We start from the raw sequence: 53,915 nt of genomic DNA on the forward strand, positions 1-53,915 counted from the left end.
GCGATCTTCTCGCTGTCCGGCGCGCGCAGCTTCGCTGCCAAGGCTTCGGCCCAGCACGTCGTGCGATAGGCTTTCTTTGCGCGCATCTGGTCGCGCCGCTTCCCATGGAAGTTCGGCGACAGCTCCTTCGGCGGCCAGGGGAGGCGGACACTATGCATCAGATCATCCCCGTGGCGACGCCGCCGAGCGTGAAGTCGTGGTCAGGCTTGCGGGGCTCGAACTTGCGAACGACAGCGACGCCGGCGTTGGCGCGCCGAAGCTGCTCTTCGAACGACATGCGGCCATTGCGTCGCGATGCGACCTCGGCGGCCATCATCTCTTCGATCTTGCGACGGGCATCTTCCTTCCGCATTCCTTGGCGGCCAAGGATCTTGCGATATTCGTCGCGGAGGTGCGGCGGGCACCAGCCGAGCACCGTCTCGGTATGCGCCTTCCCGGCACGGATCCGGGGCTCAGACCCCGGCGTCTGCGCAGCGTGGCCCAGTCCGGTGGCCGCCAAAGCCTGCCCGGATAGGCGGCGGCGCTCACGCTCGGCGGGATTGTTGGCGATGGACGCCTGAACTCCGGCCTTGCATGCGCGCTGCTGGCGCGACCGGAAAACGGGATCCTGATACAGCCGCTTGATAGTGGCGCTGGCCTTTGCCGCCTTCGCCGGGTCGCGCGCGATCACGGCGGCGCAGCAGTTGCGACACAGCCGGGTCTTGCGACGCTTGAATTCCTTCAGTTCGCGGCCACAGCCGCCTTCGCACTCGAATGTGCCGGTCATCAGATCTTCCCGAATTTCTGGAGCGCGGCCCGGCGGATCGCACGGTCACGCTTGATGCGACCTTCCATGGCGGCCCGCTCCCGGTCCCGCCGCGCGATGGCGACGGGGTGGGGGAACAGACGGCGCCAGGCGTTGACCAGCCGGGCGCGCATGATCATTCCATGCCCAGGGCGGCAAGATAGGTCTGGAGGACCGCCTCCATCTCCTGCCGGTCGTGCGGCTGCATCTTCCGCAGCTTGACGATCTGGCGAACGATCTTCGGCTCGTAGCCGGTCGCCTTCAGTTCCAGATAGACATCGCTGATATCCTCGCCGATGCCCTTTTTCTCTTCCTCCAGCCGTTCGATGCGTTCGATCAGCAGGCGGAGCTGGTCGGCGGCGATATTTCCTTCGGACATTGGTCAGTTTCCTTTCGTGGTGGTGATCAAGCTGCGCGTTTGCGCGGCTCGCCCATGGTCGAGCCGGGAAGATGGCCCGGCACGGGCAGGGTGAGGGGCTGAGCCAGCGGCGGGAGCGGCGCCGGCGGGAAGGCGATGGCGTGGCCATCGGAATAGATCTGGCGCCACTTTTCGGAGCTGAGGCGCAGATCCTCGATTGCCATCTGGGCCCACGACAAATCGCCGAGCAGAACCGCGGCAACGAGATCAGTTTCGTCTTTCACTGGTGACCTCCTTCAGACGTTCATCGGGCACACCATGTGCCGCGGTGCATTCGGGGAGCGGGCGAAGACGTGGGCATTGCCCAGTCCGTCGAAGTGCAGTTCCGCCTCGTCGCCAGGGCACTTGCCGACGGCGTCGCGCAGGAACTGGAGGGAGAAGCCGGTTTTGCGCCCTTCGCCGGAATATCCGACCATGACGGTGTCGGTGGCCGCGCCAGCCGACTGGCTGGCCACGCTGAGCGTCAGGCTGTCGGTCGTGAGCTCGACGGACACGCCGCTGTTGAATTGATCCTGGGCAAGCCCGACACGCGCCATGGCCGCGGACAGATCACGAGCAGAGAACAGGACGGGCTCGCCGACGGTGTCGGGCAGCTTCTTCCAATATTCGGTGAACTTGCCCTCGACTAGGCGGGTGAGGAAGCGGGCGTTTCCGCCATTAATCAGTGCTAGCCGGCCGTTGTGGCCGATCGTGATTTCGTCGACGCCGACAGCCATGGCGGATTTGATCTTGCCGACGACGGGCATGGGAATCGTCATCGGCGCAAACTCGCCATCGATGACCGCCTCGGCCGGGCAGATCGACAGGCGGTTCCCGTCAAAGGCAGCACATTCGATCCCGCCCGGGATAGCGCGCAGCAGGACGCCCTGATGGCTGGGCATGTGGTCGCCGGCCTTCACATGGTCGACGGCGGAGATCGCGGCGATCAGGTCGGCAAGCTTCATGCGCAGCTGCGGCTCGATGCCGTGGTCGTTCAACGGCGGAAACTGATCACTGGGCAGCGTCGGCAGGCGGAAGCGGGCGCGGCCGCTCTTGGCTGCGGCGCCCGTGTCAGTCAGCAGCAGTTCAATCTGCGCGCCATCAGGCGCGGTGCGGGCGATATCTTCGAGCAGGGCCGCGGGCACGGTGATTGCGAACGGATCGTTGACGGCTGCGGCGATCGTCACCTCAGCCCAGCAGTCCTGGTTGGTGGTCAGCAGTCCGACCCGGCCATCGCGCGCCTCGATGCGGACATTGTTCAAGACGGGGATGGCTTTGTTTGCTGACACGACGGTGCGGACGGCGGCGGCAGCGCGAGAGATGGCGGCACGTTCGGTGATGAAGGAATGGGTCATGGTCGCGTTCCTGCTATTGAGCCTGCCAGCCGAGCTGGCGGCGGATCTGGGCGAAAATCTTCTTGGAGCCGTCGTGACCGACGCCGACCGCACGGCCAGCCGCGTCGATGTCGCCGGTCTCAGCCAGGACTTCGGCGAAGGCTGCATCCCGATCTGGTGCGCCGGGTGTCGGTCATGCGGGGCATGGTCAGGCCGCCTCTTCGGGGAAAAGGCCGACATTCTTGTCATCGAGCTCATCGATGTTCGCGCGAGCCTGGGCGAAGTAGGAGGGCTTGAGCTCCATCCCGATGCCCAGCCGGCCCATCTTCACCGCGCTGTAGACCTCGCTACCGATGCCAAGGAACGGGGTCAGCACCGTCTCGCCAGGGTTGGTCCACAGGTCGATGCAGCGCTCGATCACGTCCAGCTGCAGCGGCGAGATGTGAAGCTCATCCTTCTCGTCCCGGCCGGCGCGGTACTGCAGGGTGCGGGTCTGGCGGATATCCATCCACACCGGCGATGCGTAGCGCTGCCAGACCTCGATCGAGTACCAGTTGCGGCCATCGGTCTCGGTGGTGAACTTCGACGGATCAGGGCCTTCGCCTTCGCCGATCCACATGTCGAAACATCCGTCGACGGGATCGGGATTGTCGCCGGGCTTGCGGAAGGTCACGATGAAGTCGGCCAGGCCCTGGCCACTCAGCGCGCTGTCCTTCACGATCTGCTTGTGCAGCAGGCGGATCGACTTGGTGCGCTGCTGGGCAACGACCGGGTCTTTCCAGATGCAGACCTCGCTGTGGAAGATCCAGCCGGCATCCTCAAAGGCGCGGATCACCTCGCCGCGGAAATCACGCATGCCGATATAGCCGTTGCGGATCTTGCTGGTCGGCAGCTGCATCACATGGACGCTGTGCAGGCGACCGGGCATCGCGACGCGCAGCAGTTCGGTGATCAGGAAGCGGTAGTGCTCCCAGAATGCATCGCCCTCATTGTTGGAGATGTCCCGGTCAAAATTGCTGAACTTGTACAGGCCTTCGAACGGCGGGCTGTGGATGCCGAAATGGATGCTGTTGTCGGGGATCGCGGCGATGAGTTCGCAGCAGTCACCCTGGTAAATGGCGTAGCGATCGGTGACGACCTGATCGACGGCCTGGATGTCGAGCGCGCTCATGCGGCGTCCTTCAGAAACGAGGGGAGGATGATGCGCTGGCTGGGCGCATAGGTGGCGACGGTGCGGCTGGCGCCGCGGACATTGGCGCTGGACAGGTCGGCCATGTGGCGGACCATGGCGGCGGCCATCCGATCGGCATCCGCTTCCTTGCGGCGCAGGTTGGCGACGGTGGCGCCTTCCGTCTCGGCGGCGATCATGTGGCAGTTGACGGCGCGGGACTGGCCGAAGCGCCAGAACCGGCGCACTGCCTGGTAAAACTGCTCCCAGCTGTCATTGAGCCCGACGAATCCGGTGTCGGCGCAGTGCTGCCAGTTCATGCCGAAGCCCGCGATTGTTGGCTTGGTCACCAGCCGCTCGATCCGGCCCTCGCTGAAGTCGATCAGGATCTGCTCCTTGCGATCGTCGTCGAGCGAGCCGTGCAGGTTGACTGCGCCCAGGCCGCGCGACAGGGCATCGGCCTCGGCGTTCAGGTTGCACCACCAGACGAACGGGCCGGTCGGCGGGGTGACGGAAATAGCGTGAGCGACGCGCTCTTCGATGCTGTCCTTACGCGCGGAGATGCGTTCCGACAGCGTCACGGCGGGCAGGGCGAACAACTGACCCTCGGCCGGCGTGGCGTCGATCGCGACGTCATGCTGGTGATAGTGAAGCGGCGGCAGTTCGTATCCGTCGTCGCTGTAGCCCAGGTCGCTGGGCTTGCGCAGCATCACTGCCCAGCTTGCCATCCACGCCCAGAACGCATCCTCGGCATGGCCTTTCAGGCGCCATTTCTGCGTCGAGCCGCCGTCGTGCGAGAAGAAAGTGGCGAGCATATCCGTGTAGGACATGGTGCCCAGGAACTCAGCGTGATTACCCAGCTCCATGAAGTCGTTCGGCGCGGGCGTCGCGGTCGCGGCCAGCCGGAAGGGGATCTGGCGGCAGGCCGCGATCAGCGCGGTGCGATAGTGACCGGTCGTCGACTTGAGGATGCTGCTCTCGTCCAGGATCACGCCGATGAACAGCGACAGGTCGAAATGCGACAGCTTCTGATAGTTGGTGATGTTGATGCCGGGCGCGCATTCAGCCTGGCAGGAGACGACACGGGCGGGGATGCCGAACTTCTCGGCTTCGCGGAGCATCTGGGCCGCGACGGCGAGCGGCGCGAACAGCAGCACCATGCCGCCGGTCGCGTCGCAGATCGCCTGACCCCAAGCCAGCTCCATCAGCGACTTGCCCAGGCCAGTGCCGGCCAGCAGCGCGGCGCGACCGCGGCGCAGCGCCCAGGCGACGATGTCGCGCTGGAACGGGAACAGTGCGGCGGGCAGATCCGGGATGTCGGTCAGGCCCGTCATCGGATCGTCGATCGCCTTGCTGGCAAGGAACTCGGCATAGGATCGCCGAGGCAAAGAGATACCGTTCGCGGAACCGGCATCAACCGGCGCCGCGCTGTTCGCGCTATCCATGTTCTCACTCCTGGGCGGTCAGCCGCCGGCTAGGTTCAGTTTCCCACGGCTCTCAGCCGCACTTCGTTGCGTCGGCGCTCCAGCACGCTGGCAGCGCGAATGAATTCATCGATTACGCCCGCACCTTCGAGCTTGCGGACATCGTCGTCACAGCAGACGCCATCCGAAAGCAGCGTGATCAGCAGGGGCAGGGCCTCCGCGATCTTGAGCGGGATGTTGCCGACGTTGTCGCAGCACAGCGCATCGGCCGGCACAGCCTTGGCGCCGATCAGCGCCAGAATGGTGTTGAGCGCCTCCGGGCCGAACGCCTTGCCGATCGACAGCATTGCGATGGCGCCCAGGTCGCCCTTCTTGTTGCGGGCATTGCCGACCGTCGCGGCCGATGTGCCCAGCAGGTCGGCCATGTCCTGATCGGTCAGGTCATCGCTCGCCTGCTGGGCTGCGACCGTCCGGCTCACGGCCTCGCGATAAGAATTCTGTGTGAGACGGGGCAACTTGCCCAACACGCTGGGCGCGCCTGCGCGTAGACCGGCACCATGATCGCAACAACCGGACATCATGCATGATCCTTCTTATCGACACGACCGCCATCAAGGGCACCAGCCGCGATCAGATCGGCCACCGTCCGGTGCGATCGGTAGGGGTAGGGCGCGACGACGTCGGCCGGCGTGCGGGTGCGGATGAGGGCACGCATCAGGCTGCCCTCCGATATCCGGCCATGAAGGCTCGGACGCGCTCGGCAGTGCTCAGCCGAATGTCGCGACCCTCGCGGAGCTGCCGAATGAAGTGACGGTCGTTAAGCGCCAACTCCCCAAACCTCCATTCGCTAAGGCCGTTGCTGGCGCGAAACGCCTCGATCTGAGAAAGTAGCGTGATCATGGAAATGGATCATATGTGGGAAATTTCCCCCAGTCAACGCCATGGGTGTGGGAAATTTCGATCCTCGCACTTGCTGGGGTTGCCGTGGGATATTTCACCCATGGCAAATTCACCGGACATTTCGCAGATTCGCGCATCTATCGAGCGAGAGATGGAGGCAAAGGGGTTCAGCAGACGCAGCCTGTCTTCCGCAGCTGGACTAAGTCAGACCACCGTGAGGGATCTTCTCGATCGCACTGAAAATCCCGGGATCGGCACGCTCCACAAGATCGCGGAGGCACTTCAAATCCCCTTCGAGAGCATTAACGGCTCACAGCAGGTTCCTTTGCTTGGCGAGGTCGGGGCGGGCGGTGTCGTTGCCTATTTCAAGGATGACCATGAGGCGGAGTTTGCGCCTCGCCCGCCACTCGCCCCTGGGCCACTAATGGCGCTGGCGGTTAAAGGGGATTCGATGCTCCCGAAATACGAACCTGGTGACGTGATTTATGTTCGCCGAGATCATGACGGGGTTTTGCCTGCATATCTTGGCCGCTATTGCGCTGTCCACCTTGTCGACGGCGGAACGTATCTCAAGATATTATCGGCTGGATCGAAGCCTGGGCGGTATACCCTGCGATCCCTCAATGCGGCAGATATGGAGAACTGCGAAGTGGTTTGGGCCGCGCCAGTTTTGTTCACGATGCAATCTCAGGTGAGCGCCAAACCAGCAGAATAAAGCTATGGGTAGCTGGTATTTATCCGGCTCATAGCGCAATCAAATTTCGCTGTTTCCGACCATTTAGCAGCCTGTTCTCCATCGCCAGCGTCCAAATAGGCGCTGGCGGCCGCGTTCGCGCGCTCACAGAGTGCGGTGTATGATGCACCGGCGCCTTTCGCGTTCTCATACTTCTTTGCCGCTTCGCTTCCTGCCGTGCACCCACTCAGGATCAGCGGCAAAATCATGGCCCAGCGCATTGAAATTTCCCATGCTTGTCAGATCGGTCTGAGGATCATACGGACGGCCAGGAAAATTGCGCGTGGGAAAAATCCCACATTTAAGTTGACACTGTGGGAAATATCCCCCAATTTTATCCCATCACCTGACCTCGCCGGATCGGCCGGCGACGCGAGACGGTGGGGAGATGTGGCATGCACGCCATCAGCTTTACCGTAGGCTCGGCCGCCGCTGGCGCAATTGCGCAGCAACAGGCGCTTGAGCATCGCGAAGACTTCGACGCGTATCGCACGCTCGACCTGATCAAGATGGGCTTCCAGAGTGCGAGCCAGGCGGTCGACATCCTTACGGCCGACCCGGCCGAGACGCGCGCCTGCCTGATCCACGGTGCCAGCCGCCTGCTGGCCGCTGCTGACCGGCTGGCACCCGGCGCGCCGCCCGCCAACGTCTTTCCGCTGGGCGCCGCGTGATGAGCCTCGCCCTGCACATCCTCTCCACCGTCGTCGCCATCGCGCTGATCACCGCATCCTGCGCCGCCATTGCCGCAGAGTTCCGGCGGTGCGGCCGCAAGATGCTTGCGGCCCTGGAGCATCGCCCGTGACGGTCCGCTTCCACACCACCGGTCGCGATCCTCTCGTCGTGCCTCGCACCACGCCCTGGCAGCGCGAGCGCGCCGGCGGCCCGATCCTTCCCATGCACCAGCCGCGCCGCTGGTGGCACATCTGGAGGCGCGCATGATGGCCACCTTCCATTCCGATCCGGTGGAACTCCTCAAGGCGATGTGGCGCGGCAACGCTGCGATGTCGAACCTTCTGCCGCTGGACGGCAAGCTCGCCGCGATCGAGGCGGCGAAGGCCGGCGCGACGCCGACCGAAGCCATGTATTTCGGCCAGGGCTATCGCCTGCCGACCGGCTGGGGCTGGGACCGCGTCGCCCAGGTGCGCGCGGCGCATCATATCGCCTCCTACCTCGCCCCGGTCGCGCTCGGCGGCCCGGCGATCGCCTGGGGCGTGCCGATGATCGATGGCAAGTTCCTGCAGCGGCCGCGCGGGCCGATGGCGCCGCGCGTCTTCCACCGTGCCAACACCTTCTACGTGATCGAGCTGCCGGCCGATGACGACCTCAATGCCCATGCCCAGGCGAACCCCGGCACGGTGAGGATCGAAGACATGTTCGGCAATGTCCTCTGTCCGGAGGGCTCTGAGCAATGATCGATGTCGCGTCCATCGCCTCCATGGCGGCGCACAAGGCCGAGCGCCTGCGCCGGCTGAACAACCAACCCCCACTGTCCGACTGCGTCGTTATCCCCCTGACGGCGCAGCGGGCAGGAGCCTCGGGCGACCTCGCCCCCTTTCATGGGTCGCCATCCTCCCCGCGCGGACCGGTCATCGAGGCTGATCGGTCCGCCTACCAATCCGATCCGGGCGACGAATGCCCGTGCCCCATCTGCACCAGCGACTGCGCACGCATTGTGCCGTGCCAGCGGGAGAATGACCGTTGACCGATCAACAGGAAAACGCCGCCTTCGACGCCAAGGCGCATCTGGAAGAACTGCTTTCGAATATGCCGCTGGGCGATGTCGCAAGCATGATCCTTGCCGAGCGCGCTGATGCTGCCAAGGTCCGCGCCTTGGCTGACGAACGCCTGGTCGGGCTGGACCGCTCGCGCGAGAAGGTCGCGCGCCTGGAAAACGAACTGGGCATCGCCAAGGCGGAAGCTCGCATCTTCTCGAACGATCGCGACAGCCTCCGTCGGCAGCTGGATCATGCCCAAGGCGCGGCGATGGAGATGCGCGGGTGGCTGCTCGCTGCCTATGCCGATCAGACGGTGCGCCGCGGCGATGTTGAGCCGACGAAACTGCCCAATGTCTACGGCGGTTGGGACGAGGTGCCGTTCTGATGAACATCGGTTATGCCTCCCTCGCCGACATGCAGGCCTGGGCCGCCCAGATCATGTCCCGCGAATGCGACTTCCCGATCGGCGGGCGTGAAAACCCGTATCTGGAGCGCTGGTGGATCATCCCGCGCAACGAGCAGCAGAACGTCTATCTGCACCGCATCCTGCGCGACGATGACGACCGCGCGCTGCACGATCGCCCGTGGGAGAACATCTCCTATGTGATCGCCGGCAGCTATCGCGAGATCACGCCGGATGGCACCTTCATCCGCCAGCCGGGCGACATCGTGCGGCGCCAGGCGACCGACATGCATCGCCTCGAACTCATCGACGGCCAGCCGTGCGTGTCGCTGTTCTTCACCGGCCCCAAGGTCCGCGAGTGGGGCTTCGACTGCCCCAAGGGCTGGGTCCACTGGCAGGACTTCACCGCCGGCGACAATGGCGAGCTGGTGGGCAACGGATGCGGGGAGTTCGCATGAGGCTCGGCCCCATCGCCTCCGTCCGAGATATCCGTCACGCGCACATGTTCTGCGGCGTCGGTGTCGGTGCGCGCGGCTTCAACCTGGCCGCGCCGCGCGTCGGCAATGTCCAGGCGCGGTTCGTTTGCGCCGGCGGCATCGACAATGACGCGGGCGCCATCCACAACTTCGGCCGCCTGACCGGCACGCCGGGCACGGTCATGGACTTGTTCAGCCGCGCGCAGTTCATCCGCTTCCACGGCAAGGAGCCTCCAGCCGACTGGCGCGAGGCCGCGCCGGAGGATATCCGCCGCGTGTTCGGCCGGACGCCCGACGTCGTCTTTCTGTCAGCGCCGTGCAAGGGTTTCTCGGGCCTGCTGTCGGCGACTCAGTCGAAGACGGACAAATATCAGGCTCTCAACGAGCTGACCCTGCGCGGCGTCTGGCTGCTGATGGAGGCCTATAAGGATGATCCGGTGCCGATCGTCCTGTTCGAAAACGTGCCCAGGATCCTGACGCGCGGCAAGTGGCTGCTCGACCAGATCATCGCGATCCTTCGCGGCTACGGATATTCGGTCAATCTCGACACGCACGACTGCGGCGTCATCGGCAACCTTGCCCAGAGCCGGAAGCGCGCGCTGGCGATCGCCCGGCACATGGAGAAGGTGCCGCCCTTCATCTACCAGCCCAAGCACCACCGCCTGCGCGGCGTGGGCGAGGTGATCGGCAAGCTGCCGCTACCGGGCGATCCGGTCGCGGGCTCCATGCACCGCGTGCCGTCGCTCCAGTGGAAGACGTGGCTGCGCCTGGCACTGGTGCCGGCCGGAAAGGACTGGCGCGCGCTGAATGATCTCGCGGTGGTCGACGGCCAACTGCGCGACTTCGGCATCGTGCCCGAACAGGTAATGCACAATGACAGCTTGGGCGTGAACCGCTGGACCGATCCGGCGCCGACCATCACCAGCCAGCGCGCGCCGGGGCAGGGGCGCTTCTCTGTCGCCGATCCGCGCGTGGACGCGGAATGGAATTCGGATGTCCTGGGCGTTCGCGAGTGGAGCGAACACAGCGGCACAGTTGCTGGCCGATCGTCGCCCAGCAACGGCGTATACAGCGTTGCTGATCCGCGACCGGGATATGGGCCGGCCACGCATCGGCATGTGCTCGGCGTCAACGAGTGGGAGGGGAAGGCCTCGGGCGCGATCTCGGGCGACCCGAAGCCGTCGACGGGCGCCTATTCGGTTGCCGACCCCCGGCCGCAGCAGGCCAACCAGAGCTATGGCCAGTATGGCGTGCGCGAGTGGGCGGACCCAGCCGGCACGGTGACCGGTCAGTGCGCGCCGGGCGGCGGTCCCAACAGCATCGCCGACCCTCGACTTGGGCGGAAAGCGCATTCGAACGTCTATCGCGTCGTGCCGTTCGACAAGGCGTCGATCGCGGTGACCTCGTCGCGCGATGCGGCGGTGGCTGATCCGCGCCCGGAAGGGAAGGACGGCTATACCACCACGAAATACAAGGTGACCCGCTTCGATGAGGCCAGCCGCACGGTGATCGGCGCCAGCACGACGGGCGATGGCGCTTTCGCGGTGGCGGACCCTCGGCCCAGCTGGGGCAACCAGCGGCACCAGAACATCATGCGCGTCACGCCCTATGAGGATCCAGCCGGCACCATCCCGGCTGCGGCCCATAGCGTCACGGGTGGCCATCCCTGTGTCGCCGACGCGCGGCGCGAGCATTACCAGACCGGCGGGCATTATGGCGTCGTTGCCTGGGAGCAGACGGGATATGCGGTCAGCGGATCGGCCTGCCATGACAACGGCTTCAACTCGGTTGCCGACCCGCGCGATCTCGAACTGTCAAGCAATGCTTTACCGTTGCCCAAGCCGGAGGATCGCCTCGTCTGTCGCATCATCGCGACCGACGGCACCTGGCACCGGCCGTTCACCACGCTCGATCTGGCCTCGCTCCAGTCGCTGTTCGACCCGGAAGAGATCTTCTTCCAGGAAGGCGGCATCTGGCACAGCCGCATGGCCTTCGACCTGGAGCATGGATCGGACGTCACGAAGCGCGAGTGGATCGGCAACGCCGTCCCGGGCGCGGCGGCGCGCGGCATGGCCGAGACGATCGGCGAGACGATCCTGCTGGCCGAGCAGGGCGAGACCTTCCGCCTCGACAGCCGCGCGATCTGGGTGAAGCCCGGCGCGCTCGCCCTGTCGATCGACAATGACCAGGCTGCATTCCGTATCGATGCGGCGAGCATTCCGGAGGCATCGCTATGAAGAAGCTCCATGTCGAAGCTCTGGCCACGGAGGATGGCGAACCTTGGGGCGTCTATGCCTATGGCCACATCGATCCCGCGCTGCTGACCCTCGACCTCATCAACGAGGCGCTGGACTACATCGGGCTTGAGCCGCTCGACAGGGCGGAGCCGGAGCATCTGTGGATGTACGCCGAAGAGGATGAAGATGGCGGGATGCCCGACTATCCCTGGCACTTCTGCCCAGCTGGGGCCGAGGGAGCGATCGCCGTCACCGGGATCGACTTCCAGGCATGAGCAAGTTCGGCGCCGACACCGACGACTTCACCCTGGTCAAGACGCGCTATGGCGTCTGCCACAGCATCCCTGTGGGCGGGGAGGGGCGGCGCGTTCACTGCAAGCGAAACGCGGCCACCTGCAAGTTCTGCCATGAGCATGGCGTGCCGGCGGCCGACCCGGATCCCTTCGATACCGCCTGCGCCCTGCTGCGGGCAAACTGGGGCAAGCGCTGGGCGGAAAGCGATCGCCGGCCGGGCGACTTGAAGGTGGACGAATATTGGCCCGCAGACGGCATCCACATCGTGGCGCTGGACGATGAGACCCGCGCCCGCACCATCCTCGTCAGCTTCGGCGAGAACGACACCGCCATGGGCGCGATCAGCGCCATCTGCGCGGTCCACAATGAGATGATCGGGAGGCCGGATTGACTTGGCCCAACCTTACCCCGCGCCAGCGCGCGATGCTGATCGAGAGCGAGCCGGACGACCTGACCGGCCGCGAGGGCATCGGCATCGAGCTGCGCATCGGCGCCGACTATGCGGTCGCCAAAGCGCTGGAGCGCCGGAAGCTCGGACACCGGCAGGGGCCAGGCGGCTTTCTGCCAGGCATGTATTGGAACAATACGATGGGGCTGGCTGTGCGCGCAGCCCTCATGACCGATGAGGATGCCCGATGATCATCCCGCGCCTCACGCCACCACAGAAGCGCCTGCTGCGCGCGCTGGAATCTCCGCTGGCCGATGGATGGGCGCGCTACATACCGCGCCAGCACATACGGGGTGACGGGCTGGTGTCCGCCTGGGCGCTCTGGCGCCGCGGCTATGTCGCGACCAACCCCGACACGAACGGGCCGTCCGCCTTCGCGCGGCGCCGCGACGGCTGGGTGCAACTCACGCCGCTCGGCATCGAACTGCGCGCGGCCATGCAGAAGGAGGCGAACTGATGGGCCTGGCGCTTGAGAAGCTGCCCGACTGGCCGGCCGGCATGAACCGGGCGCTGGCGCTCGCATATACCGGCGTCAGCGAGCAGCAGATGCGGGATTGGGAGAAGGAGGGGCGGGTGCGCTTCCGGCCGCGCGGTCCGCGCGGGCAGATGATGGCGCTGCGCAGCGACCTGGACGGCGCGCTTGCCGAACTGTTCGGCGACACCGCCGGCGGGGGCATCGTATTCTGATGGCAAAGACGATCGTCAAGCTGCCCTCCTACACCCGCCGCGTCGCAGTGAAGGGCGGCCATGCCTATTATTGGGAACTGCCCGCCTGGGCCCGGCCCACGAAGGATCCTCGCACCGGCCGATCGGTGCCGGCCGTGCGGCATGAGAAGCCGTGCCCGGTCGTGTCGACCGCGCTGGGCACCGACCACAATCTGGCGGTGGAAAAGGCGGAGGCGCTGAACGAGGCGCTGGCCCAGTGGCGGAAGGGCGCCGTGGGCAAGGAACTGAAGCCCGGCACCATCGCATGGCTCTTCCAGTGGTACCGGGGGCAGGACCGCTACACCCGCAACAAGCCCAAGACGCAGAAGGATTATCGCCGGCTGATGGACATGCTGTGCGAGTTCCCGAGCAAGTTCGGGCCGCTCGGCGGGCGCCTGGCCGCCGCGATGGACGGAGAATCTGCCGACGCGCTCTACAAGAAGCTGCGCGAGACAAAGGGCGAGCGCGAGGCATCCTATGCGATGCAGGTGTCCCGCCTGGTCTGGCGCTGGGCTGCGCGGCACAAACGCACCACGGGCGTGAAGGACAATCCCTTCGCCGGCATGGGCATCAAGAGCATCGCCGCCGGCGAGACGCGGGAGACGACGCGCGCCGAATATGACCTCTACCGCCAGACTGCGCGGGAGATGGGCTGGCAGAGCATGGCCACGGCCGCGGCGATCTGTTTCGAGGGGTGCCAGCGCGTCAGCCAGGTGTTCGGCTTCTGGGGCGAGGATGAGAAGGACCAGAAGGGCAAGGTCAAGCCGGCCGGGCTGCAATGGTCGATTTACAAGCCGGGCGTGGCGATCGCGCTGACGCAACGGAAGACCGGCAACCCGGTGTGGCTCGAACTGACCGACGACATCGATGGTGAGACGGTGCAGCTATATCCCGAACTGGAGCGCGAACTGCAGCTGTCGATGAAGACCGCCGAGCGCGACCGCCATGGGCGCCCGGTCGGGCAGATCATCCTGATGGAGACGACAGGCCAGCCGTATGAGCCGGGCTGGATGGCCAAGGTCCATCGCAAGATCTGCGACAAGGCGGGCCTGCCCAAGACGATGACGTTCACCGGCTTCCGGCACGGCGGCATCACCGAGATCGGCGACAGCGGCGAGGCGGATGTGCGGCCGATCTCCGGACACAAGACGCTCGCGCAGACGCGCACCTACAACAAGGCGACCGCCGAGAAGGGGCGCCGGATCGCGCTCAAGCGGCGCGAGCATATCGACCAACTGGGCGAGCGGGAGGGTGGCAAAGCCAGCCGGCCGGGCTCGCGGGATAAGGAGGATGATCAGTGAACGTGAAGGAACGTCGGACCTATGCCTTGTCACGGCAGGAGTTGATCGAGGTCGTGGCTGATCATCTGTGCATTTCGCTCGATGGTTGCGAGGCTGAGGTCGCCATTGAAAGCGCTGCGCTTGGCCATCCTCAGCCAGTGTTCTGGCTGACGATTGAAACCAGCCATGATCGCAATCCGTGAGCGCGCCCACATCAGATCTGCGCGCGGGCTTAGCCTATGCGCTGATCCGCTTTGCCATGTGGATCTATCCCGGCCTCGCGGCCGAGTTGGCCGAAATGGGCTGGAATGCCTTCGCCGATATCATCGCAAAGGATGAAAGCAATGACTGACCCGATCAACATGCTGCTGTGGTGCCCGCAGTGCAATGCGCAGCACATCGATGCACCGAGCGAAGGCTGGGATAACCCGCCGCACCGGTCGCATCTGTGCCATGAATGCGGCTGCATCTGGCGCCCCGCCGATGTCCCCACCAATGGGGTTGCCGAAGTCAAGACGGCCGGTGATGCGGACACCTGGGGATGGACCGGCGGATATAGCCTGTTGCCGCCCTTGGGTCGGCGGCTATCGGATGCGCTGGCTTCGCTTGAAATCGCGGAGCGAGATCGGCACGACCTGCTGCACGCCCTCGGCTGGAAGACGGGGCCGTTCACCGATGACGGCACGCGCCAGGTCGTCATGGATGACACCGCCGGCCTCAGGCCTGAAATGGTCAAGGCTCGTCGTCGCGCGCAGGAAGCTGAGGGCAGCGCGATGATGTGGCACATGATCGCGGGCGATCGCGTCGAGGATGCGCAATCCGGGCTATTGCTGCGCATTTGGCGCCAGTTGCGGGAAGAGCAGCAGGCGCGGCGGGTGGCAGAGACCCGCCGCGCAAAGGCGCTGATGCCGTTCCAGGAACGCGTCCAGCCGTGGATGATGGAATGCTTCGGCGAGGCGATCAGCGGCGACATGCTGGAGCGCGCTGACCGGTTCACCGAAGAGGCGCTCGAACTGGCCCAGACCATGCCTGGCTTTTCGGCTGAGCGCGCCCATGCGCTGGTCGACTATGTGTTCGGCCGCGATGTTGGCGAACGCAAGCAGGAGGTCGGCGGTGTCATGGTCACGCTGGCCGCGCTGTGCCTTGCCGCTGGCGAGGATATGCACGATGCCGGCGAAACTGAACTGGCGCGGATCAGCGAGCCGCACATTGTTCAGAAGATCAGGGCCAAGCAGGCAGCCAAGCCAACCGGATCGGCGCTGCCCGTCGCGTCGCCCAGGTCGGAAATCCAGCGTCTCGGCCAAGAGTTCGACGCGGGGGAGCAGTGTGCGATCGGCGGAAAATGCGGCATGGCTGAACTGCTGGATGCAATTCATACTGACCTTGATGGCCTTGGCGCGCCACGCAAATCGCCGGATGGCAAAATCACCTACGGCCACTATCACCGCATGCATTTTCTGGCCCACCCGCCCCAATCTCGCGGGCAGGCGTTCGACGGCGAGGGGGAGGCGGTGCATCCCGATACGGCGCGCCTCGATGCCTTGCGTGACGAATGTTGGGACTTGCGGTGCTTCTCAGTTCCGACCGGCGGCGATGACGCCGATGTCGCGTGGAAGGTTGTCGGGCACTGGATGGCCGAACCGCAAGAGCGCACGATTGCCGAAGGTTGGAGCCATGACCCGCGTGTCGCCATCGACGCCGCCCTCTCCGAAGCGCGGGAGGCATAGGCATGCCCCGCGACCTGTTCGGCCAGCCGATCGCGCCGCGCGCGTCCGACATCCGCATGGAGGTCGAATTCGCGCTGGCCGACCGGGCGCGGCTGTGGCTGCGCTATGTCTGGGATGAAGACATGCCGGCCGCCGCGTTTCTGATGAACAACCCTTCGATCGCGGGTGGCGATGGCAGCCCGTTCGATCCGACGGCCAAGCGGACCATTCACTTTGCCCACACGCACGGCTGCGGCTCAGTCTGGCTGGTCAACTGGTGCCCGCTGATCGCGACCCATCCGGCCGACCTGCGGAAGATGCTGGCTGGCGGTGGGGAAGAGTGGTGGCAGAGGCGTGAGCACTGGCAGCGCGTCAATGGTCTGGCGGTCGAGCGGGCCGGGCGGGCAGCATCGATCCGCGTGGTCGCATGCGGGCCCGATGGCTTCCGCCGTCATCCCGATCTGGTGCGCCGGGCGCTGCAAGCCTTCCTCTGGCACTATCCACCGATCCAGCAGGAGCATGAGGCGATGTGTCTTGGCGTGACGCCGGAAGGCGCTCCGCTCCATCCCCTGGCGCGTGGAAAATTCGCGATCACCAACGACACACGACTCACGAAATGGTGGCCGAACTGGGGCGACGGCCGGCCGTTTGGGACGCAAGAACAGGCCGCGAACATCCCGATTTTGTCGGAATGACGGTCGGAAAACCTGTCGGAATGATTCGCGGAGCGCGCCAGAAAACCCAAGTAAAACAAGGGTTCGTATGGTGAGTCCAGCTGGGTTCGAACCAGCGACCTACTGATTAAAAGTCAGTTGCTCTACCGACTGAGCTATGGACCCCCTGTCGAGACCGCTCGCACTAGTGGCGTGCGGGCGGCTGGTCAACCTCTTGTGGCACGATGATAGGATGCTTTTCGCAAAAGCGCATGCAGATGCCGCACGCTCTGCCCGGAAGGCGGGCATTTCCAGTCGGGCGCGATGGCGCTGAGCGGGCGCAGGACGAAGTCGCGCTGGGCAAAGGCGGGGTGGGGGATCAGGAGATCGCGGCTGCGCCAGCGGCCGCCCGACCAGAGGATGATGTCGATGTCGAGCCGGCGCGCGCCCCAGCGCTGGAAGCGGCGGCGGCCAAGCCCGGTCTCGATGCCTTGCAGTGCGGCCAGCATGGCGGGCGGGGGTAGGGCGCTGTCGACCAGCAGCGCGGCATTGGCGAAGCGGCGACGCGAGGGGCCGAGCGGCGGCGTCTCGATCGTCGGGGACAGGGCGACCACATCGCCGAGCGCGCCGATCCGGCGCACGGCTTCGGCCAGCAGGCGCGGCGGCGTCAGCCGGGCCGAGAGCGGCCGATTCGATCCGATCGAAAGCGCATAAAGGTGGCGGCTTGTGTCCGGCATGGTGCAGCGCCTATCTGAGCGCCATGATCCTGCAAAGCCCCCTATCAAGTGAACCGCCCCGCGACTGTCCGCTCTGCCCCCGCCTGGTCGCGCTGCGTGCGGAATGCCGGGCGGAACATCCCGACTGGTGGAACGCGCCGGTGCCCGCCTTTGGCGATCCGATGGCGCGGATCGGCATCATCGGCCTGGCGCCGGGCAGGCAGGGCGCGAACCGCACCGGCCGGCCCTTCACCGGCGATGTCGCGGGCGAGCTGTTCTTCGCGACGCTCAAGAAGTTCGGGCTGGCGCAGGGCAATTATGAGGCGCGGGTCGATGACGGGCTGGAACTGCGCGACGCGATCATCATCAATTCGGTCCGCTGCCTGCCGCCGCAGAACAAGCCGGTGCCGGCCGAAGTGCATGCCTGTCGCCCCTTTCTGGCCGATGGCGTGGCGCAACTGCCGCGCGCGCGGACCTTCGTGGCGCTGGGCGAGATTGCGCATCAGTCGGCGGTGAAGGTGCTTGGCGGCAAGCTGCCCAAGGCGCGTTTCGCGCATGGCGCGGAGCATCGCATGCCCGACGGGCGGATGCTGATCGATAGCTATCATTGTTCGCGCTACAACCAGAATACCAACCGGCTGACGGCGGAGATGTTCGAGGCGGTGTTCGCGCGGGCGGTCGAACTGGCGGGGCTGACGTCCGCCAATTAAATCCGCTCCGGCTTTAGATCCGTTCGTTTCGAGCGCAGTCGAGAAACATGCGTGACAGCGATTCTCGACAGCCTCGAAGCGAACGGAGGTGGTTGGCTAGTGTGGATGGGATGGCTCAGGCGCGGTGCGGGCCGAACAGGATGATGCCCGCGCCGACCAGGCTGAGCGCCACGCCGGCCATGTCCCAGCGGTCCGGCCGCACGCCTTCCACCAGCCAGAGCCAGAGCAGCGCCGAACTGATATAGACGCCGCCATAGGCCGCATAGGCGCGCCCGGCGGCCGCCGCATCGACCAGCGTCAGAAGCCAGGCGAAGAGCAGCAGCGACCCCGTGCCGGGGATCAGCCACAGCATCGACTTGTCCATCCGCAGCCAGGCCCAGAAGGCGAAGCAGCCGGCGATTTCGGCCAGGGCGGCGGCGATATAGACCAGGATCGAGGGCATCAGCCGATCCGCGTTCGGGCAGCGTGCGCCATCAGATATCCTGCGCGATGCGGCCGTAAAGTTCGGGGCGGCGATCACGGAAGAAGCCCATGCCGGCGCGGTGGATCTTCGCCTTGGCAAGATCCAGCGTGGCGACCAGCGCGCCATTGTCCCTGGCGTCGGACTCCGCCAGGAAATCGCCCCATTCGTCGCTGATGAAGCTGTGGCCGTAGAATTTCTGGCCCTCTTCCTCGCCGATGCGGTTGGCGGCGATCACCGGCATGCAGTTGCTGACCGCATGGCCGATCATCGCGCGGCGCCACATGCGGCTGGTGTCCAGCTCCGCATCATAGGGTTCGGAGCCGATCGCGGTCGGGTAGAACAGCATTTCCGCGCCCATCAGCGCCATGCAGCGGGCGGTTTCGGGATACCATTGGTCCCAGCAGATGCCGACGCCGACGGTGCCATATTTGGTCGGCCACACCTTGAAGCCGGTATTGCCGGGGCGGAAATAATATTTTTCCTCATAGCCCGGACCGTCGGGGATATGGCTCTTGCGATAGACGCCCATGATCTCGCCCTCATCATCGATCATGGCGAGCGAGTTGTAATAATGATGGCCGTCCCGCTCGAAATAGCTGGTCGGGATATAGACGCCCAGATCCTTGGCTAGCTTGCGCATTTCCTGCACGGCGGGGTGCTGGTCGGTTGGCTGGGCGCGGTCGAACAGGGCTTCGTCCTCGACCCGGCAGAAATAATGGCCCTCGAACAGTTCGGGCGGCAGGATGATCTTCGCGCCGCGGGCGGCGGCCTTGGTCACATGATCGGCGACCATGGCGATATTGTCGGCCATGTCGTCCGAAAAGGCGAGCTGCAGGGCGGCGACGGTCACGCGGGTCATTCATCACTCCATGATGGGTTCGCCGCGCGATATAGGGGCTATGGCGCCGCCGCGCTACCGGGAAGGGCCTATAGCAGGGAAGCCGATTGCTTGAGCACCATGGAGCACATCTTGCCCTTGGCATCGCCCTTCAGGCTGTCGAGCGAAATGTCCTTCTTGCCGGCGTGGATGATGCCGGTTTCGCCGGACTTGAAGGCGCCCGAGCCCTTTACGCCCGGCTTCTTGTTCAGCTTGTCCAGCACGGCATTGGCGCTGGTCGCATCAACGAGCCGGTTCTTGACGCAATAGCCCAGCACGCCGGCGGCATTGTCGGCGCCCATGCCGATGATGCTGGGCAATTGGGCGGTGCCGGCGCTCGCGCCCAGCAGGATCAGTGAAGTGGCAAGGATCGGACGAAACATGGGGCAATGCTCCTGAAGCCGGGCGATGCTGCGTCGCCCGGCCCGGAAATTGCGCCCGCATGCGCATCCCCGCAACGGGGGACTAACCCTTAGACCAGCGAGGGCATCTGCTGGCTGCAGCAATGGAAGCTGCCGCCGCCCGACAGGATCGCGTCGCTGCGCAGGCCGATGATCTGACGCCCCGGAAAGAAGGGGGCGAAAGCGTCGAGCGCTGCCTGATCATTGGGCTGGCCATAGATGGGGACGATGACGGCGGCATTGCCGACATAGAAATTCATGTAGCTGGCCGGGATCGCCTCGCCATCCACCAGCACCAGGCCGGGCGAGGGGATGTCGACCACGTCGACGCCATGCGCCTTGGCGCGGGCGCGGGCGTCGGCATAGATGGCGGTGTTGGGATCGTCCGGGGTGGTCGCGATCGGCAGCGCCAGCTTGCCCGGCGCGACGAAGCGGGCGAGATTGTCGACATGGCCGTCCGTATGGTCGTTGAGCAGGCCATCGCCCAGCCACAGCATGTCGGACAGGCCCAGCGCGCCGGCCAGCAGCGTCTCGATCTTGCCGCGATCAAGGTCCGGGTTGCGGTTGGGGTGGAGCAGGCATTGCTCGGTCGTCACGAACAGGCCGGTGCCGTCGGTATCGATCGCGCCGCCCTCGAACACCCAATTCTGGGTGGAGGTCGCCATGCCGGTGGTTGCGGCCAGGCGCGCGCCAATATCCTCGTCACCGGGCATCTGATATTTGCCGCCCCAGCCGTTGAAGCCGAAATCGACCAGTGCGCGCTCGCCTGTCATGCCGTTCAGCACGGTGATCGGCGCGGTGTCGCGCAGCCATACGTCGCCCAGCCTGTGGACGGCGATGGTGACGCCCGGCGCGACCAGGACACGCGCAGCGTCGGCATCTGCCTCATTGGCGACGACCAGACGCACCTCCTCGCCCTTGCCATCGGCGTGGAGTGCGCTGGCGAAATCGGCAATCTGGCGGCGGGCGCCGTCAAAGGCGCCGGGCCATTCGTCCGGGTTGGTCGGGAAGCCGATCCAGGTCCAGTCGTGCGGCGCCCATTCGGCAGGCATGCGAAAAGTCATAGATTTGTCCTTGCCCGGCGCGCTGGCCGGTCCGAGATAGCGGGAGAGATGTTGCGCGCTCCATAGCGCAGGGTCGCGGATCTGGACAGAGGGTGTAGCGGGTGAAGAAGAGCGTATCGATCATGCTGGCGGCACTGATGCTGGGCTGGGCGCCGCTGGCGCAGGCGGCGGACCTGCCCGAATGGCTGACCGGCGAATGGCAGCAGGAACGGGGCGATCGCTGGACCGAGGAGCTGTGGTCGCTGCCGCGCGGCGGGGTGATGATTGGCATGGGCCGCACCGGGCGCGGCGAAAGCCTGCAAAGCTGGGAGGTGATGCGGATCGTGCGCGCGGCGGACGGAACGCTGACGCTGCATGCGGCGCCGGAGGGCGGCAAGGAGACGATCTTCCCCGTGCTGGAACAGGGCGTGCGCGACATCAGCTTCGCCAATCCCGACCATGATTATCCCCAGCGCATCCGCTACTGGCGCGAAGGCCGACTGCTGATGGCCGAAACCGCGATGATGGACGGCAGCAACGCCCAGAACTGGACCTATGCCCCGGCGGGGCAGTGAGGGGGGAGGTTACGACCAGAATCTGACGTACCTAGTTCCTCCCCAAGCTTGTCTTGGGGAGGTGGCAGCGCGAAGCGCTGACGGAGGGGAAATGGCGCAAGCGCAACGCTATTGCCCCTCCACCGCCTTCGGCGGTCCCCCTCCCTAAGCAAGCTTGGGGAGGATTTTCGGACAGTCCGCTTCCCACCCAGGTCCGTCATGCCAGCGGAGGCTGGCATCTCACTTCTTTTAACGATGGGTTTGAAAGAAAAGAGAGATCCCAGCCTTCGCTGGGATGACGGGATGAAAGGCAGGTTGGCACCTATGCGCCCACCTCAGACTTTAAGGCCGTTTTCCGCCCGGCTGGCTGCGCTGGGCTTCGGTCAGGCTCTGGAGGGCGCGGCCTTGCATGTCGATTTCGCGCTGCTCTGAGTAGCTGAGGCCATCGCGGGCGCTGCGATCGGCCTGGGCGTCGGCGCGGTCGGCCTCGCGGCGGAGCGCGCGCGCCTGTTTCCTGCTGAGCGTGCCGCTCTTGCGCCCGTCGCGTATGTCCTCGCGCGCCCGATCCAGTTCATAGTCGCCCGAGGGGCGAGGCTCGACCCGGACATTGACCGGGCCGGGCGGTGCGGTCGGCTCTGACTTGGGCGCGATTTGCGCGGGCAGCGCGGCCGGCAGGGCGAGGGCGGTCAGAAACAGGCTGGGCAGGGCAAGGGGGATGCGCATGGCGTTGCTCCTACAGGACGGGTTAAGGTCGGTTTCCGGCGCTGAACCCGCGCTGAACCTTCAGTCGATGATGTGCGGCACGAAGCGCGCGGCATTGCCGGTGATCGGCCCATCCTCGCGAATGCCCATGCCGGCGGGGTCGCCATCCACCACCCAACTGCCGAGCACCGGCCGCCGGTCGCCTGCTCCGGGCAGGGTATAGAGTCGCTGGTAGATGAATCCTTCCTCGCCATAGTTGCCGCTGCTCTGTGCGACCGTTTCGCCATCTTGGACGAGGCGGATATTGGCGCCCTCGCGCGACAGCAGCGGTTTCATCACATGATCGCCCGTCATGGCGACGCGGCTGGCCTCCAGCAAATTAGGGTGGCCGGGGAACAGATCCCACAGGATTGGCAAGATGGCTTTGTTGCTCCAGATCATCTTCCATATCGGCTCGATCCACAGCGTGGAGGACAGGCTTTCCACCACTTCCCGGCCAAAAGGTTCGTGGACGATCCATTCCCAGGGATAGAGGTGGAAGAGGGCATCGATCGGCCGATTGTCGAGATCGACGAAGCGGCGGCGGGCGTGGTCCCAGCCCAGTTGCTGGGTCTGGATCAACTGGGTGTCGATGCCCGCTTCGCGCGCCGTGTCGGCCATATAGGCGACGGTCACCGCATCCTCGCCCATATTGCCGTCGACATAGGTGAGATGCAGCATCGACGTGCCACGCGGCGGGGCGATGGCGCGCCAGCGGTCGACCAGCCGCTCGTGCAGGCTGTTAAACTGGTCGGCGGCGGGAAAGACGGCCTCCTTCCAGTCCCACTGGATCACCGATGCTTCCAGCAGGCTGGTCGGCGTGTCGCAGTTGAATTCGAACAATTTGGGCGGACCGGCGCCGTCATAGCCGAGGTCAAAGCGGCCATAGTTGAGCGCGGCCGGTTCTCCATCCCACGCCTCGCGGATCGCCTGATGACAGAAATCGGGAATGCCGAAGCTGCCGAGCAGATCCTGATCCAGCACATGCTGGCCAGCGGCAAGGAACAGGCGATAGAGTTCGGCGGTCGCCTGCTCAATCTCCGCGATTTCGTCCGGGCTGAAGCGATAGCAGGCGCTTTCGTCCCAATAGGGCTGGGCATCGGCGCCATGCCAGACCAGGCCCAGATGCTCGACGCGGGCCTGCCAGTGCGGGCGCGGCGTGCAGGCGATCCGTTCCATCAGCTAAGGCCGCTGCGCCCAGACAGGCCAAGGCCGCCGCGCGTCACATTGGCCGAGGATGCCGGACTGTAGCTATGGCCATAGGAGGGGGCGATCGACCCGCCACCGACCCGTTCGCCCACGCGCGCGACTGCGCTGCCCCGGCCCAGATAATACCAGCCATGGCCGCCGCCGCTGCTGCCCCAGCGGCAATTGCGGTCCTCGACCCGGCGCCCCTGCGCATCGCGGCATACACGCACGTCGCGGTCGGCCGTGTCGGGGCTGCGCGAGCAGCCGGTGGCGAGCAGGGCCGCCGCCATGGCCGATGTGATCGGCAACATGTGCCGGTCGAATTTCTGGGTCATGATCCCCCTTATAGCCCCGAAGATGAAAGGCCGGCGACAGCGTCCCCATGCTGTCGCCGGCCTTGACGATGCTTATTTGCCCGCGCGGTCCTTGTCGCGGATGGCGCGGAATTCGTCGCCATCGACCCAGTTGGGCCAGTCTGTCGTGTTCGCGAGCGCCCGGCCGACATCATAATAGAGCTTCAGGTCGGCGGCGACGCCGGTCCAGTCCCAATTGGGATCATATTCGTCCTTGGGGCCGTGATAGCGATGCTCGGTATAATCCTCCGCCGCGGCCATGCCAGCGGCGGTGCCGCCCTTCACCAGATCCTCGCCGCCCTCGAAATAGAGCATCGGCAGGCCATGCTTGGCAAAGCTGAAATGGTCGGAACGGTAATAATAGCCCTTTTCCGGGGTCGGTTCGAGCGTGGCGACGCGGCCCTGCGCGCCCAGCGCGCGGTCGAGATAGGCGTCGAGCTGCGACTTGCCCTTGCCGATGACGACGACATTTTTGGCGAGGCCCGCGACACTCAAGGCATCCATGTTGACGCCGCCGACGGTCTTGCTGAACGGGAAGACCGGGTTGTTGCCATAATAGGCCGAACCCAGCAGGCCCGATTCCTCGCCGGTGACGGCCAGGAACACCTGGCTGCGGTCCGACGAGCCGGCCTTCACATTGGCCTGGGCCAGCGCGACCAGCGCGGCGGTGCCGGTGGCATTGTCGACCGCGCCGTTGCAGATATCGTCGCCGTCGGGCGCGGCCTGGCAATGGCCGAGATGATCCCAATGGGCGCTGTAGAGCACATATTCGTCGGGCCTGGTCTTGCCCGGCAGCAGGGCGACGACATTCTTCGATGCATGCTTGCGCAGGTCATTGTCGAACGAGACATTGGCCTTGATTGCGCCCAGCGACACGGCCTTGAAGCCCTTCTGCTTGGCGGCGGCCATCTGCTGGTCGAGGTTGAGGTCCGCGTCGGCGAACAGGGCGGCGGCCTTGTCCTTCTGGATCCAGCCGATCGCGGCCGACTGGTCGGCATTGCCGCCCGGATTGTCGGCGACATGCTGCGACCCGGTCCAGCTCGACTGGACGACGTTCCAGCCATAGGCGGCCGGTTCGGTGTCGTGGATGATGATCGCGGCGGCGGCGCCCTGGCGCGCGGCTTCCTCGAACTTGTAGGTCCAGCGGCCATAATAGGTCATGGCGCGGCCATTGAACGGACCGGTCAGGCCCGGCGTCTGATAATCCGGGTCATTGACCAGAATCAGCACCGTCTTGCCCTTCACGTCCAGGCCGGCATAGTCGTTCCAGCCCTTTTCCGGGGCGTTGATGCCATAGCCGACGAACACGACCGGGCTGTCCTTGACCTCGATCCGGGGCTGGGTGGTGCGATAGGTGCCGATCACCATTTCCGGACCATAGGCGGCGGTGATCGGGGCCTTGCCGCCGGTGAAGCTCAAGGCCGAGACATTCTTGGCGGTGATCTCGACCAGCGGCACATCCTGGAACCAACTGCCCTTGTTGCCGGGTTTGAGGCCCAGCTTCTCGAACTCGGCGGTGAGCAGCGCGAGCGTCTTTTCCTCGCCCACGGTACCGGGCGCGCGACCTTCATAGGCGTCGGATGACAGCTCCTTCACCAGCCGCTTCATCATGTCGATCGAGGGGGCGGCGTCGCTCTTGGCGGCGGGCGCGGCCAGCGCGACGGCGGGCATCAGGGCGGGAGCGGAAAGGGCGAGAACGGCGGCGATCGCCGCAACGGAGCTGCGCATGGAAGGAACCCTTGTCTTTATGGAATGCGCCTGATGCCACCGCGATGGGCCGAGGGCAAGAAATGCCGATTGTCACATTTGTTGCACTTGGTTAGCAATCGGGCCGGGGAATTTGGGGGGAGTATTTTTCCAGCATGCATAATAAGTTGAATGCGGCGCGCCTGGGCGCGCTGCTGGGCATGTCGTCGCTGTCGACCATGGCCCATGCCGAACCGGATGCGCTGGCCAAGGCCTTTGGCACGCGGGAAACGGTGATTTCGGCCAGCCTGTCGCCGGACGGGCAGAAGATTGCGCTGGTCACGGCTGGCGCAGGGCGAACGACCCGCACCTATGTGCTCAATGCGCAGGAAGGTGCGGAACCCAAGGTGGTCGCCGGCGCGAGCGGTAAGCCGGAATATCTGTATCGTTGCAACTGGGCTTCGAACGATCGGCTGGCCTGCACCATCGGCGGCGAAAGCCGGGTCGGCGACGATGTCTATGGCTTCAGCAGCATTTTCGCGGTCGATGCAGTTGGCGGCAATGTTCGCCCGCTCAGCAAGCGGCATGGTGAAAATGCCCTGGGCTTCGACCTGCGCGGCGGCGAGATCATCGACCTGACGGCAGGCGAGGAAGGATCGGTGCTGATGACCCGATCCTATGTCCCCGAAGCAAAGGTTGGCAGCCTGATCGATCAGAAGCTGCAAGGGCTTGGCGTCGATCGTGTGGATACCCGTACCGGTGGGGCCAAACGCATCGAACAGCCTCAGGCGCTGGCCTTTGATTATATATCGGACGGTCGCGGCACCGTTCGGGTCATGGGCCTTCAGGAGAATAAGGGGTCGGGTTATGCCAAGGGCACGTTCCGTTATCTCTATCGTTCCAAGGGCAAGAATGACTGGAGTAGCCTGAGTGTTTATGACATGCGCGATCGCACAGGTTTTGTCCCCTTCGCCGTCGATGCGGACAAGGATATTGCCTATGGCCTGGAGCAGGTTGATGGTCGGCAGGCGCTCGTCAGCATCGCGCTCAACCCAAGCCTCGAGAAAAAGGTCGTATACGCCCATCCGAACGTCGACGTTACCAGTCTGGTGCAGGTCGGCCGCGATCGCCACGTGGTCGGGGCGGGGTTCAGTGAGGATCATGGCGAGGTCGTCTATTTCGACGAGCAGGTGAAGGCTCTGGTGGCGTCGCTCGGCAAGGCGCTGGGCGGCAAGGCGGTCTATATTGGCGACATGAGCCAGGATCGGCAGCGCGTTCTGGTCTGGGCCGGCAGCGATACTGATCCGGGCCAATATTATCTGTTCGATCGCACCGCCAAGAAATTGTCGCCGGTGATGCCCGATCGCCCGGAACTGGCAGGGCAGACCCTGGCACAGATGAAGTCGATTTCCTACAAGGCGTCGGACGGCACGATCATCCCCGCCTATCTGACCCTGCCGCCGGGCAAGGATAGCGCGAAGGGGCTGCCGGCGATCGTGATGCCCCATGGCGGGCCGGAATCGCGCGATGAATGGGGCTTCGACTGGCTCTCGCAATATTATGCCGCGCGTGGCTTTGCCGTGATCCAGCCGCAGTTTCGCGGGTCGGCCGGTTTCGGCGAGCGATGGTTTATGCAAAATGGCTATCGGTCCTGGCGGACGGCGATCGGCGACATCGTCGATGCTGGGCGTTGGCTGGTGGCGGAGGGGATCGCCGATCCCGCGAAGCTGACCATCGCAGGCTGGTCTTATGGCGGCTATGCAGCGCTGCAGGCGCAGGCGGTCGATCCCCAATTGTTCAAGGCGGTGGTAGCGATCGCGCCGGTGACCGACTTTGCCGATCGTATCCGCCGGTCGCAATATAATGCCGATTATCTGTTGCAGCAGCAGCGCATGGGCACCGGCAGCGATGCAGCGGACGCATCACCGATCAACCATGCCGCTGAATTCCGTGCGCCGGTATTGATGTTCCACGGGACCGATGATCGCAATGTAGATATCAGCCAAGCGCGTGCGATGCAGTCCAAGCTGGAGGGGGCAGGCAAGCGCAGCCGATTGGTCGTCTATGACGGGCTGGCCCACAGCCTGAACGACAGCGATGCGCGGGCCGACATCCTCCAGCAAAGCGCGGACTTCCTGCTGCAGGCGGGGAAATAGGAAAAGGAAAGGGGAGGCTTCGGGCCTCCCTTTTTTTGTCCTGTGAACATGCGGGGCGACGGCCAAGGAAAGGCCAAAAGAAAAAGGGCGGTCCCTTGCGGGGCCGCCCTTCTCCAAATTCTGTCCGGAAGGACCGATTAGCGCGAATAGAATTCGACGACCAGATTCGGTTCCATCTTCACCGGGTAGGGCACTTCGTCCAGTGTCGGAACGCGGACATAGGTGACCTTGGTGGCGCCGTCGGGGGCGACATAGTCGGGGATGTCACGCTCGGGCAGGCTCTGCGCTTCGAGAACCAGCGCCATTTCCTGAGCCTTCTTGCCCAGGGTGATTTCGTCGCCCGGCTTCACCAGACGCGAGGCGATGTTGCACTTCACGCCGTTCACATAGATGTGGCCGTGCGAAACGATCTGGCGGGCCGAGAAGATGGTCGGCGCGAACTTGGCGCGATACACGACGGCGTCCAGGCGGCGCTCCAGCAGACCGATCAGGTTCTGGCCGGTGTCGCCCTTCATGCGGCTGGCTTCGAAATAGTTCTTCTTGAACTGCTTCTCGGTGATGTCGCCGTAATAGCCCTTCAGCTTCTGCTTGGCGCGCAGCTGGATGCCGTAGTCCGACATCTTGCCCTTGCGGCGCTGGCCGTGCTGACCGGGGCCATATTCGCGCTTGTTGACCGGGCTCTTCGGGCGACCCCAGATGTTCTCGCCCATGCGACGGTCGAGCTTGTACTTGGCGCTAGAGCGCTTCGACATACCTAATTCCTTACAACTGCATACTACGTTATCCGCCCTCCGGATCCGATGAACCGAGGTCCGCAAATTGCGGAGGGCGAAGGCTTCCCGGTCATCGCCTGTTTCCATATTTCAGGGACAGGGCCGCCGCTTCACCGGGATACGGGGCCAATCGCGAAGGCGCGCCTATGGAGAAGGTCGGTTCTTATGTCAAGCCCAGACATCTGTCGCCACTGGGGCCTCGACAGCCGGCGGAGCGCGGCCTAATCCGGCGGCCATGAAGCCCGAAGACTATACCAGCATGACCGAGGTGCGCGCCGGTGTCGACGCCCTCGACCGCCAGCTCGTCGCCCTGCTTGACCAGCGTTTTGCCCATATGCGCGCCGCCGCCCGGATCAAGCCGGATCGTGGCGCCGTCCGCGACGAGGCGCGCAAGCGTCAGGTGATCGACAATGCCCGCGCGGAGGCCGAGCGGCTGGGCGCGCCCGGCGACGTGATCGCGGAGCTGTGGGAGCAGCTGGTCGAAGCCTCGATCGCCTATGAAATGGCCGAGTATGACCGCACGCGGGGTTAACGCTCGCGCGGTCGGTTGAGGTGCGACAGCACGCCGCGGAGCGTGCGCACCTCCAGATGGTTCCAGCCCGGCTTGGTCAACAGGTTGCGCAGCGTCAGCTTGGTCGCGGGTGCGCGGTCGGGCGGGAAGAAATAGCCGACCTTCTCCAGCAGCGTGTTGAGCTGCAGGATCATGCCTTCCAGTTCCTCCTGCGGTGCGGGCTCGCCCAACTCGGTCACGGTCGGCTGGGCCAGATTGGCCTGCTTGGACCATTCATAGGCGCACAGGATCACCGCCTGGGCGAGGTTCAGGGAGCCGAATTCCGGATTGATCGGCACGGTCAGGATCTTGCGGGCAAGCGCCACATCCTCGGTCTCCAGCCCCGACCGTTCCGGCCCGAACACATAGGCGCAGCGGCCCTGTGCGGCATGGATTTCCTGCGCGGCTTCCTCCGGCGTCACCACCGGCTTGGTGACGCCGCGCTTGCGCACGGTGGTGGCATAGACATGGGCGCAGTCGGCGACCGCATCGGCCAGCGTCTCATAGACCTGCGCCTTGTCCAAGATGAAGTCCGCGCCCGCCGCTGCCGGGCCGGCATCGGGATTGGGCCAGCCGTCGCGCGGGGAGACAAGCCGCATCTCGGTCAGCCCGAAATTCAGCATCGCCCGCGCCGCCTTCCCGATATTCTCGCCCAGTTGCGGGCGGACCAGGACGATGACGGGGGGGAGGGGGGAGGTGTCTATATTCATGGAACCAATTTTCTCGTCTGCCTCCACTTCCGTTCGCCCTGAGCGAAGTCGAAGGGCGTCACTGAGCGAAGGCGAAGTGGGTGAGACGGAAGCCGCCTTGAGCTTCTGCCAGTCTTCCGCGATCAAGGCCTCCTTCTTCTTGCGTGACCAGCCCTTGATCTGCAACTCGCTGGCCAGCGCCTCGGCGCGGGTCGGGAATTCGGCGGACCACATCAGTTCGACCGGCAGCCGTTCCGATGTGTAGCCCTTGATGATGCCCGATTGATGGGCGGCGAAGCGGGCGTCGAGATCGTCGGTGTGGCCCGTATAATAGGAGCCGTCCGCGCATCGCAGGATATAGCAATAGAACGCCATGCCGTCTCCTCGCCCTCGCGTCGCTCGGTTGGGGCCTTCGACTTCGCTCAGGCCGAACGGAAGATTATAGCGCCTTCCGTCTCACTCACTCCCGACCTCCTTCACAGTGCTTGCGAAGTCCTCGAAGTCGCGGGCGTCGGTGAAGTCCTTGTAGACGCTGGCGAAGCGGATATAGGCGACGCTGTCGAGGCGTTTCAGCCCCTCCATCACCATCTCGCCGATCGATCGCGCCGGGATCTCGCTTTCGCCGCTGGTTTCCAGCTGGCGCTGGATGCCTGAAATCAGCTTCTCGATCCGGCTCGGATCGATCGGCCGCTTGCGGCAGGCTATGCCGATGGAGCGGGCCAGCTTGTCGCGCTCGAACGCTTCCTTGCGGCCTTCGCTCTTCACCACCCAGATGTCGCGCAACTGGATGCGCTCGAAGGTGGTGAAGCGCGCGCCGCAGGCTTCGCACTGCCGGCGACGGCGAATGGCATTGCCATCCTCCGTCGGCCGGCTGTCCTTCACCTGGCTGTCCTCATGGGCGCAGAAAGGGCAGCGCAAGCGGGCTTACCCCTGATAGATGGGGAAGCGGGCGCAGAGCGCGGCGACACGCTCGCGGACGCTGGCTTCGACGGCGGCATCGCCATGTTCGCCATTGTCGCGCAGGCCTTCCAGAACGTCGGCGATCATGTCGCCGATATCCTCGAACTCGGCAACGCCGAAGCCGCGGGTGGTGCCGGCCGGCGAACCGACGCGGATGCCGCTGGTCTTGGTCGGCGGCAGCGGATCGCCCGGCACGCCATTCTTGTTGCAGGTGATGAAGCTGCGTTCCAGCGCCTCGTCCGCATCCTTGCCCGAAATGCCATAGGGGCGCAGGTCGATAAGGGCGAGGTGGGTGTCGGTGCCGCCCGAGACCACGGCCAGGCCGCGCTGCTCCAGCTTGCCGGCCAGCGCCTTCGCGTTGGTGACGATCGCCTGGGCATAAGTCTTGAATTCGGGCTGCAGCGCTTCGCCGAAAGCGACAGCCTTGGCAGCAATCACGTGCATCAGCGGGCCGCCCTGAAGGCCAGGGAAGATCGCCGAATTGATCTTCTTCGCGATCGCCTCATCATCGGTCATGATCATGCCGCCACGCGGGCCGCGCAGCGTCTTGTGCGTGGTGGTGGTCACGACATGGGCGTGGCCGAAGGGCGAGGGGTGGGCGCCACCGGCGACCAGGCCGGCGAAATGGGCCATGTCGACCATGAACAGTGCGCCGACCTTGTCCGCGATCGCGCGGAAGCGGGCGAAGTCAATCTGGCGCGGATAGGCGCTGCCGCCGGCGATGATCAGCTTGGGGCTACATTCGATCGCCTGGGCCTCGACCGCGTCATAGTCGATCAGATGGGTGTCTTCGCGCACGCCATATTGCACGGCGTTGAACCACTTGCCCGACATGCTGGGCTTGGAACCGTGGGTCAGGTGACCACCGGCGTCGAGCGACAGGCCCATGATGGTTTCGCCCGGCTTGACCAGCGCCAGCATGACGCCGCCATTGGCCTGTGCGCCCGAATGGGGCTGGACGTTGGCGAACTGGCAGCCGAACAGTTGCTTCGCGCGGTCGATGGCGAGCTGTTCCACCACGTCCGACGGGGCGCAGCCCTGATAATAGCGCTTGCCCGGATAGCCTTCGGCGTACTTATTCGTGAAGACGCTACCCTGCGCTTCGAGCACGGCCTGCGACACGATATTTTCCGACGCGATCAACTCGATCTGGGTCTGCTCGCGCTTCAGTTCCTGGGCGACGCCGGCGAATACGGCCGGATCGGCAGCGGCGAGGCCTGCGGTGAAATAGCCTTCCGAACGAATGTCCGACAGGGTGGGCTGGGTGAGGGTTTCGGTGCTCATCTCAAGTCCTTTCAGAGCGCGGGCTGGGACAGTTTCTCGACGCGGCCGGCATGGCGGCCACCGCCGAACTCGGTGGTGAGGAAGGCGGTGACGCAGGCCTTGGCCATGTCGACGCCGGTCAGGCGCGCACCCATGGCCAGGACATTGGCGTCATTATGCTCGCGCGACAGCGCAGCCGACAGCGGTTCGCCGACCAGGGCGCAGCGGCAGGCCGGGTTGCGATTGACGGCGATCGAGATGCCGATGCCCGAACCGCAGAGCGCGATGCCGCGTTCCGCTTCGCCCGAAGCGACGGCGGTCGCGAGCTTGTAACCAAAATCGGGATAATCGACGCGGTCGGCGGTGGCCGGGCCGAGGTCGGCGACCTCATGGCCCTCGTCGCGCAACCATTGCGCAAGTTCGGCCTTCAGGTCGACGGCGGCATGATCGGAAGCGATGGCGATTTTCATGGGTGCGTTCCCCTGCGGCTTGGGGTGATTCGTTTCTGCGCGCCTCATAGGGGCATGGGCCGCCAATTGCCACAGTCCAGCTAGGCGCCTATGGACTGGCCCATGGCGGGCACGATCCTTTCGATATTGATGCTGGCGGGTATCCTGCTGACCGGCGGGGGAATTTACGCGATCGCGAAGCGCGGCGACCGCAAGCGCGGGGTGCTGATGATCGTTGCGGGGCTGGTGATGTTCGGCAATGTCGCGATCAGCGCGATACCGATGCCGCCACCGCAGCAGGCGCGCTGACCAGCGGGCAGCAAGAAGGGCGCAACCTTGCGGTCGCGCCCTGTGCTTGTTTCGGATGGCCGGATCAGGCGGCGTCGCGATCCTTGTTGATGTCAACCAGATGGCCGCCATTCACGGCGATCTTCTTGGGCTTCATCGCTTCGGGCACTTCGCGCACCAGTTCGATCACCAGCAGGCCGTCGGCCAGGTCCGCCTTTTCGACGCGGACGAAATCGGCCAGTTCGAAGCGGCGCTCGAAGCTGCGATTGGCGATGCCGACATGCAGGAACTTGGAACGGTCGGCATTGGTCTCGTCCTTGCGGCCGATCACCTGGAGCAGGTTCTGCTGGGCGGTGATGTCGATTTCCTCGGGACGGAAGCCGGCGACGGCCAGGGTGACGCGATAGCGGTCCTCGGCCAGGCGTTCGATGTTGAAGGGCGGGTAATTGTCACCCTGCGCCAGACGGGCATTATTCTCGATCAGATCGAACAGACGATCGAAGCCGACGGTCGAGCGGCGATAGGGGGTAAGGTCGAAACCACGCATGCTCATAATCTCCAACAGAGCAAAATGATCCTGCCGGACCCGGTCTTCGGCGTCCGGCCTATGCTTGCGCCCGGCCCCATGTGGCGGCCGGACGGGGTTGATATGGTTGGCTCTTTGCGTTGTTCAAGAGGGGGCAGGGGGGCAGTATCGCGCCGCCTGTCCTACAGCGCCCGCGCGCGATAAACTGGCGAGAAGAGGGCGCGGCAAATGGACGGAAGCGTAACAAAATTTCCGTCTCGAATCCGAAAATGCCAAGATGTGCGGGAAATGTGCGAAGTTAAGCGGGAAGAGGGGCCAAGAGTCGCTGAACAAAAAAGTGCCCGGGCCGCTTTCGCGATCCGGGCACTTAATGGACGATTGCTCGTCTCCCCCTTGGCCTGCCTCTACCGACTTCTCAGCCCCCTAAGCTTGAAGTGGGAAGCAGTATCCCTGAACCACGGCCTTTTGCCTGTGCCTCGGGAGCCTTGCTATGACTGGCGCAGCCTGCTGTCACGGGCAAAATCCGGGCTCTGTGATTTTCTGTATCGGCCTGTGTCCCGCGTGCAACAATTCCGCAATCCTTGCCGTTAAGGCTCAGCCTGCTAGACCGGCCGCATCACTACCAGAAGGGCCATTCGCGCCACCATGATTCTATCCCGCTACGAACGCATGATCGCCAAGCGCTATTTGCTGCCGGGCAAGGGGGAAGGCTTCATCTTCCTCGTCGCCGGCATCAGCCTGGCTGCGGTCATGCTCGGAGTCGCCGCGCTCATCATCGTCATGAGCGTCATGAACGGGTTCCGCGCGGAGCTGTTCGACAAGATTGTCGGCCTCAACGGCCATGCCGTGGTGCAGGGCTATGGCGGGCGCCTGCCCGACTGGCGCGATGTGCTGAAGGAAGCGAAGGCGACGCCGGGCGTCACCAGCGCGACCCCGCTGATCGAACAGCCCCTGCTCGGCCTCTATCAGGGCCGGGTGGAAGGCGTGCTGGTGCGCGGCATGACCGTGCCCGACATTCGCAGCAACACGACGCTCAAGGGCAAGGTGGTCGCGGGCGATCTCAACGCGCTGACCGCCAATAGCGAGAAGGTCGGCATTGGTGTCCGCCTGGCGGAAAATCTGGGTATCCAGGTCGGCGACCATATCAGCATCATGAACCCGGCTGGCCGCGCGACCCCGTTCGGCACGATGCCGCGCCAGATATCCTATCAGGTGGCGGCGATCTTCGAGGTCGGCGTCTATGATTATGACAAGGCCTTCGTGGTCATGCCGATCGAGGATGCGCAGACGCTGCTGCTGCTGGGCGATGTCGTCAGCATGATCGAGGTCGAGACCGTCAATGCCGACAAGGTTGGCCAGATATTGGAACCGCTGGCGGCCAAGGTCGCGGGCCGCGCCGTGGTGCAGGACTGGCGCCAGATGAATGCCAGCCTATTCGAGGCGCTGGCGGTCGAGCGGGTGGCGATGTTCGTCGTGCTTTCGATCATCGTGCTGGTCGCGGTGTTCAATATCCTCTCCTCGCTGATCATGCTGGTGCGCGCCAAGACCCGCGACATCGCGATCCTGCGCACCATGGGTGCGAGCCGGAGCGGGCTGGTGAAGATCTTCATGACGGTGGGCGTGACCATCGGCACGCTGGGCATGGTCGCCGGCATGGCGCTGGGCTTCACATTCCTCTTCTTCCGCCAGAGCGTGGTGAATGTGATCCAGTTCGTGACAGGGCAAAATCTGTGGGATCCCTCGATCCGCTTCCTGACCGAATTGCCGTCCAAGCCCGATCCGGTCGAGATCGTGATCATCTGTCTGATGGCGCTGGTCTTCAGCTTCCTCGCCACCCTCTATCCGGCCTTCAAGGCTGCCAATACCGATCCTGTCCAGGTGCTGCGCTATGAATGATGTCCTCAAGGTCAGCGGCCTGTCCCGCAGTTTCACCCAGGGTGGCGTCACCATCGACGTGCTGCGCGGCGTCGACCTGACGGTCGGGCCGGGCGAGATCGTCGCGCTGCTCGGCCCCTCGGGCTCGGGCAAGTCGACGCTGCTGCAGGCGGTCGGCCTGCTGGAAGGCGGTTTCGACGGATCGATCCGCATCGCTGGCGAGGAAGCGGCGAAGCTGGACAATGACGGGCGCACCCGCCTGCGCCGTGATGCGCTGGGCTTCGTCTATCAGTTCCACCACCTGTTGCCCGATTTCAACGCGACCGAGAATGTCGTGCTGCCGCAGGTGATCAAGGACGCGACCATGGACGCGGCGCGGACCCGCGCGGAATCGCTACTGACGGCGCTGGGGCTGGGCCATCGGCTCGACCATCGGCCGAGCCAGTTGTCGGGCGGCGAGCAGCAGCGCGTCGCGGTCGCCCGCGCGCTAGCCAATCGCCCGGCGCTGGTGCTGGCGGACGAGCCGACCGGCAATCTGGACGAGCGCACCGCCGACGTGGTGCTGGCCGAATTCCTGCGCCTGGTGCGGGGCGAAGGATCGGCGGCTCTGGTCGCCACCCATAATGAGCGGCTGGCGGAAAAGATGGACCGGGTGGTCCGCTTGCACGAAGGGCGGCTGGAAGAGGCGTCAGCCCGGTAACAGCCCCTCGCGTGCGGTCGCGACCATGATCTGGTCGCGGCCCTCGCCCTTGGCGCGCAGCAGCGCGGCGTCGGCGGTGGTGACCAGTCGGGTGGCGGCGCCATGGTCGGGCCAGGCGGCCAGGCCAAAGGAGGCGGTGATCGGCCCCAGTTCCTGACCGCGATGCTCGACCCGCAGGTCGCGGATGCGCTGCTGGATCTGGGCGGACCGGGCGAGTGCCTGCTCCAGCGTGAAGCCGGGCATCAGCAGCACGAATTCCTCGCCGCCCAGGCGGAAGGCAAAGCCCTGTTCGCGCAGCGAGTCGCCCAGCACCGCGCCGACCGCGCGCAGCACTGCGTCGCCGGCGTCATGGCCATAGCTGTCGTTGAACCGCTTGAAATGGTCGATGTCGACCATCAGGCAGGCGAGCGGGGCATGGTTGCGTTCCGCCTCGTCCACCAGCGCTTCGAACATGGCGTCGAAATGGCGGCGGTTGGGCAGGCCGGTCAGCGCGTCGGCCATCGCCATTTCGCGCAGCGCGTCGCGCAGGCGCAGATTGGCGAGCGCCAGGCCGATATTCTCCGCCAGCATCTCCAGATATTTTTCGGCCCGGTCGAGATGTTCGGCGTCCATCTCGCGGGTCTGCTCGAAATAGAGCAGGCCGATGCTTTCCCCCTGCGCTGCCAGCGGGATGCAGATGGTCGGGACGGCGGTTTCGCCCTCCAGATGCTCGCAGGCAATGTCGACCATCCCGCCGCGCGGCTTGTGGACCTGGCCGCGCCGCAGCGCCCAGCAGGCCGAGGCCGGGAAATCGTTGCGCGACTGTTTGGGATCGAGCCAGTCGCACGCCTGCAACATCATGTTGCGGCGAATGTCGTGGATATAGAGGCGGCCGGGGAAATCGGGCGTGATTTCCGGGGTGAAGCGGCGCACCACCTCGACCAGGTCGGCGGTGCTGTCGCAGCCCTGCAGGCGCTGGGTCATGCGCGACAGCAGGTCGCGCATGGTGCGATCGACATCGCGCTCCTGCTCCAGTCGCTGCCGCTCCAGCCCATTTTCACGGAAAATACGGATCGCCTGCGCCATGTCGCCAATCTCGTCCACCTGCGGGAAGTCGGGCGGGATCGCGGCAAAATCCTGCGCGGCAAGGCGGGTGACGACATCGCTCAGCCGCACGACCGGATGCAGGATGCGCTGCTTGAGCACGAAATAGAGGACGCACAGGAACAGCAGGGCAGTAACGCCCAGCATGATTTCCGACATGGTCCGCCACTGGCGCGCGGTATCGGTCGCGCCCTGCACCGCTGTGTCGGTGCGATGGTCCAGCATATATTGGAAGCGGCCGACCTGTGCCGCCACCCGGTCCAGTTCGCGGCCATATTCGTCGCCGAAGAGGATGGTGCGGGCGGTCTTGTCATCGCCCGCCTGCGCCGCCTTGATTGCGACATCCTGTTCGTCGGACAGGGCGTCGGCCCACTGGATCGCCTGGCGCAGCGCGTTCAGCTCATTCTCGTTGGCGCCGGCGTCCTTCAGATGCCGGATGCGGTCCTCGATGGAACGCAGCGCTTCCTTCTCGCGGCGATAGACGACCAGATGGCTGGGATCGCCCGAAATCGCATAGCCGCGCGCCTGTTCGGTCAGGCGATAGACATCCTCCTCCAGGGTGGAGGTCAACTGGTCGAAACTGGCGCGCTGGGCGACTGCGGCGCGCTCGCGCTGTTCCGCGCCGGACGCGAACAACATCGTCGTGCCCGACGCCAAGGTGAGCAGGACGGTGGCCCCATAGGCCCAGTTGGTGATCGTGGATAAACGCATGGTGGCGCCTAACCTAGGCCCGATAGCTTGGCAATTCGTTACGCGGGCGACCTCATGACATTGCCTATTTTGCGGCGAGTGCGCTCAGTCGGTCGAGATCGAGCGCGTTCACCGCGGCCTTCAACTCCCCGATATCGGCGACGGTGCCCTCTGCCTCGACCATGAAGCGGTCGGCCAGCGTGGTGGCATATTTGCCGTGGCGGCTGTCCTTGTCCCATTCCTCGGTGACGATGCGGCCGTCGATCGTCTGGGTGCGCTCATAGCCGCTGGCGGTCTGGCGGTTCGACTGGACGTTGAGTGCCGCGCCGATCCCGGCAAAGGCACCGGCCACCGCGATGTCGTTCACCTCCAGCTCGATCTCGTCGTCGCCGGCACGGTAGCGGGCGGAGGCATGGGCACCGGCGGACATGCCGCTGCTCTCAATCTCGGTGCGGGTGAAGCGGCCGATCTTCTCGGGCAGCAGCGCCTGCAGCACATCGGGCGCGATCGCGGCGGAGCGGCCATTCTTGGTCGCTTCCTCCATCCGCTTGGCGGCCTGTTCCATCTGCTTTGTCGCGGCGTCCATCTTGTCGACGTCGATCTTGCCGATGCCCGGCACGGTGATCTCACCGCCCACCTCATCCGGCCCGGCATGGCCACCCGGCAGGCCGCTGAACGGCATGGCGAGCAGGCTGGCGAGGATGAAGAGCAGCGCGCCCGCGACCATGGTGACGATGGTGTAGGGCAGCGCCTTCTGCTCTGGCACCTTCATCAGGCGCGGCAGGCCGAGATAGAGGAGGTAGAGGCTGTAAAGTCCGAGCAGGCCCAGCATGCCAAGGCCCGGCAGCAGCGAGAAGATGCCGGCCAGCCAGCCGGCGGTCGCCGAATAGGCGGAAATCTTGAACGCCTTCAGCTTGTCGCGCTGGCCGCCGAAGCTGGGGGCGAGGAAGTTGATGATGATCGCCAGCACGGCGAGGCCGATCAGCGACAGGACATAATGGGCGATCGCCATGCCGATCGCGCCGATCAGCGGCGGGCGCCATGTGATGCCGAACAGGCCATGGCCAAAGACCTGTCCGCCGATCAGGGTCGCGAGCGGCGGGATCGCCGCCAGGATCATGGCATAGCCGGTATAGATGCTGCCGATGCTGGCCGGTTCGGCCTCGATCAGCGGCCATTCGTCCCTGGGGCGCAGGATGATCGCCTTGGCCCGATCGGCGATGCCGGGCGGGGTGGAAACCGGGTTGCTGTCCGACATGACCGTTCTCCCTGTTCTTTGGGCGCGATAGGATCAGCAAGCGCAGTCCTTGGCAAGCGACAAGTGGTGATCTTGTCCACAGCTTTTCGCCGGCCGGGACTGGCGCGCGGGCGCGGGCGTCGTTAGATTGCCGCGATGTCTCATTCCGCCTTCGTACCGCTGCGCATCTTTTCGTCCTTCACCATGCTCGAAGGGGCGATCGACCCCAAGAAGATCGCCAAGCAGGCCAAGGCCCTGGGTTTTCCGGCGGCGGCGATCACCGATCGCAACGGGCTCTATGGCTCGATGGCCTTTTCCGATGGCTGCAAGGGCGAGGGCGTGCAGCCGATCGTCGGTGCCATGCTGGGCGTGGCGCGACCGGGCCGGCCGTCCAATGCGCCGGCGGTGCATGACTGGATCGCCCTCTATGCGCAGGATGCCGGCGGCTACGACAATATCTGCGCGCTCGTCTCGATGGCGCATCTCGACCGGCCGGTCGAGGAAGTGCCCCATGTCACGCTCGACATGCTGGAGGGGCGGACCGATGGCGTGATCGCGCTGACAGCCGGCGGCGAGGGGGCGATCGCCCGGCTGTTCGCCGAGGATCAGCCCGACGCCGCGCTGGCCTATGCCGACCGGTTGCAGGCGCTGTTCCCCGACCGGCTCTATGTCGAGATATGCCGCCGGCTCGACCCGATCGAGGGCAAGGCGGAGCCGCAGTTGCTCGACCTTGCCTATGATCGGGGCCTGCCGCTGGTCGCGACCAACCCGACCTGCTTTGCCGAGCCGGAATTTCACGCGGCGCATGACGTGATGCTGTGCATCGCCGATGGCGCCTATGTCGAGACGCCCGACCGTCGCACCAGCTCGCCCGACGCCTGGATGAAGCCGGCGGCGGAGATGAAGCGGCTGTTCGAGGATCTGCCCGAGGCGTTGGCCAACACGCTGGTCGTGGCCCAGCGCTGCGCGGTGATGGCGCCCAAGCGCAAGCCGATCCTGCCCAGCCTTGCCGGCGACATCGAGGGTGAGGGCATCATGTTGCGCGATCAGTCGATCGCCGGGCTGGAAGCCCGGCTGGAGAAGGCCGGGATCATCGCCGACGAGGCGCGCCAGCCCTATTTCGAGCGGCTGAAGTTCGAAATGGACATCATCATCCAGATGGGGTTCCCCGGCTACTTCCTGATCGTGGCCGACTTCATCAAATGGGCCAAGGACCATGATATTCCGGTGGGGCCAGGCCGTGGTTCGGGTGCCGGCTCGCTGGTCGCCTGGGCGCTGACCATCACCGATCTCGATCCGCTGCAACTGGGCCTGCTGTTCGAGCGCTTCCTGAACCCGGAACGCGTCTCCATGCCCGACTTCGATATCGACTTCTGCGAAACGCGGCGCGGCGAGGTGATCCGCTATGTGCAGCAGAAATATGGCAGCGATCATGTCGCCCAGATCATCACCTTCGGTAAGCTGAAGGCGCGCGCCGTGCTGAAGGATACCGGCCGCGTGATGCAGATGAGCTATGGCCAGGTCGACCGCCTTGCCAAGCTGGTGCCCAACCATCCGACCGATCCCTGGACGCTGGAGCGATCGCTGAACGGCGTCGCCGAGTTCAAGGCGGAATATGACAATGACAATCAGGTCAAGCGCCTGATCGACTATGCGATGAAGCTGGAGGGCTTCCCGCGCCACAGCTCCACCCACGCGGCCGGCGTGGTGATCGGCGACCGACCGCTGAGCCAGCTGGTGCCGCTCTATCGCGATCCGCGATCCGACATGCCGGTGACCCAGTTCGACATGAAGTTCGTCGAGGGTGCGGGCTTGGTGAAGTTCGACTTTCTCGGCCTCAAGACGCTGTCGGTGCTGCAAAAGGCGGTGCAGTTGCTCAAGGGGCGCGGGGTCACGGTCGATCTCGACACGCTCGCCTGGGACGATGCCAAGGTCTATGAACTGCTCCAGCGTGGCGACACGGTCGGCGTGTTCCAGCTGGAATCCGAAGGCATGCGCAAGACGCTGGCCGCCGTGCGTCCGACCAATTTCGGCGACATCATCGCGCTGGTGTCGCTCTATCGCCCCGGCCCGATGGACAATATCCCGATGTTCGGGCGCCGCAAGAACGGCCAGGAAGAGATTGAATATCCGCACATCCTGCTGAAACCGATCCTCGAAGAAACCTATGGCATCTTCGTCTATCAGGAACAGGTGATGCAGGCCGCCCAGATCCTGGCCGGCTACTCGCTTGGCGACGCCGACCTTCTGCGCCGCGCCATGGGCAAGAAGATCAAGGCGGAAATGGACGCCCAGCGCCTGCGCTTCGTCGAGGGCTGCGCCAAGAGCGACATCAAGCCGGCCAAGGCCAACGAACTGTTCGACTTGATCGACAAGTTCGCCGGCTATGGCTTCAACAAGTCGCACGCCGCCGCCTACGCGCTGCTCGCCTATCAGACCGCCTGGCTCAAGGCCCATTATCCGGCGGAATTCTATGCCGGGTCGATGGCGTTCGATATCCATCTGACCGAAAAGCTGACCGTCTTCGTCGACGATATGCGGCGCATGGGCATGACCTGCCTGCCGCCCGACCTCAACCAGAGCGAGGCCGACTTCACCGTCGAGGCGGTGCCGTTCGAGGGCGATGATCCGCGTTTGGGCTTTGCCGTGCGCTATGCGCTGGGCGGCCTCAAGGGCGTGGGCGAGAAGGCGATGGAGCAGCTGGTTGCCGAGCGCGAAGCCAATGGTCCGTTCAAGCATCTGGACGATCTGGCCGACCGGATCGAGCCGCGCCTGCTCAACCGGCGCCAGCTCGAAAGCCTGGCGGCGGCCGGTGCGTTCGACACCATCCATGCCGACCGGGCCGGGGTCCATGCGGCGGCCGAAACCCTGCTGAGCGTCGCGGCAAGCGCGGCGCAGGCGCGCGAGAGCGGGCAGGGCGGCCTGTTCGGCGATGTCGAGACGGCCCATGCCGACGTCCGCATTCCGCCGCATCAGGCCTGGACCGTGTCGGACCGGATGGCGCAGGAAAAGGAGGCGTTCGGCTTCTATTTCTCGGCCCATCCGGTCGACCGTTTCCGCCATCTGGCCGATGCGCGCGGCGCGAAAAGCTATGGCGAAATCTGTTCGCAGCCAATGGGCATGCCCAATGCCGAAGGACGGGTGATGGGCATCATGGCGGCGATGGTCGAGGATGTGCGCTGGCGCGAGACGCGGCGGGGTGCGCGCTATGCCAACGCCACCTTCTCCGACCAGAGCGGTCAGTTCCAGGCGAGCTGTTTCGACGAGGATGCCTGCAAGCAGATCGAGGAACTGGCGCGCGAGGGCGATTGCGCGCTGCTGCATGTCGAGCTGGATCGCCTACCGGGCGAGGAAACGCCGCGCGTCACCGTGCGCCGGATGGAGCCGTTCCGCGAGATTGCCAACGTGTCGCGCATGGAGCTGGTGCTGGACATCGAGATGGTCGAGGCCGTGGCCAAGCTGGCCGCGATCCTGTCCGGCAGCCGCGGCGGGCGGTGCGAAGTGTTCGTGCGCGCGCCGATCGGCGATGGCAAGGCGGCCCGCGTCTTCCTGGGCGACGATTTCACGTTGGGCGCTGATCAGGTCGACGCGATCAGCGGCATTGCCGGGCTGACCGTCCATAATCTGGCGCGGATGGAGGCGAAGTCGGACGGCTATCGCACCCGCCATCGCCGATCGGCCATGCGGCTGGTCGGCTGATCCCGCCCGTTTTCCCAGTTCGAGGAGAAATCTGTGTCCGAAGCGACCCTGGCCCTGGTCCATGCCTATTATGACGCCTTCAACCGGCAGGATGCCGAAGGGATGCTGGCGCTGCTGGCCGACGATGTGCGGCACGAGCCGAGCCAGGGCGCGGCCCGCATCGGGAAGGCGGCCTTCGCCGATTTCCTGGCCCATATGAACCTTTGCTATGCCGAGACGGTGATCGATCCGATCGTGCTCGCGAACGCGGAAGGGACGCGGGCGGCGGCCGAGTTCATGCTGGATGGCCGCTATCTGGTGACCGACGAAGGCCTGCCGCCGGCCGCCGGCCAGACCTATCATCTGCGCGTCGGCGCCTTCTTCGATATCGGTGAGGGCCAGATAACGCGCATTTCCAACCATTATAATCTGGCCGACTGGATCGCGCAGGTCGATCGGGCCTAAACCGCCGTCTGTCCCGTTGCCATCCCATCCCGAGGTGTCCTTGACCCACATCCGCGTTGCCGCCGCCCAATATCCGATCGAGCAGGTGCAGAGCTTTGCCGCCTGGCAGGAAAAGCTGACCCGCTGGGTGGAGGAAGCCGCCGCGCTGGGCGCGACGCTGGCGATCTTCCCCGAATATGCGGCGATGGAACTGGCCGGGATCGATCCCGAGCGGGCAGCGGACCTGACCGCCTCGCTCGACCTGGTGATGCAGTTTGGCGAGGCCTATGACCGCGTCCACGCGGAACTAGCGGCGCGGCTCGACATCATGATCCTGGCGGGCAGCCGGCCGGTGCGGACCAGCGATGGACGGATCGTCAATCGCGCCCGGCTCTTCTGCCCCGACGGCACCACCGGCCATCAGGACAAGATCATGATGACCCGGTTCGAGCGCGAGCGCTGGGGCATCAGCGGCGGCGACAGCATCAACCTCATCCACACCCCGATCGGGCCGGTCGGCATATCCATCTGCTATGATGTCGAATTTCCGATGATCGCGCGGGCGCAGGCGGAGGCGGGCGCCAAGCTGATCCTGACGCCATCGGCCACCGATACGATGCAGGGCTATTGGCGGGTGCGGATCGGCGCGCAGGCGCGGGCGATGGAAAATCAATGCTTCGTCGTCCAGTCGCCCAGCGTCGGCATGGCGCCCTGGCTGCCCTGCATGGACGAGAATTTCGGCGCCGCCGGCGCCTTTGGTCCGCCCGATGGCGCGATGCCCGACGATGGCGTGATCGCGCTGGGGCAGGCGAACGGCCCGGCCTGGGTGGTGGCGGACATCGACCTGGCCATGGTCGACCAGTTGCGTGCGGATGGCACGGTGCTGCCCTTCCGCCACTGGCCCGAACAGCATGTGCCTTTCCACATCATCCAGAATGGCGCGGGATCGGACGTGATCGCGCAGATGGCCAGCGATGCCGCGCGCGACGATGCGCCGGCCGCGCCGCACATCGAAGATCAGGAGATTGCAGAATGACCGAGCCGTCGATCATCGTTGACCGCGTGACCAGCGATGCGCAGGGACTTGAGGCGCTGGCGACGCTGCGCATCCGCATCTTCCGTGAGTGGCCCTATCTCTATGAGGGCGATGCCGCGCATGAGGAGGAATATCTCCGCGATTTCCTGGCGAGCGAGCATGCGACTTTGGTGCGGGCGCGGATCGGCGAGGAGCCGGTCGGGATCGCCACAGCCTCGCCGCTGGCCGGCCAGCCCGACAGCCTGGTCGCGCCGCTGGCGGCGGCTGGCGTCGATGTCGCGCGCAGCTTCTATTTCGGCGAGTCCGTGCTGCTGCCGGCCTATCATGGCCGCGGCATCGGCCATCTCTTCTTCGACGCGCGCGAGGCGGCGGCGCGGGACGCTGGCGCCGATTTTGCGATCTTCTGCGGCGTGGTGCGCCAGGAGGACGATCCGCGCCGTCCGGCCGACGCCCGCGACCTCGCCCCCTTCTGGCGCAAGCGCGGCTATGCGCCGATCGAGGGTGCGCTGTGCGAGATGAGCTGGAAGGAAATTGGCGGCAGCGAAAAGGTCAGCCACCCGATGCAATTCTGGATGCGGGCGCTGTAAGGGGCGGGGCGGTTCCGCGCGGATGGCGGCGAAAGCTTTCCCTTGATTTCGCGCGCGGTGGGTGGTGATGGGATATCCATGATTATCTCGACCATTCCCTGGGACCAGCCTGCCACCATGATCGACCTGGATGGCAAGGCGCCGCTGATCGCGACGGTGCGCGATTGCGTCATCCATTATGGCCTGTTCAAGCCCTTCGCCAAGGAACAGGCGCGGGTGCTGCTGACCCAGCCGGTGCATCGCGAGGGGCAGAAGACCCGGACCTGGCTGCTCAATCCCGATGAAATCCAGCAACTGGCGGACAAGCTGCGCGCCGAGGGCTGATCTAGCGGCGGCGGCCGGCCTGGAGCAGGGCGTAGAAGGTCACCGCCGAAAAGCCGATCGCGCCGATCAGGCCGATGGCGGCGCCGATCCAGGCGCCGTCCATGCCGGCCAGCAGCTGGCCGGCGAGAAAGCCGACAATCGGCAATATCATCAGGAGCAGGCAGCCGAGCGCCGCCATGTCAGCGGCTTGCTTCGGCAGCCTTGGCCCGCTCCAGGAAGTTGCGGGACAGGCCGTGATAGAGGCGCTCGCGACAGAATATCTGCGCCGATGCGTCGGCGACCAGTGCGGCGCCCAGCAGCGGCAACATGAAGCCGCGGCTGCCGGTGGTTTCCGAAATGATGATGACGGCGGTCAATGGCGCGCGCACCACGCCGGTGAAATAGGCGACCATGCCCAGCAGCACGACGGCGCTCGCCGGTTCGCCGGGGAAAATCCAGCGCAGCAGATTGCCGAAGCCGGCGCCGGTGGCGAGCGAGGGGGCGAAGATGCCGCCGGGAATGCCCGAGACGCTGGTGGCGAGGGTGCTGAGGAATTTGGCGGGGGCGAACCAGAGCGGCTGGTCGCCGCCCGCGATCATGGTGCGGGCCGGGGCATAGCTGGTGCCCCAGGTGAGGCCGGTGGCCACGCCGATCGCCGCCACCAGCAGGCCACAGCCGCCGGCGAACAGCACCGGATGGGCACGCATCCAGTCGGTCATGCGATTGCGCGCAGTGGCGGCATCGAGCGCCAGCCGCGCGAACAGGCCGCCGGACATGCCGCCCAGCAGCCCGGCCAGCAGCGCGACGGGAACCGCCGATTGCAGCGGCAGATGGGCCGCGACCGCGCCGAAATAGACATAGTCGCCAGCGACGCCGAGGCTGACCATGCCCGAGATGATGACTGCGGTGATGACCAGCAGGGTCATGCGCTGCTCATAGGCGGAGGCCAGCTCCTCGATCGCGAAGGCAATGCCGGCAAGCGGCGTGTTGAAGGCGGCGGCGACGCCGGCCGCGCCGCCCGCGACCATGACGGACGCGCGCAGGGGCACGTTCAGCAGGGCGTGGACGCGGGCAAGGATCGCGGCGGAAATCTGGACGGTGGGGCCTTCGCGGCCGACCGAGGCGCCGACCAGCAGGCCGGCGATGGTCAGCACGACCTTCAGCAGGGCCATGCGCAGGTCAACCAGGCAGCGGCCGACCTTTTCGGGCAATTGAGTGGCGGCGATCACCTGCGGGATGCCCGATCCGCCGGCAAAGGGCGCGACGCTGCGGGTGATCCAGGCGAGGGCGGCAAAGCCGAGCGGGGTCAGCAGCAGCGGCAGCCAGCGATTGGCGGTGGCCAGGCGATGGAAAGCCTCGGTCGCTTCGTCCGCGGCCCAGGCGAAGGCGAGCGCGGCGAGGCCCACCAGCACGGCGCCGCCGATCAGGGCGAGGCGACGGCGGAAAAGCAAGGATGTCGGCCCGCTATGGCGCAGCAGCGCGCGGGCGCGGCGGCGGCTCCAGCGCTGGCCGGGGCGGCTCATGACGGACGTTGCGCGCCGGGGCGCGATTGACGCAGGACGCGGAAAGGGGGCGGCGCGGATGCCATGGCGCGAAATATCGATCCCGGTGGGCTGGACGCGCCCTCCCTACCAGCAAAATGGGCGATGGCCAGTATTTTCCGGCTATTTGTCCATTTTCCCGATCGACAAGCGGAACGCCCTTCAGAGCCGGTCCATCCGCAGCCAGTCGGGATCGCCGGACCAGGCGCTGGTGAGGGCCTTGCGGGCGGCAGCCGCCTCTGCCTTGTGCCCCTGGGCAGTCTCTGCGCGGGCAAGGCCGTAGAGCGCCCAGCCATTATTGGGAGCCTGGATCAGTGCCTGGCGGAAGGCGGCGCTGGCTTCGTCGTGGCGGCCGGCGAGGAAGAGGGCGGCGCCGAGCGACTGATGCACCGGATAATACCAGTAGGCCGGTTCCTGATAGGGGATCCTGCCCTCCAGCTTGATCGCGGCGCGATAATGATCGGCGGCCTGCGCATAGCGGCGCTGGGCGGTGGCGAGACGGCCGCGCGCGACCGCGGTGGCGAGCGCGATCAGGTCAGGGGCCGGGACGCCCTGCGCAATCATCGGGGCCAGTGCATCGGAGCGGGCGATCGTGCTCATCGCTGCGACCTCCGCATCGAAGCCGCGCTGGTCGCGCTGCTGGGCGAAGGCGACGGCGCGGGCATAATGGCGCATGGCGATGGCATAGGGCAGGCGCGGATCGGGCGCGGGCAGGGCGAGGATGTCGGCAGGCGCGGCGAACTGCGCCATGGCCAGATAGGGGGCGGCGTCGATCGCCTGGATCCAGGCGATGGCGGCGGAGGTTGCGGGATCGAGGATGGTGCGCAGGCGCCGCGCCTCCCGCATCGCGCTGTCCATGTCGCCCGCCATTTGCGCGGAGGCGACGATGAAATGGACATTGTGCGGATAATAGCCGTAGCGCACCAGGCTGCGGTCGTCGGTGGCGCGGATGAAGGCTTCGTCGGCGCGGGCGGCGGCGATGTTGACGCGGATCGAGTCGCGATAGCGGCCGACGACCTGATAGATGTGGCTCGGCATATGGACGAGATGGGCGGCGCTGGGCATGCCATCGGCGGAGAGGCGATCGGCGGCGGCTTCGGCGCGTTTTGCATCGCTCGCTTCGAGCAGGTGGATCATCAGATGCGCCGCCTGGACATGGGCGGGATTGCGCGCCTGCACCGTTTCGACCAGGCGGATGGCAGCGCCGACGCGCCCGATCGGGGTCTTGCGGTCGGCCTCCCAATAATTCCACGGGCTGGTGTCCATCGCCGCTTCGGCGGCCAGCAGGGCGACATCGTCATCGGCCGGGAAGCGCGCGGCAAGTGCCAGCATCGCATCGGCATAGGCGCCGTCGAGCGCGGCGCGGTCGGCAGCGGGATCACGGGCATAGCGCAGCGCCGCTGCCTCGATCAGGCCGCGCTCCATCGGTGACGCTTGATCGTGCAATATTATCGCCCGGTCCATCGCGGCGAGCGCGGCGCCCCGGTCGCCGGCATCCATCGGTGCGTTGATATTGGGGCCGAGCGCCACCGCCTCGCCCCACCAGCAGAGCGCGCAGGCCGGATCGAGCTGCTGTGCCGCGCGGAAGGAGCGGATCGCGCCGGCATGGTTGAAGCCGTACATGAGCAGCAGACCCTGGCTGAAATAGCGGCGCGCCTGTGGATTGGTGGTGGTCAGCGGAAAGCGCGAATGGGTGAGATCGTCGAACAGCGGGATCGGCGGGGCTTGAGCGATCGGCTGGGCGGCGGCGGCCGCGATCAGCAATTCGCGGGCGAGGGCGGAGCCGACCCTTGGGCCGCTGCACAGGCTGCGGGCGAGGCGTACGGGATCGAGCGCGGCAAGCGTCGCGGGCGAGAAGGCCGGTTCGATCGATACGGAGGCGAGCGACAGACCGATGCCCAGCGCGGTCGCTGCCCTTATCCAGTCAGCCATGTGTCCGGCCCTTCCCCAAAAGCCCGCCATCCTGTGAGACAGGCTATATCATCGGGGAAGGGGCCGGTAAATCAGGGCCTCAATGCGCCTGATCGAGATAGGCGTCGATCGTCGCCAGATGGGTATCCTTGGCCTGCTGCGGCAGGAAGGAGCCGGTGATGCTGTTGCGCGCCAGCAGGGCGACTTGCTCGCGGGACAGGCTGCGGGCTGCGGCAACGGCGCGATAATTGTCGTTGAGATAGCCGCCGAAATAGGCCGGATCGTCGGAATTGACCGTGGCGCGCAGGCCCATGTCCAGCATCCGGTCGAGCGGATGGCTGGCGATGTCGTCGATCACGCATAATTTGAGGTTGGAGAGCGGGCAGACGGTCAGCACCATCTGCTCGTCCACCAGCCGCTCGACCAGGGCATCCTCCTCCAGCGCGCGATTGCCATGGTCGATCCGATCGACCTTGAGCAGGTCGAGCGCTTCCCAGACATAGGCGGGCGGGCCTTCCTCACCGGCATGAGCGCACAGCTTGAGGCCGGCGTCGGCTGCAGCGGCGAAGACGCGAGCGAATTTCTCGGGCGGGTGGCCGACTTCGGAGGAGTCCAGCCCCACGGCCTTGATCCGCGGCAACCAGGGGGTGGCGGCGCGCAGCGTCTCGAACGCCTCTTCCTCGCTCAGATGGCGCAGGAAGCTGAGGATCAGGTCGCTGGTGATGCTATGGCGTTCTTCCGCGTCCCGCATGGCCGACAGCAGGCCCTCGATCACATCGGCGAAGGGTACGCCGCGCGATGTGTGCGCCTGCGGATCGAACATGATTTCGGCATGGACGATATTGTCCTGCGCCGCGCGATCGAAATAGGCGGCGGCAAGGTCGTGAAAATCCTGCGGCGTGCGCAGCACATTGGTGCCGGCATAATAGATGTCCAGAAAATCCTGGAGATTGCCGAAGTCATAGGCCTGGCGGATCTCGTCGATCGAGCCGTAAGGCAGCGTCACGTCGTTGCGCCGGGCCAGCGCGAACATCAGTTCGGGCTCCAGCGTCCCTTCGATATGGAGATGCAACTCTGCCTTGGGCAGTCCGGCGATGAATTGGTCGATGTCGGTCATGGGGCCTCTATACAGGATCGGCCACCATGGCACAGCTACGGGCCGCGTGGAACGGCCCGTGCCTCATTTCCGCCGGTACCGGAAATACCAGACCTCATGGCCCAGGCGCCGGGCCTTGGCCTCGTAGCGGGTTTCGGGCCAGCCGCCCGGACGGGTGAGGAAATCCTTGGGATCGCTTGCCAGCCAGTCGAATTCGGGATGGCCATTCATCACCATCAACGCCCAGCGCAGATAGACCGGATGATCGGTGCCGAAGCGGAACTCGCCGCCGGGCTTGAGCTTCCTGGCGATCATCTCGACCGGGCCGGGGTTCATCATCCGGCGCTTGGCATGGCGGGCCTTGGGCCAGGGATCGGGATGGAGCAGATAGACGAAGCTGAGCGATCCGTCGGGGATGCGGCTGAGCACGTCGAGCGCATCACCCATGTGCAGCCGGACATTGCCGAGCGCACCGTCGCGAATATGGCCGAGCGCCTGGACCACGCCGTTCAGGAACGGCTCGCAGCCGATGAAGCCATGGTCGGGCAGCATGTCGGCGCGATAGGCCATATGCTCGCCGCCGCCGAAGCCGATCTCGAAATGGAGTGGGCGGTCATAGCCGAACAGGTCGGCGGCGGTGACATCGCCTTCGGCCGGTACCGATACGGCGGGCAGCAGCGTGTCGACCAGTTCCTGCTGGCCCTTGCGAAGCTTGGGCCCGGACTGGCGGCCATAAAGGCGGTTGAGGGTGGTCGGGTCGCCCGATTTATGCGCGGTCATGGGCGGCTGACTAGCGGGGGCAGGCCGATGGAGCAAGCGGCCTGCGCCCTATCAGTTGGCAACGGCGTCCGGCGACAGGCTGATCTGGCTTTGCTTGCCATAGATGCTGGTGGTCGAAAGCGGCTTTTCCGACTGGACGATCTCGATCGCCTGGACCGGCGGTGGCGCGCTGGCATAGCTGGGATATTGCAGCCATTGGTCGAGCTTGCGGACGGTGACCGTCCAGGGGGCGCTACTTTCATCCTTGCCGCCCAGCAAGGCGGTCAGCGTGTCTCGGGCGATGACCAGCATGGTGCCCGAATCGCCGAGCGGGATGGCATAGCTGCCCTCATTCGTCTCGCCCTGATAGATGGGGAGGCGGCCCTGTATCCGATCGGGGTGGACGCAATAGGCCGGGGCGGCCGGGGCTTCTCTATTCTTCGTCGCCTTTTCCCTGACGCTGCGGTCGATATTGCCCATCATCGCGCCGGCAATGACGGACGCGCCGTCCTTTGTCACCTTGTCCGCAGGCGCGCCGAAGACAAGCGGTTGGGGGCAGGGTTTGAGCGGAACGGCCGCCGCGAGCGGCGGTAGCGCGCGGGGCCAGCCGAACTGGCTTATCATCTGGTCCATCAATGCGTTGAGCTGGGCTGCATCATGGACGGGGGACGTGACGCGCAGCTTTAGCACCCATTCTCCGAGCGCGATGACGGCAACGCCGCTGCTGCGGCCGACCTGGCTGATGGCGAAGCTCTGGCGCAGGCCGGCCGGCACTGAACTGCCCGGAAGGGCAAAGGCCACAGGATCGCCCAGGGCTGCGGGGCGCCCGAATTTGTCGTTGGTCGCGATCATGGTGGCCGCGACATCGAACCAGATGGCGGTGGCCGGCATGGCGGCATGATAGACATAGACATTTACATGGGTGCGACTGATCGGATCGTCATAGGCGATCGATGTATCGAGGAGCGCGCCGTTGCTCAGATCCTCGACCGCACTGCGAGCAAAACCGTCAATCTTCGACGGAAAGGCAATACCGGACGGCTTGTGTGTCCAGCTTTTGTCGGTCTTTACGGCGATGGGGCTCGGCTGGGCCTGTGCGGACGGGGCAAGGGGCAGGGCTGTTGCCATCGCAAAGCCGCCAACTATCCGCAACCACATGAATATCTGCCCCCTCCCGCTATGCATGCAGGCAAGGTAGCGGGAAGGGGGCAGAGCACAAGGACCATGGGATGCCGAACAGGGGAGAGCGGCAGGATGGCCCTTGAAGCTGGCTAGCCGTGGTGCGACCCGAAGGCTGGCCGGGAGGCAAGGCCCGACCGGTCTGTCCAGTTCGTCAGGTCACTTGCACTTGGCGAAGCGACCCTTGGCGTCCTTGCAGGGGCCCTTTTTCGGGGCGGCCTTTGGCGGACATTTGACGAACTTGCCCTTCGCATCCTTGCAGGGAGTTGCCAGTGCAGGAGCGGCACTGCCAACCAGAAAAGCAAGGCTGATGAAGGCGGTAGCAAGAGGACGGGTCATGGCGTTGCCCTGGGTGGAGGGTGCCGGGCTCGACAGGGGTGCGAGCCCGACGCCCTCTCTATGCGCGGTTCCGCGGGCGCAGGCCAATGAACTTTTCGTCATGTTCCGGACAGGATGGCTCAGCCACGGTCGGCATCGGCCGCAGCATTGAACAGGTCGAGCATGGCGCCCAGACGGGCGGCCTCCTCCTGCGTCAGCCCTTCGTCCCGGTCGAACAGGGCGGCAAGCTTTTGCCCGCCGGCGCGGACCGCATCGGGATCGACGCGGGCGAGCAGTTCGGGAATGCCGGCAATCGCGCCATCGGGATCATGGCGCAGCAGCTTGGCCTGCTCGCGCACCAGCGCGCGGAACAGCGGCAGGGTCATGCCCGCGGGCAGCATGTCGATATGCAGCCGGCGCGCCTCCTCGAACCGGCGGGCGTCGGTCTGTTCGCGGGTGCGCAGCACATGGAAGATCGCCCGCAACTGCGCCTCCAGCAGGCCGCCTTCATGCAGTTCGGCGCTGAGATGCGCCATTTCCTCGGCAACGAAGGCGCGATGTTCGGGCGTGTCGCCGGGGTGATGGCGGGGCGGGCGGCCATCCTGCGGAGCGACGCCCATGGCGGCCTGAACCAGCGGCGCGCCATAGATCGTATCGAAGCTCAATGCCTGGAGCCTGTCGCGGGCATCCCGATAGGCGTCGAGCGCGCCGACCATCATGTCCGACACCATGGTCTGGCCGGCCAGGAAGCCATTGTCGGGCGCGACCGGGCGGCGATTGTCGCGCACCACCCCGGCCCAGCCCTCAATCAGTTGCGCCATGGGATGGTCGCTCGACCAGTTGTAGGACAGGCGCATCGGGTGCCATTGCGCCAGCCAGTCGGCCAGTTGCGGGCTGGCCATGGCCTGCACCAGCGGCTGGGCGAAGCGGCGATACAGCTCCAGATTGGCTTCCGACGCACGGCGGGCGGCAACGAAGCGCCGTTCGCTGTCGAAATCCTGCTGCACGATCGCCTGGACATCGGCGATGCCGCGCCGCTGGATCGCGAGATACTGGCCGTCATCATCGACCGCGCCGGGCAGGGCGCCATCGGGATCCTGTTGCACCGTCGCCTGATAGAGGCCGGCGGGCAGCACATCGATCAGGTCGATGGCGCTGACAAATTCGCGATGCTCCTTCCGCCCGACGCTGGCCGATACGAAAATGCCGAGATGGCCGATACTGTCATGGGTGGCATAGATGATCGTCTGATCATGGCTGACGATCTCCGCATCGTTGCGATAGAGATCGGTGATCCAGCCCAAGGCCTGCGGCGGCGGGGTGATATTGTCGCCATGCGAGCAGAAGACCAGGATCGGCGAGCGGATGTTGCGCAGATCGATGCGGATGCCGTCCGAAGTCAGTAGTTGGGCGGTGGCGAGCCGATTGCCGATGAAGAGATTGTCGACGATATACTGCATCTCGACATCATTGAGATAGACATAGCCGCCCCAATATTTCTCGAAGCCGAGATAGCGGGGGGCTTCGGTATCGACCTTGGAATAAAGGGTATAATCCTTTTTCCAGAGCGTGTTGGCAGGATCGAGATTTTCGAAATTCTGCACCAGCCAGGCGCCGTCGAAGCGGCCCGCGCCCATGTCGCCGGTCATCGCCGTTGCCCAACTGCCGCCCATCAGGCCGCCGCCATAGCGCATGACATTGTCGCCCGCCCAATAGGAGAGCGGGGCGCCGGCGACGATGATCGGGCCGAACAACTCGGGCCAGACCGCGGCGGTCATCAATATCTGCCAGCCAGCCTGGCAATTGCCGATGACCACCGGCTTACCGTCGGCGGAAGGGTGGAGTTCGCCGACATGGGCGACGAAGGCGGCCTCCGCCCGCATGACATCCTCCACCGTCTGGCCCGGAACCGGATTGGGGGTGAAGCCGATGAAATAACAGGGATGGCCTTCGCGCAGGGCGGCGCCAATCTCGCTGTCGGGCTTGAATCCGCCAATGCCGGGGCCATGGCCGGCGCGCGGATCGACGACAATGACCGGGCGCTTGGCGGGGTCGACCGGCAGGCCCTCTGACGGGGTGATGCGGACTAGGCCATAATTGACTGGGCGCGGCAGATCGGCGCCGGACAGGATGATCTCGCCGTCGAAATTCAGCACATGGGGCACGCGTTCGGCCAGATGCGCCTTATACTGGTCGCCGCGCTGGCGCTTGACGTCGGCGAACAGGACGGCGCGTTGCAGCGCGTCGACGCCATAGTCGAAGGCCTGACCGAACCAGTCGAGCGGCGGCCAGAGCGGGATGGAAGCGGTGGATGATGTGGGTTCGCTGGTCGTCTTGGGCATGGCTGGCCTTCCGAAGCGCGTTCAGACGTCGCGGCGGACCCCCATTCCTGACCGCACTGCATCATAACCCCGAGTCATGACAATGCGATGGAA

The 53,915-nt window shown here is 65.4% G+C and carries 64 protein-coding genes and 1 tRNA gene; 30 read left to right on the top strand and 35 right to left on the bottom strand.

What is annotated here, in order from left to right:
- Positions 1-157 precede the first annotated feature (157 nt).
- The 9 genes from AC0KVN_RS05425 to AC0KVN_RS05465 all read right to left on the bottom strand — a co-directional run bounded on the left by AC0KVN_RS05425 (position 158) and on the right by AC0KVN_RS05465 (position 5,822).
- Entirely contained in the window at positions 158-766 is a 609-nt protein-coding gene (locus AC0KVN_RS05425; protein ID WP_483655974.1) for a hypothetical protein, read from the bottom strand.
- Positions 766-918 (bottom strand): hypothetical protein, encoded by a 153-nt coding sequence (locus AC0KVN_RS05430; RefSeq protein ID WP_483655975.1) that lies wholly within the window; start codon positions 916-918, stop codon positions 766-768. The genes AC0KVN_RS05425 and AC0KVN_RS05430 overlap by 1 nt, the downstream gene beginning before the upstream one ends.
- A 2-nt stretch (positions 919-920) precedes the next feature.
- On the bottom strand, positions 921-1,163 hold the full coding sequence (locus AC0KVN_RS05435) for a DUF2312 domain-containing protein (protein WP_483655976.1): 243 nt from the start codon (positions 1,161-1,163) through the stop codon (positions 921-923).
- 26 nt (positions 1,164-1,189) lie between these two features.
- The gene (locus AC0KVN_RS05440; RefSeq protein ID WP_483655977.1) at positions 1,190-1,426 is read right to left on the bottom strand and encodes a hypothetical protein; all 237 of its coding nucleotides are present in this window, start codon (positions 1,424-1,426) and stop codon (positions 1,190-1,192) included.
- Between the two features lie 12 nt (positions 1,427-1,438).
- Complete coding sequence (dnaN, locus tag AC0KVN_RS05445) at positions 1,439-2,536, bottom strand: DNA polymerase III subunit beta (protein WP_483655978.1); 1,098 nt, start codon at positions 2,534-2,536, stop codon at positions 1,439-1,441.
- A 187-nt stretch (positions 2,537-2,723) separates the two neighbouring features.
- Positions 2,724-3,686: a DNA-methyltransferase gene (locus tag AC0KVN_RS05450; protein WP_483655979.1), complete on the bottom strand. Its 963-nt coding sequence runs from the start codon at positions 3,684-3,686 to the stop codon at positions 2,724-2,726.
- Positions 3,683-5,128: a DEAD/DEAH box helicase gene (locus AC0KVN_RS05455; protein WP_483655980.1), complete on the bottom strand. Its 1,446-nt coding sequence runs from the start codon at positions 5,126-5,128 to the stop codon at positions 3,683-3,685. Before AC0KVN_RS05455 ends, AC0KVN_RS05450 begins: the two co-directional genes overlap by 4 nt.
- A 35-nt stretch (positions 5,129-5,163) precedes the next feature.
- Entirely contained in the window at positions 5,164-5,586 is a 423-nt protein-coding gene (locus AC0KVN_RS05460; RefSeq protein WP_287004282.1) for a hypothetical protein, read from the bottom strand.
- Positions 5,587-5,684: 98 nt separating this feature from the next.
- Positions 5,685-5,822: a hypothetical protein gene (locus AC0KVN_RS05465; protein ID WP_483655981.1), complete on the bottom strand. Its 138-nt coding sequence runs from the start codon at positions 5,820-5,822 to the stop codon at positions 5,685-5,687.
- Positions 5,823-6,005: 183 nt separating this feature from the next.
- Between AC0KVN_RS05465 and AC0KVN_RS05470 the strand changes: the two genes are divergently transcribed.
- Positions 6,006-6,722 carry a LexA family transcriptional regulator gene (locus AC0KVN_RS05470; protein WP_483655982.1) on the top strand — a complete coding sequence of 239 codons (717 nt, stop codon included), beginning with the start codon at positions 6,006-6,008 and terminating at the stop codon, positions 6,720-6,722.
- Positions 6,723-6,724: 2 nt separating this feature from the next.
- On the opposite strand, the gene AC0KVN_RS05475 is transcribed toward AC0KVN_RS05470, so the two are convergent.
- Positions 6,725-6,961 carry a hypothetical protein gene (locus AC0KVN_RS05475; RefSeq protein ID WP_483655983.1) on the bottom strand — a complete coding sequence of 79 codons (237 nt, stop codon included), beginning with the start codon at positions 6,959-6,961 and terminating at the stop codon, positions 6,725-6,727.
- Between the two features lie 174 nt (positions 6,962-7,135).
- On the opposite strand from AC0KVN_RS05475, the gene AC0KVN_RS05480 reads away from it, so the two are divergent.
- The 17 genes from AC0KVN_RS05480 (at position 7,136) to AC0KVN_RS05560 (ending at position 16,699) form a co-directional block, all read left to right on the top strand.
- Complete coding sequence (locus AC0KVN_RS05480; RefSeq protein ID WP_483655984.1) at positions 7,136-7,411, top strand: hypothetical protein; 276 nt, start codon at positions 7,136-7,138, stop codon at positions 7,409-7,411.
- On the top strand, positions 7,411-7,542 hold the full coding sequence (locus tag AC0KVN_RS05485) for a hypothetical protein (protein WP_483655985.1): 132 nt from the start codon (positions 7,411-7,413) through the stop codon (positions 7,540-7,542). Before AC0KVN_RS05480 ends, AC0KVN_RS05485 begins: the two co-directional genes overlap by 1 nt.
- Positions 7,543-7,675: 133 nt before the next feature.
- Entirely contained in the window at positions 7,676-8,152 is a 477-nt protein-coding gene (locus AC0KVN_RS05490; protein ID WP_483655986.1) for a hypothetical protein, read from the top strand.
- Entirely contained in the window at positions 8,149-8,442 is a 294-nt protein-coding gene (locus AC0KVN_RS05495) for a hypothetical protein (protein WP_483655987.1), read from the top strand. Before AC0KVN_RS05490 ends, AC0KVN_RS05495 begins: the two co-directional genes overlap by 4 nt.
- Positions 8,439-8,840, top strand: a complete 402-nt coding sequence (locus tag AC0KVN_RS05500) for a hypothetical protein (RefSeq protein ID WP_483655988.1) — start codon at positions 8,439-8,441, stop codon at positions 8,838-8,840. The genes AC0KVN_RS05495 and AC0KVN_RS05500 overlap by 4 nt, the downstream gene beginning before the upstream one ends.
- A complete protein-coding gene (locus AC0KVN_RS05505) occupies positions 8,840-9,316 on the top strand; it encodes a hypothetical protein (RefSeq protein WP_483655989.1) in 477 nt (158 codons plus the stop codon). The genes AC0KVN_RS05500 and AC0KVN_RS05505 overlap by 1 nt, the downstream gene beginning before the upstream one ends.
- On the top strand, positions 9,313-11,571 hold the full coding sequence (locus AC0KVN_RS05510; RefSeq protein ID WP_483655990.1) for a DNA cytosine methyltransferase: 2,259 nt from the start codon (positions 9,313-9,315) through the stop codon (positions 11,569-11,571). Before AC0KVN_RS05505 ends, AC0KVN_RS05510 begins: the two co-directional genes overlap by 4 nt.
- Entirely contained in the window at positions 11,568-11,846 is a 279-nt protein-coding gene (locus tag AC0KVN_RS05515) for a hypothetical protein (protein ID WP_483655991.1), read from the top strand. The genes AC0KVN_RS05510 and AC0KVN_RS05515 overlap by 4 nt, the downstream gene beginning before the upstream one ends.
- Complete coding sequence (locus AC0KVN_RS05520) at positions 11,843-12,256, top strand: hypothetical protein (protein ID WP_483655992.1); 414 nt, start codon at positions 11,843-11,845, stop codon at positions 12,254-12,256. Before AC0KVN_RS05515 ends, AC0KVN_RS05520 begins: the two co-directional genes overlap by 4 nt.
- Positions 12,253-12,504: a hypothetical protein gene (locus tag AC0KVN_RS05525; RefSeq protein ID WP_483655993.1), complete on the top strand. Its 252-nt coding sequence runs from the start codon at positions 12,253-12,255 to the stop codon at positions 12,502-12,504. Before AC0KVN_RS05520 ends, AC0KVN_RS05525 begins: the two co-directional genes overlap by 4 nt.
- Positions 12,501-12,770 carry a hypothetical protein gene (locus AC0KVN_RS05530; protein ID WP_483655994.1) on the top strand — a complete coding sequence of 90 codons (270 nt, stop codon included), beginning with the start codon at positions 12,501-12,503 and terminating at the stop codon, positions 12,768-12,770. The genes AC0KVN_RS05525 and AC0KVN_RS05530 overlap by 4 nt, the downstream gene beginning before the upstream one ends.
- Complete coding sequence (locus AC0KVN_RS05535) at positions 12,770-13,000, top strand: hypothetical protein (RefSeq protein WP_483655995.1); 231 nt, start codon at positions 12,770-12,772, stop codon at positions 12,998-13,000. The genes AC0KVN_RS05530 and AC0KVN_RS05535 overlap by 1 nt, the downstream gene beginning before the upstream one ends.
- Positions 13,000-14,319 (top strand): hypothetical protein, encoded by a 1,320-nt coding sequence (locus AC0KVN_RS05540; RefSeq protein ID WP_483655996.1) that lies wholly within the window; start codon positions 13,000-13,002, stop codon positions 14,317-14,319. The genes AC0KVN_RS05535 and AC0KVN_RS05540 overlap by 1 nt, the downstream gene beginning before the upstream one ends.
- A complete protein-coding gene (locus AC0KVN_RS05545) occupies positions 14,316-14,501 on the top strand; it encodes a hypothetical protein (RefSeq protein ID WP_483655997.1) in 186 nt (61 codons plus the stop codon). Before AC0KVN_RS05540 ends, AC0KVN_RS05545 begins: the two co-directional genes overlap by 4 nt.
- Positions 14,498-14,650, top strand: a complete 153-nt coding sequence (locus AC0KVN_RS05550) for a hypothetical protein (protein ID WP_483655998.1) — start codon at positions 14,498-14,500, stop codon at positions 14,648-14,650. Before AC0KVN_RS05545 ends, AC0KVN_RS05550 begins: the two co-directional genes overlap by 4 nt.
- Entirely contained in the window at positions 14,643-16,025 is a 1,383-nt protein-coding gene (locus AC0KVN_RS05555; RefSeq protein ID WP_483655999.1) for a hypothetical protein, read from the top strand. The genes AC0KVN_RS05550 and AC0KVN_RS05555 overlap by 8 nt, the downstream gene beginning before the upstream one ends.
- Before the next feature lie 2 nt (positions 16,026-16,027).
- On the top strand, positions 16,028-16,699 hold the full coding sequence (locus AC0KVN_RS05560; RefSeq protein WP_483656000.1) for a DUF1643 domain-containing protein: 672 nt from the start codon (positions 16,028-16,030) through the stop codon (positions 16,697-16,699).
- Between the two features lie 68 nt (positions 16,700-16,767).
- Here the strand turns inward: AC0KVN_RS05560 and AC0KVN_RS05565 are convergent.
- Positions 16,768-16,843 (bottom strand) — tRNA-Lys (locus tag AC0KVN_RS05565).
- A gap of 41 nt (positions 16,844-16,884) precedes the next feature.
- The gene (gene folK, locus AC0KVN_RS05570) at positions 16,885-17,394 is read right to left on the bottom strand and encodes a 2-amino-4-hydroxy-6-hydroxymethyldihydropteridine diphosphokinase (RefSeq protein WP_159365742.1); all 510 of its coding nucleotides are present in this window, start codon (positions 17,392-17,394) and stop codon (positions 16,885-16,887) included.
- A gap of 23 nt (positions 17,395-17,417) precedes the next feature.
- Here folK and AC0KVN_RS05575 point away from each other — a divergent pair, with 23 nt between their 5' ends.
- The gene (locus AC0KVN_RS05575) at positions 17,418-18,083 is read left to right on the top strand and encodes a uracil-DNA glycosylase (RefSeq protein ID WP_278394280.1); all 666 of its coding nucleotides are present in this window, start codon (positions 17,418-17,420) and stop codon (positions 18,081-18,083) included.
- A gap of 115 nt (positions 18,084-18,198) precedes the next feature.
- Here the strand turns inward: AC0KVN_RS05575 and AC0KVN_RS05580 are convergent, their stop codons facing one another.
- The 4 genes from AC0KVN_RS05580 to AC0KVN_RS05595 all read right to left on the bottom strand — a co-directional run bounded on the left by AC0KVN_RS05580 (position 18,199) and on the right by AC0KVN_RS05595 (position 20,888).
- Entirely contained in the window at positions 18,199-18,525 is a 327-nt protein-coding gene (locus tag AC0KVN_RS05580) for a YnfA family protein (RefSeq protein WP_169861351.1), read from the bottom strand.
- A 31-nt stretch (positions 18,526-18,556) separates the two neighbouring features.
- Positions 18,557-19,405 (bottom strand): N-carbamoylputrescine amidase, encoded by an 849-nt coding sequence (gene aguB, locus AC0KVN_RS05585; protein ID WP_037507826.1) that lies wholly within the window; start codon positions 19,403-19,405, stop codon positions 18,557-18,559.
- A gap of 68 nt (positions 19,406-19,473) precedes the next feature.
- Positions 19,474-19,806, bottom strand: a complete 333-nt coding sequence (locus tag AC0KVN_RS05590) for a DUF2501 domain-containing protein (RefSeq protein WP_069337833.1) — start codon at positions 19,804-19,806, stop codon at positions 19,474-19,476.
- A gap of 89 nt (positions 19,807-19,895) precedes the next feature.
- The gene (locus AC0KVN_RS05595) at positions 19,896-20,888 is read right to left on the bottom strand and encodes an agmatine deiminase family protein (RefSeq protein WP_435566279.1); all 993 of its coding nucleotides are present in this window, start codon (positions 20,886-20,888) and stop codon (positions 19,896-19,898) included.
- Between the two features lie 101 nt (positions 20,889-20,989).
- Between AC0KVN_RS05595 and AC0KVN_RS05600 the strand changes: the two genes are divergently transcribed.
- A complete protein-coding gene (locus AC0KVN_RS05600) occupies positions 20,990-21,442 on the top strand; it encodes a DUF6265 family protein (protein WP_435566280.1) in 453 nt (150 codons plus the stop codon).
- Between the two features lie 321 nt (positions 21,443-21,763).
- Here AC0KVN_RS05600 and AC0KVN_RS05605 read toward each other — a convergent pair whose 3' ends face one another.
- The 4 genes from AC0KVN_RS05605 to AC0KVN_RS05620 form a co-directional block, all read right to left on the bottom strand.
- Complete coding sequence (locus AC0KVN_RS05605; RefSeq protein WP_435566281.1) at positions 21,764-22,144, bottom strand: hypothetical protein; 381 nt, start codon at positions 22,142-22,144, stop codon at positions 21,764-21,766.
- Positions 22,145-22,204: 60 nt separating this feature from the next.
- Positions 22,205-23,341, bottom strand: coding sequence for a glutathionylspermidine synthase family protein (locus AC0KVN_RS05610; RefSeq protein WP_435566282.1), 1,137 nt, complete (start codon positions 23,339-23,341; stop codon positions 22,205-22,207).
- On the bottom strand, positions 23,341-23,685 hold the full coding sequence (locus tag AC0KVN_RS05615) for a hypothetical protein (protein WP_435566283.1): 345 nt from the start codon (positions 23,683-23,685) through the stop codon (positions 23,341-23,343). The genes AC0KVN_RS05610 and AC0KVN_RS05615 overlap by 1 nt, the downstream gene beginning before the upstream one ends.
- Positions 23,686-23,757: 72 nt before the next feature.
- Positions 23,758-25,431: a M28 family peptidase gene (locus tag AC0KVN_RS05620; protein WP_435566284.1), complete on the bottom strand. Its 1,674-nt coding sequence runs from the start codon at positions 25,429-25,431 to the stop codon at positions 23,758-23,760.
- 134 nt (positions 25,432-25,565) lie between these two features.
- Between AC0KVN_RS05620 and AC0KVN_RS05625 the strand changes: the two genes are divergently transcribed.
- Positions 25,566-27,545 (top strand): alpha/beta hydrolase family protein, encoded by a 1,980-nt coding sequence (locus AC0KVN_RS05625; protein WP_483656001.1) that lies wholly within the window; start codon positions 25,566-25,568, stop codon positions 27,543-27,545.
- A 137-nt stretch (positions 27,546-27,682) separates the two neighbouring features.
- Here the strand turns inward: AC0KVN_RS05625 and rpsD are convergent, their stop codons facing one another.
- Positions 27,683-28,297, bottom strand: coding sequence for a 30S ribosomal protein S4 (gene rpsD, locus AC0KVN_RS05630; protein ID WP_004211980.1), 615 nt, complete (start codon positions 28,295-28,297; stop codon positions 27,683-27,685).
- A gap of 256 nt (positions 28,298-28,553) precedes the next feature.
- On the opposite strand from rpsD, the gene AC0KVN_RS05635 reads away from it, so the two are divergent.
- Positions 28,554-28,850: a chorismate mutase gene (locus tag AC0KVN_RS05635; RefSeq protein WP_017501829.1), complete on the top strand. Its 297-nt coding sequence runs from the start codon at positions 28,554-28,556 to the stop codon at positions 28,848-28,850.
- On the opposite strand, the gene AC0KVN_RS05640 is transcribed toward AC0KVN_RS05635, so the two are convergent.
- The 4 genes from AC0KVN_RS05640 to rpiB form a co-directional block, all read right to left on the bottom strand.
- Positions 28,847-29,932 carry a TrmJ/YjtD family RNA methyltransferase gene (locus AC0KVN_RS05640; protein WP_080726983.1) on the bottom strand — a complete coding sequence of 362 codons (1,086 nt, stop codon included), beginning with the start codon at positions 29,930-29,932 and terminating at the stop codon, positions 28,847-28,849. The genes AC0KVN_RS05635 and AC0KVN_RS05640 overlap by 4 nt on opposite strands.
- An 81-nt stretch (positions 29,933-30,013) precedes the next feature.
- Positions 30,014-30,475 carry a transcriptional regulator NrdR gene (gene nrdR / locus AC0KVN_RS05645; RefSeq protein ID WP_010337343.1) on the bottom strand — a complete coding sequence of 154 codons (462 nt, stop codon included), beginning with the start codon at positions 30,473-30,475 and terminating at the stop codon, positions 30,014-30,016.
- Positions 30,476-30,481: 6 nt separating this feature from the next.
- On the bottom strand, positions 30,482-31,801 hold the full coding sequence (glyA, locus tag AC0KVN_RS05650) for a serine hydroxymethyltransferase (RefSeq protein WP_435566285.1): 1,320 nt from the start codon (positions 31,799-31,801) through the stop codon (positions 30,482-30,484).
- 11 nt (positions 31,802-31,812) lie between these two features.
- On the bottom strand, positions 31,813-32,250 hold the full coding sequence (rpiB, locus tag AC0KVN_RS05655; RefSeq protein WP_017501826.1) for a ribose 5-phosphate isomerase B: 438 nt from the start codon (positions 32,248-32,250) through the stop codon (positions 31,813-31,815).
- A 102-nt stretch (positions 32,251-32,352) separates the two neighbouring features.
- Here rpiB and AC0KVN_RS05660 point away from each other — a divergent pair, with 102 nt between their 5' ends.
- On the top strand, positions 32,353-32,538 hold the full coding sequence (locus AC0KVN_RS05660; protein ID WP_435566286.1) for a hypothetical protein: 186 nt from the start codon (positions 32,353-32,355) through the stop codon (positions 32,536-32,538).
- Between the two features lie 64 nt (positions 32,539-32,602).
- On the opposite strand, the gene AC0KVN_RS05665 is transcribed toward AC0KVN_RS05660, so the two are convergent.
- Complete coding sequence (locus tag AC0KVN_RS05665; RefSeq protein WP_010337347.1) at positions 32,603-33,070, bottom strand: Hsp20 family protein; 468 nt, start codon at positions 33,068-33,070, stop codon at positions 32,603-32,605.
- 618 nt (positions 33,071-33,688) lie between these two features.
- Between AC0KVN_RS05665 and AC0KVN_RS05670 the strand changes: the two genes are divergently transcribed.
- Both AC0KVN_RS05670 and AC0KVN_RS05675 read left to right on the top strand, forming a co-directional pair.
- Positions 33,689-34,939 carry a lipoprotein-releasing ABC transporter permease subunit gene (locus tag AC0KVN_RS05670; RefSeq protein ID WP_287430018.1) on the top strand — a complete coding sequence of 417 codons (1,251 nt, stop codon included), beginning with the start codon at positions 33,689-33,691 and terminating at the stop codon, positions 34,937-34,939.
- Positions 34,932-35,618: an ABC transporter ATP-binding protein gene (locus AC0KVN_RS05675; RefSeq protein ID WP_004211993.1), complete on the top strand. Its 687-nt coding sequence runs from the start codon at positions 34,932-34,934 to the stop codon at positions 35,616-35,618. The genes AC0KVN_RS05670 and AC0KVN_RS05675 overlap by 8 nt, the downstream gene beginning before the upstream one ends.
- Here the strand turns inward: AC0KVN_RS05675 and AC0KVN_RS05680 are convergent.
- Both AC0KVN_RS05680 and AC0KVN_RS05685 read right to left on the bottom strand, forming a co-directional pair.
- Entirely contained in the window at positions 35,607-37,412 is a 1,806-nt protein-coding gene (locus tag AC0KVN_RS05680; protein ID WP_435566287.1) for a GGDEF domain-containing protein, read from the bottom strand. The two genes, AC0KVN_RS05675 and AC0KVN_RS05680, sit on opposite strands and share 12 nt — an antisense overlap.
- Positions 37,413-37,476: 64 nt before the next feature.
- Positions 37,477-38,649 carry a Yip1 family protein gene (locus tag AC0KVN_RS05685; protein ID WP_435566288.1) on the bottom strand — a complete coding sequence of 391 codons (1,173 nt, stop codon included), beginning with the start codon at positions 38,647-38,649 and terminating at the stop codon, positions 37,477-37,479.
- Between the two features lie 135 nt (positions 38,650-38,784).
- Between AC0KVN_RS05685 and dnaE the strand changes: the two genes are divergently transcribed.
- The 5 genes from dnaE (at position 38,785) to AC0KVN_RS05710 (ending at position 44,697) form a co-directional block, all read left to right on the top strand.
- Positions 38,785-42,327, top strand: coding sequence for a DNA polymerase III subunit alpha (gene dnaE, locus AC0KVN_RS05690; RefSeq protein ID WP_435566289.1), 3,543 nt, complete (start codon positions 38,785-38,787; stop codon positions 42,325-42,327).
- A gap of 33 nt (positions 42,328-42,360) precedes the next feature.
- Entirely contained in the window at positions 42,361-42,771 is a 411-nt protein-coding gene (locus AC0KVN_RS05695) for a ketosteroid isomerase-related protein (RefSeq protein ID WP_435566290.1), read from the top strand.
- Between the two features lie 40 nt (positions 42,772-42,811).
- The gene (locus AC0KVN_RS05700; protein WP_435566291.1) at positions 42,812-43,786 is read left to right on the top strand and encodes a carbon-nitrogen hydrolase family protein; all 975 of its coding nucleotides are present in this window, start codon (positions 42,812-42,814) and stop codon (positions 43,784-43,786) included.
- Positions 43,783-44,373 (top strand): GNAT family N-acetyltransferase, encoded by a 591-nt coding sequence (locus AC0KVN_RS05705; RefSeq protein ID WP_435566292.1) that lies wholly within the window; start codon positions 43,783-43,785, stop codon positions 44,371-44,373. Before AC0KVN_RS05700 ends, AC0KVN_RS05705 begins: the two co-directional genes overlap by 4 nt.
- 78 nt (positions 44,374-44,451) lie before the next feature.
- Positions 44,452-44,697 carry a hypothetical protein gene (locus tag AC0KVN_RS05710; protein WP_010337356.1) on the top strand — a complete coding sequence of 82 codons (246 nt, stop codon included), beginning with the start codon at positions 44,452-44,454 and terminating at the stop codon, positions 44,695-44,697.
- 1 nt (position 44,698) lies between these two features.
- Here AC0KVN_RS05710 and AC0KVN_RS05715 read toward each other — a convergent pair whose 3' ends face one another.
- The 7 genes from AC0KVN_RS05715 to AC0KVN_RS05745 form a co-directional block, all read right to left on the bottom strand.
- Positions 44,699-44,875, bottom strand: coding sequence for a hypothetical protein (locus AC0KVN_RS05715; RefSeq protein WP_163000272.1), 177 nt, complete (start codon positions 44,873-44,875; stop codon positions 44,699-44,701).
- Between the two features lies 1 nt (position 44,876).
- Entirely contained in the window at positions 44,877-46,199 is a 1,323-nt protein-coding gene (locus tag AC0KVN_RS05720) for a chloride channel protein (RefSeq protein WP_010337357.1), read from the bottom strand.
- Between the two features lie 180 nt (positions 46,200-46,379).
- Positions 46,380-48,149: a tetratricopeptide repeat protein gene (locus tag AC0KVN_RS05725; RefSeq protein ID WP_435566293.1), complete on the bottom strand. Its 1,770-nt coding sequence runs from the start codon at positions 48,147-48,149 to the stop codon at positions 46,380-46,382.
- Positions 48,150-48,228: 79 nt separating this feature from the next.
- Positions 48,229-49,245, bottom strand: coding sequence for an adenosine deaminase (locus AC0KVN_RS05730; protein ID WP_435566294.1), 1,017 nt, complete (start codon positions 49,243-49,245; stop codon positions 48,229-48,231).
- A gap of 63 nt (positions 49,246-49,308) precedes the next feature.
- A complete protein-coding gene (gene trmB, locus AC0KVN_RS05735) occupies positions 49,309-50,004 on the bottom strand; it encodes a tRNA (guanine(46)-N(7))-methyltransferase TrmB (RefSeq protein WP_125998572.1) in 696 nt (231 codons plus the stop codon).
- Positions 50,005-50,055: 51 nt separating this feature from the next.
- Positions 50,056-51,141 carry a hypothetical protein gene (locus AC0KVN_RS05740; protein WP_435566295.1) on the bottom strand — a complete coding sequence of 362 codons (1,086 nt, stop codon included), beginning with the start codon at positions 51,139-51,141 and terminating at the stop codon, positions 50,056-50,058.
- A gap of 479 nt (positions 51,142-51,620) precedes the next feature.
- Positions 51,621-53,822: a DUF3141 domain-containing protein gene (locus tag AC0KVN_RS05745; protein ID WP_483656002.1), complete on the bottom strand. Its 2,202-nt coding sequence runs from the start codon at positions 53,820-53,822 to the stop codon at positions 51,621-51,623.
- Positions 53,823-53,915: the final 93 nt, after the last annotated feature.

Source organism: Sphingobium sp. SG1, from assembly GCF_057063145.1.

Coding starts and splice junctions, on each gene's coding strand:
- AC0KVN_RS05425 (WP_483655974.1), bottom strand. CDS start 766: ATGACCGGCACATTCGAGTGCGAAGGCGGCTGTGGCCGCGAACTGAAG.
- AC0KVN_RS05430 (WP_483655975.1), bottom strand. CDS start 918: ATGCGCGCCCGGCTGGTCAACGCCTGGCGCCGTCTGTTCCCCCACCCC.
- AC0KVN_RS05435 (WP_483655976.1), bottom strand. CDS start 1,163: ATGTCCGAAGGAAATATCGCCGCCGACCAGCTCCGCCTGCTGATCGAA.
- dnaN (WP_483655978.1), bottom strand. CDS start 2,536: ATGACCCATTCCTTCATCACCGAACGTGCCGCCATCTCTCGCGCTGCC.
- AC0KVN_RS05450 (WP_483655979.1), bottom strand. CDS start 3,686: ATGAGCGCGCTCGACATCCAGGCCGTCGATCAGGTCGTCACCGATCGC.
- AC0KVN_RS05455 (WP_483655980.1), bottom strand. CDS start 5,128: ATGGATAGCGCGAACAGCGCGGCGCCGGTTGATGCCGGTTCCGCGAAC.
- AC0KVN_RS05465 (WP_483655981.1), bottom strand. CDS start 5,822: ATGCGTGCCCTCATCCGCACCCGCACGCCGGCCGACGTCGTCGCGCCC.
- AC0KVN_RS05470 (WP_483655982.1), top strand. CDS start 6,006: ATGGAAATGGATCATATGTGGGAAATTTCCCCCAGTCAACGCCATGGG.
- AC0KVN_RS05475 (WP_483655983.1), bottom strand. CDS start 6,961: ATGCGCTGGGCCATGATTTTGCCGCTGATCCTGAGTGGGTGCACGGCA.
- AC0KVN_RS05480 (WP_483655984.1), top strand. CDS start 7,136: ATGCACGCCATCAGCTTTACCGTAGGCTCGGCCGCCGCTGGCGCAATT.
- AC0KVN_RS05485 (WP_483655985.1), top strand. CDS start 7,411: ATGAGCCTCGCCCTGCACATCCTCTCCACCGTCGTCGCCATCGCGCTG.
- AC0KVN_RS05490 (WP_483655986.1), top strand. CDS start 7,676: ATGATGGCCACCTTCCATTCCGATCCGGTGGAACTCCTCAAGGCGATG.
- AC0KVN_RS05495 (WP_483655987.1), top strand. CDS start 8,149: ATGATCGATGTCGCGTCCATCGCCTCCATGGCGGCGCACAAGGCCGAG.
- AC0KVN_RS05505 (WP_483655989.1), top strand. CDS start 8,840: ATGAACATCGGTTATGCCTCCCTCGCCGACATGCAGGCCTGGGCCGCC.
- AC0KVN_RS05510 (WP_483655990.1), top strand. CDS start 9,313: ATGAGGCTCGGCCCCATCGCCTCCGTCCGAGATATCCGTCACGCGCAC.
- AC0KVN_RS05515 (WP_483655991.1), top strand. CDS start 11,568: ATGAAGAAGCTCCATGTCGAAGCTCTGGCCACGGAGGATGGCGAACCT.
- AC0KVN_RS05520 (WP_483655992.1), top strand. CDS start 11,843: ATGAGCAAGTTCGGCGCCGACACCGACGACTTCACCCTGGTCAAGACG.
- AC0KVN_RS05530 (WP_483655994.1), top strand. CDS start 12,501: ATGATCATCCCGCGCCTCACGCCACCACAGAAGCGCCTGCTGCGCGCG.
- AC0KVN_RS05535 (WP_483655995.1), top strand. CDS start 12,770: ATGGGCCTGGCGCTTGAGAAGCTGCCCGACTGGCCGGCCGGCATGAAC.
- AC0KVN_RS05540 (WP_483655996.1), top strand. CDS start 13,000: ATGGCAAAGACGATCGTCAAGCTGCCCTCCTACACCCGCCGCGTCGCA.
- AC0KVN_RS05555 (WP_483655999.1), top strand. CDS start 14,643: ATGACTGACCCGATCAACATGCTGCTGTGGTGCCCGCAGTGCAATGCG.
- AC0KVN_RS05560 (WP_483656000.1), top strand. CDS start 16,028: ATGCCCCGCGACCTGTTCGGCCAGCCGATCGCGCCGCGCGCGTCCGAC.
- folK (WP_159365742.1), bottom strand. CDS start 17,394: ATGCCGGACACAAGCCGCCACCTTTATGCGCTTTCGATCGGATCGAAT.
- AC0KVN_RS05575 (WP_278394280.1), top strand. CDS start 17,418: ATGATCCTGCAAAGCCCCCTATCAAGTGAACCGCCCCGCGACTGTCCG.
- AC0KVN_RS05580 (WP_169861351.1), bottom strand. CDS start 18,525: ATGCCCTCGATCCTGGTCTATATCGCCGCCGCCCTGGCCGAAATCGCC.
- aguB (WP_037507826.1), bottom strand. CDS start 19,405: ATGACCCGCGTGACCGTCGCCGCCCTGCAGCTCGCCTTTTCGGACGAC.
- AC0KVN_RS05590 (WP_069337833.1), bottom strand. CDS start 19,806: ATGTTTCGTCCGATCCTTGCCACTTCACTGATCCTGCTGGGCGCGAGC.
- AC0KVN_RS05595 (WP_435566279.1), bottom strand. CDS start 20,888: ATGACTTTTCGCATGCCTGCCGAATGGGCGCCGCACGACTGGACCTGG.
- AC0KVN_RS05605 (WP_435566281.1), bottom strand. CDS start 22,144: ATGCGCATCCCCCTTGCCCTGCCCAGCCTGTTTCTGACCGCCCTCGCC.
- AC0KVN_RS05610 (WP_435566282.1), bottom strand. CDS start 23,341: ATGGAACGGATCGCCTGCACGCCGCGCCCGCACTGGCAGGCCCGCGTC.
- AC0KVN_RS05615 (WP_435566283.1), bottom strand. CDS start 23,685: ATGACCCAGAAATTCGACCGGCACATGTTGCCGATCACATCGGCCATG.
- AC0KVN_RS05620 (WP_435566284.1), bottom strand. CDS start 25,431: ATGCGCAGCTCCGTTGCGGCGATCGCCGCCGTTCTCGCCCTTTCCGCT.
- AC0KVN_RS05625 (WP_483656001.1), top strand. CDS start 25,566: ATGCATAATAAGTTGAATGCGGCGCGCCTGGGCGCGCTGCTGGGCATG.
- rpsD (WP_004211980.1), bottom strand. CDS start 28,297: ATGTCGAAGCGCTCTAGCGCCAAGTACAAGCTCGACCGTCGCATGGGC.
- AC0KVN_RS05635 (WP_017501829.1), top strand. CDS start 28,554: ATGAAGCCCGAAGACTATACCAGCATGACCGAGGTGCGCGCCGGTGTC.
- AC0KVN_RS05640 (WP_080726983.1), bottom strand. CDS start 29,932: ATGGCGTTCTATTGCTATATCCTGCGATGCGCGGACGGCTCCTATTAT.
- glyA (WP_435566285.1), bottom strand. CDS start 31,801: ATGAGCACCGAAACCCTCACCCAGCCCACCCTGTCGGACATTCGTTCG.
- rpiB (WP_017501826.1), bottom strand. CDS start 32,250: ATGAAAATCGCCATCGCTTCCGATCATGCCGCCGTCGACCTGAAGGCC.
- AC0KVN_RS05660 (WP_435566286.1), top strand. CDS start 32,353: ATGGCGGGCACGATCCTTTCGATATTGATGCTGGCGGGTATCCTGCTG.
- AC0KVN_RS05665 (WP_010337347.1), bottom strand. CDS start 33,070: ATGAGCATGCGTGGTTTCGACCTTACCCCCTATCGCCGCTCGACCGTC.
- AC0KVN_RS05670 (WP_287430018.1), top strand. CDS start 33,689: ATGATTCTATCCCGCTACGAACGCATGATCGCCAAGCGCTATTTGCTG.
- AC0KVN_RS05675 (WP_004211993.1), top strand. CDS start 34,932: ATGAATGATGTCCTCAAGGTCAGCGGCCTGTCCCGCAGTTTCACCCAG.
- AC0KVN_RS05680 (WP_435566287.1), bottom strand. CDS start 37,412: ATGCGTTTATCCACGATCACCAACTGGGCCTATGGGGCCACCGTCCTG.
- AC0KVN_RS05685 (WP_435566288.1), bottom strand. CDS start 38,649: ATGTCGGACAGCAACCCGGTTTCCACCCCGCCCGGCATCGCCGATCGG.
- dnaE (WP_435566289.1), top strand. CDS start 38,785: ATGTCTCATTCCGCCTTCGTACCGCTGCGCATCTTTTCGTCCTTCACC.
- AC0KVN_RS05705 (WP_435566292.1), top strand. CDS start 43,783: ATGACCGAGCCGTCGATCATCGTTGACCGCGTGACCAGCGATGCGCAG.
- AC0KVN_RS05710 (WP_010337356.1), top strand. CDS start 44,452: ATGATTATCTCGACCATTCCCTGGGACCAGCCTGCCACCATGATCGAC.
- AC0KVN_RS05715 (WP_163000272.1), bottom strand. CDS start 44,875: ATGGCGGCGCTCGGCTGCCTGCTCCTGATGATATTGCCGATTGTCGGC.
- AC0KVN_RS05720 (WP_010337357.1), bottom strand. CDS start 46,199: ATGAGCCGCCCCGGCCAGCGCTGGAGCCGCCGCCGCGCCCGCGCGCTG.
- AC0KVN_RS05725 (WP_435566293.1), bottom strand. CDS start 48,149: ATGGCTGACTGGATAAGGGCAGCGACCGCGCTGGGCATCGGTCTGTCG.
- AC0KVN_RS05730 (WP_435566294.1), bottom strand. CDS start 49,245: ATGACCGACATCGACCAATTCATCGCCGGACTGCCCAAGGCAGAGTTG.
- trmB (WP_125998572.1), bottom strand. CDS start 50,004: ATGACCGCGCATAAATCGGGCGACCCGACCACCCTCAACCGCCTTTAT.
- AC0KVN_RS05740 (WP_435566295.1), bottom strand. CDS start 51,141: ATGTGGTTGCGGATAGTTGGCGGCTTTGCGATGGCAACAGCCCTGCCC.
- AC0KVN_RS05745 (WP_483656002.1), bottom strand. CDS start 53,822: ATGCCCAAGACGACCAGCGAACCCACATCATCCACCGCTTCCATCCCG.